The 57,671-nt window shown below is 52.8% G+C and carries 50 protein-coding genes (2 of these 50 cut by a window edge); 41 read left to right on the top strand and 9 right to left on the bottom strand.

Going from position 1 to position 57,671, the window contains the following annotated elements:
* The 19 genes from Q8O77_RS09800 to Q8O77_RS09890 form a co-directional block, all read left to right on the top strand.
* Nucleotides 1–773 carry the 3' portion of a hypothetical protein gene (locus tag Q8O77_RS09800; protein WP_305552685.1) on the top strand. The gene continues 1,837 nt to the left of window position 1, outside the view, so the window shows 773 of its 2,610 coding nt (coding positions 1,838–2,610); the start codon falls outside the window, past its left edge; its stop codon occupies nt 771–773.
* Nucleotides 774–1,496: a hypothetical protein gene (locus Q8O77_RS09805; RefSeq protein WP_305552686.1), complete on the top strand. Its 723-nt coding sequence runs from the start codon at nt 774–776 to the stop codon at nt 1,494–1,496. It abuts the gene before it with no gap.
* Nucleotides 1,466–2,080, top strand: coding sequence for an outer membrane beta-barrel domain-containing protein (locus Q8O77_RS09810; RefSeq protein ID WP_305552687.1), 615 nt, complete (start codon nt 1,466–1,468; stop codon nt 2,078–2,080). Before Q8O77_RS09805 ends, Q8O77_RS09810 begins: the two co-directional genes overlap by 31 nt.
* A 23-nt stretch (nt 2,081–2,103) precedes the next feature.
* Entirely contained in the window at nt 2,104–2,586 is a 483-nt protein-coding gene (locus Q8O77_RS09815; protein ID WP_305552688.1) for a TlpA disulfide reductase family protein, read from the top strand.
* Nucleotides 2,558–2,830, top strand: a complete 273-nt coding sequence (locus tag Q8O77_RS09820; RefSeq protein WP_305552689.1) for a DUF4266 domain-containing protein — start codon at nt 2,558–2,560, stop codon at nt 2,828–2,830. Before Q8O77_RS09815 ends, Q8O77_RS09820 begins: the two co-directional genes overlap by 29 nt.
* Nucleotides 2,817–3,953 carry a DUF3570 domain-containing protein gene (locus Q8O77_RS09825; RefSeq protein ID WP_305552690.1) on the top strand — a complete coding sequence of 379 codons (1,137 nt, stop codon included), beginning with the start codon at nt 2,817–2,819 and terminating at the stop codon, nt 3,951–3,953. The genes Q8O77_RS09820 and Q8O77_RS09825 overlap by 14 nt, the downstream gene beginning before the upstream one ends.
* Nucleotides 3,954–3,965: 12 nt before the next feature.
* Entirely contained in the window at nt 3,966–4,475 is a 510-nt protein-coding gene (locus tag Q8O77_RS09830) for an AraC family transcriptional regulator (protein ID WP_305552691.1), read from the top strand.
* Entirely contained in the window at nt 4,460–6,343 is a 1,884-nt protein-coding gene (locus Q8O77_RS09835) for a hypothetical protein (RefSeq protein ID WP_305552692.1), read from the top strand. The genes Q8O77_RS09830 and Q8O77_RS09835 overlap by 16 nt, the downstream gene beginning before the upstream one ends.
* A complete protein-coding gene (locus Q8O77_RS09840) occupies nt 6,340–9,174 on the top strand; it encodes a tetratricopeptide repeat protein (protein ID WP_305552693.1) in 2,835 nt (944 codons plus the stop codon). Before Q8O77_RS09835 ends, Q8O77_RS09840 begins: the two co-directional genes overlap by 4 nt.
* Nucleotides 9,161–9,808, top strand: a complete 648-nt coding sequence (locus Q8O77_RS09845) for a tetratricopeptide repeat protein (RefSeq protein WP_305552694.1) — start codon at nt 9,161–9,163, stop codon at nt 9,806–9,808. The genes Q8O77_RS09840 and Q8O77_RS09845 overlap by 14 nt, the downstream gene beginning before the upstream one ends.
* On the top strand, nt 9,801–10,103 hold the full coding sequence (locus tag Q8O77_RS09850; protein WP_305552695.1) for a hypothetical protein: 303 nt from the start codon (nt 9,801–9,803) through the stop codon (nt 10,101–10,103). The genes Q8O77_RS09845 and Q8O77_RS09850 overlap by 8 nt, the downstream gene beginning before the upstream one ends.
* 13 nt (nt 10,104–10,116) lie before the next feature.
* Nucleotides 10,117–10,776, top strand: a complete 660-nt coding sequence (locus Q8O77_RS09855; RefSeq protein WP_305552696.1) for a MotA/TolQ/ExbB proton channel family protein — start codon at nt 10,117–10,119, stop codon at nt 10,774–10,776.
* Nucleotides 10,760–11,278 carry a biopolymer transporter ExbD gene (locus Q8O77_RS09860; protein WP_305552697.1) on the top strand — a complete coding sequence of 173 codons (519 nt, stop codon included), beginning with the start codon at nt 10,760–10,762 and terminating at the stop codon, nt 11,276–11,278. The genes Q8O77_RS09855 and Q8O77_RS09860 overlap by 17 nt, the downstream gene beginning before the upstream one ends.
* Entirely contained in the window at nt 11,275–11,802 is a 528-nt protein-coding gene (locus Q8O77_RS09865) for a biopolymer transporter ExbD (protein WP_305552698.1), read from the top strand. The genes Q8O77_RS09860 and Q8O77_RS09865 overlap by 4 nt, the downstream gene beginning before the upstream one ends.
* Nucleotides 11,799–12,737: an AgmX/PglI C-terminal domain-containing protein gene (locus Q8O77_RS09870; RefSeq protein WP_305552699.1), complete on the top strand. Its 939-nt coding sequence runs from the start codon at nt 11,799–11,801 to the stop codon at nt 12,735–12,737. The genes Q8O77_RS09865 and Q8O77_RS09870 overlap by 4 nt, the downstream gene beginning before the upstream one ends.
* A 21-nt stretch (nt 12,738–12,758) precedes the next feature.
* Nucleotides 12,759–13,958, top strand: coding sequence for a hypothetical protein (locus Q8O77_RS09875; protein WP_305552700.1), 1,200 nt, complete (start codon nt 12,759–12,761; stop codon nt 13,956–13,958).
* A gap of 2 nt (nt 13,959–13,960) precedes the next feature.
* Nucleotides 13,961–16,387 carry a LamG domain-containing protein gene (locus Q8O77_RS09880; RefSeq protein WP_305552701.1) on the top strand — a complete coding sequence of 809 codons (2,427 nt, stop codon included), beginning with the start codon at nt 13,961–13,963 and terminating at the stop codon, nt 16,385–16,387.
* 10 nt (nt 16,388–16,397) lie between these two features.
* Nucleotides 16,398–17,975 carry a hypothetical protein gene (locus Q8O77_RS09885; protein WP_305552702.1) on the top strand — a complete coding sequence of 526 codons (1,578 nt, stop codon included), beginning with the start codon at nt 16,398–16,400 and terminating at the stop codon, nt 17,973–17,975.
* A 61-nt stretch (nt 17,976–18,036) separates the two neighbouring features.
* On the top strand, nt 18,037–18,852 hold the full coding sequence (locus Q8O77_RS09890) for an ABC transporter substrate-binding protein (protein ID WP_305552703.1): 816 nt from the start codon (nt 18,037–18,039) through the stop codon (nt 18,850–18,852).
* A 12-nt stretch (nt 18,853–18,864) separates the two neighbouring features.
* Here Q8O77_RS09890 and Q8O77_RS09895 read toward each other — a convergent pair whose 3' ends face one another.
* Both Q8O77_RS09895 and Q8O77_RS09900 read right to left on the bottom strand, forming a co-directional pair.
* Nucleotides 18,865–19,677, bottom strand: coding sequence for an ABC transporter substrate-binding protein (locus Q8O77_RS09895; protein ID WP_305552704.1), 813 nt, complete (start codon nt 19,675–19,677; stop codon nt 18,865–18,867).
* An 87-nt stretch (nt 19,678–19,764) separates the two neighbouring features.
* Entirely contained in the window at nt 19,765–20,748 is a 984-nt protein-coding gene (locus Q8O77_RS09900) for an FAD:protein FMN transferase (RefSeq protein ID WP_305552705.1), read from the bottom strand.
* Nucleotides 20,749–21,111: 363 nt separating this feature from the next.
* Here Q8O77_RS09900 and Q8O77_RS09905 point away from each other — a divergent pair, with 363 nt between their 5' ends.
* The 17 genes from Q8O77_RS09905 (at nt 21,112) to Q8O77_RS09985 (ending at nt 42,867) form a co-directional block, all read left to right on the top strand.
* Nucleotides 21,112–21,693 (top strand): DUF4255 domain-containing protein, encoded by a 582-nt coding sequence (locus Q8O77_RS09905; RefSeq protein WP_305552706.1) that lies wholly within the window; start codon nt 21,112–21,114, stop codon nt 21,691–21,693.
* The gene (locus Q8O77_RS09910) at nt 21,690–22,529 is read left to right on the top strand and encodes a hypothetical protein (protein ID WP_305552707.1); all 840 of its coding nucleotides are present in this window, start codon (nt 21,690–21,692) and stop codon (nt 22,527–22,529) included. Before Q8O77_RS09905 ends, Q8O77_RS09910 begins: the two co-directional genes overlap by 4 nt.
* 17 nt (nt 22,530–22,546) lie before the next feature.
* Nucleotides 22,547–24,106, top strand: coding sequence for a phage tail sheath C-terminal domain-containing protein (locus Q8O77_RS09915; protein ID WP_305552708.1), 1,560 nt, complete (start codon nt 22,547–22,549; stop codon nt 24,104–24,106).
* 65 nt (nt 24,107–24,171) lie between these two features.
* Complete coding sequence (locus tag Q8O77_RS09920) at nt 24,172–24,630, top strand: phage tail protein (RefSeq protein WP_305552709.1); 459 nt, start codon at nt 24,172–24,174, stop codon at nt 24,628–24,630.
* Nucleotides 24,631–24,643: 13 nt separating this feature from the next.
* The gene (locus Q8O77_RS09925; RefSeq protein WP_305552710.1) at nt 24,644–25,108 is read left to right on the top strand and encodes a phage tail protein; all 465 of its coding nucleotides are present in this window, start codon (nt 24,644–24,646) and stop codon (nt 25,106–25,108) included.
* 4 nt (nt 25,109–25,112) lie between these two features.
* Complete coding sequence (locus Q8O77_RS09930; RefSeq protein ID WP_305552711.1) at nt 25,113–25,286, top strand: DUF5908 family protein; 174 nt, start codon at nt 25,113–25,115, stop codon at nt 25,284–25,286.
* The gene (locus tag Q8O77_RS09935) at nt 25,286–25,975 is read left to right on the top strand and encodes a peptidoglycan-binding protein (protein ID WP_305552712.1); all 690 of its coding nucleotides are present in this window, start codon (nt 25,286–25,288) and stop codon (nt 25,973–25,975) included. Before Q8O77_RS09930 ends, Q8O77_RS09935 begins: the two co-directional genes overlap by 1 nt.
* A gap of 2 nt (nt 25,976–25,977) precedes the next feature.
* Nucleotides 25,978–27,765 carry a type VI secretion system tip protein VgrG gene (gene vgrG, locus Q8O77_RS09940; protein WP_305552713.1) on the top strand — a complete coding sequence of 596 codons (1,788 nt, stop codon included), beginning with the start codon at nt 25,978–25,980 and terminating at the stop codon, nt 27,763–27,765.
* Nucleotides 27,766–27,791: 26 nt separating this feature from the next.
* Entirely contained in the window at nt 27,792–28,091 is a 300-nt protein-coding gene (locus Q8O77_RS09945) for a PAAR domain-containing protein (RefSeq protein ID WP_305552714.1), read from the top strand.
* Nucleotides 28,092–28,517, top strand: coding sequence for a GPW/gp25 family protein (locus tag Q8O77_RS09950; RefSeq protein ID WP_305552715.1), 426 nt, complete (start codon nt 28,092–28,094; stop codon nt 28,515–28,517). It abuts the gene before it with no gap.
* A complete protein-coding gene (locus tag Q8O77_RS09955; protein WP_305552716.1) occupies nt 28,517–32,440 on the top strand; it encodes a hypothetical protein in 3,924 nt (1,307 codons plus the stop codon). The genes Q8O77_RS09950 and Q8O77_RS09955 overlap by 1 nt, the downstream gene beginning before the upstream one ends.
* Complete coding sequence (locus Q8O77_RS09960) at nt 32,433–33,233, top strand: hypothetical protein (protein ID WP_305552717.1); 801 nt, start codon at nt 32,433–32,435, stop codon at nt 33,231–33,233. Before Q8O77_RS09955 ends, Q8O77_RS09960 begins: the two co-directional genes overlap by 8 nt.
* Entirely contained in the window at nt 33,226–35,631 is a 2,406-nt protein-coding gene (locus Q8O77_RS09965) for a hypothetical protein (protein ID WP_305552718.1), read from the top strand. The genes Q8O77_RS09960 and Q8O77_RS09965 overlap by 8 nt, the downstream gene beginning before the upstream one ends.
* Complete coding sequence (locus Q8O77_RS09970) at nt 35,609–38,347, top strand: contractile injection system tape measure protein (protein ID WP_305552719.1); 2,739 nt, start codon at nt 35,609–35,611, stop codon at nt 38,345–38,347. The genes Q8O77_RS09965 and Q8O77_RS09970 overlap by 23 nt, the downstream gene beginning before the upstream one ends.
* Nucleotides 38,348–39,047: 700 nt before the next feature.
* Nucleotides 39,048–39,713, top strand: a complete 666-nt coding sequence (locus Q8O77_RS20075) for an ATP-binding protein (protein ID WP_371133473.1) — start codon at nt 39,048–39,050, stop codon at nt 39,711–39,713.
* The gene (locus Q8O77_RS09980) at nt 39,710–41,701 is read left to right on the top strand and encodes a hypothetical protein (RefSeq protein ID WP_305552721.1); all 1,992 of its coding nucleotides are present in this window, start codon (nt 39,710–39,712) and stop codon (nt 41,699–41,701) included. Before Q8O77_RS20075 ends, Q8O77_RS09980 begins: the two co-directional genes overlap by 4 nt.
* An 89-nt stretch (nt 41,702–41,790) precedes the next feature.
* Nucleotides 41,791–42,867, top strand: coding sequence for a DUF4157 domain-containing protein (locus tag Q8O77_RS09985; protein ID WP_305552722.1), 1,077 nt, complete (start codon nt 41,791–41,793; stop codon nt 42,865–42,867).
* A 64-nt stretch (nt 42,868–42,931) separates the two neighbouring features.
* Here the strand turns inward: Q8O77_RS09985 and Q8O77_RS09990 are convergent, their stop codons facing one another.
* Complete coding sequence (locus Q8O77_RS09990; RefSeq protein WP_305552723.1) at nt 42,932–43,675, bottom strand: hypothetical protein; 744 nt, start codon at nt 43,673–43,675, stop codon at nt 42,932–42,934.
* Nucleotides 43,676–44,013: 338 nt separating this feature from the next.
* Between Q8O77_RS09990 and Q8O77_RS09995 the strand changes: the two genes are divergently transcribed.
* Nucleotides 44,014–44,937, top strand: a complete 924-nt coding sequence (locus Q8O77_RS09995; protein WP_305552724.1) for a DUF2167 domain-containing protein — start codon at nt 44,014–44,016, stop codon at nt 44,935–44,937.
* Between the two features lie 99 nt (nt 44,938–45,036).
* On the opposite strand, the gene Q8O77_RS10000 is transcribed toward Q8O77_RS09995, so the two are convergent.
* The 5 genes from Q8O77_RS10000 to Q8O77_RS10020 all read right to left on the bottom strand — a co-directional run bounded on the left by Q8O77_RS10000 (nt 45,037) and on the right by Q8O77_RS10020 (nt 50,012).
* Nucleotides 45,037–45,474, bottom strand: a complete 438-nt coding sequence (locus Q8O77_RS10000; RefSeq protein WP_305552725.1) for a hypothetical protein — start codon at nt 45,472–45,474, stop codon at nt 45,037–45,039.
* 269 nt (nt 45,475–45,743) lie between these two features.
* Nucleotides 45,744–46,214 carry a hypothetical protein gene (locus Q8O77_RS10005; RefSeq protein WP_305552726.1) on the bottom strand — a complete coding sequence of 157 codons (471 nt, stop codon included), beginning with the start codon at nt 46,212–46,214 and terminating at the stop codon, nt 45,744–45,746.
* Between the two features lie 490 nt (nt 46,215–46,704).
* Nucleotides 46,705–47,946 carry a hypothetical protein gene (locus Q8O77_RS10010; protein WP_305552727.1) on the bottom strand — a complete coding sequence of 414 codons (1,242 nt, stop codon included), beginning with the start codon at nt 47,944–47,946 and terminating at the stop codon, nt 46,705–46,707.
* 95 nt (nt 47,947–48,041) lie between these two features.
* Nucleotides 48,042–48,671, bottom strand: coding sequence for a hypothetical protein (locus Q8O77_RS10015; RefSeq protein ID WP_305552728.1), 630 nt, complete (start codon nt 48,669–48,671; stop codon nt 48,042–48,044).
* Between the two features lie 288 nt (nt 48,672–48,959).
* Nucleotides 48,960–50,012 carry a hypothetical protein gene (locus tag Q8O77_RS10020; protein WP_305552729.1) on the bottom strand — a complete coding sequence of 351 codons (1,053 nt, stop codon included), beginning with the start codon at nt 50,010–50,012 and terminating at the stop codon, nt 48,960–48,962.
* Between the two features lie 282 nt (nt 50,013–50,294).
* On the opposite strand from Q8O77_RS10020, the gene metA reads away from it, so the two are divergent.
* The 4 genes from metA (at nt 50,295) to Q8O77_RS10035 (ending at nt 55,828) form a co-directional block, all read left to right on the top strand.
* Nucleotides 50,295–51,221 carry a homoserine O-succinyltransferase gene (metA, locus tag Q8O77_RS10025; protein ID WP_305552730.1) on the top strand — a complete coding sequence of 309 codons (927 nt, stop codon included), beginning with the start codon at nt 50,295–50,297 and terminating at the stop codon, nt 51,219–51,221.
* A 27-nt stretch (nt 51,222–51,248) separates the two neighbouring features.
* Entirely contained in the window at nt 51,249–52,313 is a 1,065-nt protein-coding gene (locus Q8O77_RS20080; protein ID WP_371133462.1) for a homocysteine S-methyltransferase family protein, read from the top strand.
* Nucleotides 52,313–54,934 carry a methionine synthase gene (gene metH, locus Q8O77_RS10030; RefSeq protein ID WP_371133463.1) on the top strand — a complete coding sequence of 874 codons (2,622 nt, stop codon included), beginning with the start codon at nt 52,313–52,315 and terminating at the stop codon, nt 54,932–54,934. The genes Q8O77_RS20080 and metH overlap by 1 nt, the downstream gene beginning before the upstream one ends.
* 141 nt (nt 54,935–55,075) lie before the next feature.
* Nucleotides 55,076–55,828, top strand: coding sequence for an ABC transporter substrate-binding protein (locus tag Q8O77_RS10035; protein WP_305552731.1), 753 nt, complete (start codon nt 55,076–55,078; stop codon nt 55,826–55,828).
* Between the two features lie 24 nt (nt 55,829–55,852).
* On the opposite strand, the gene Q8O77_RS10040 is transcribed toward Q8O77_RS10035, so the two are convergent.
* Nucleotides 55,853–57,671, bottom strand: the 3' portion of a protein-coding gene (locus tag Q8O77_RS10040) for a hybrid sensor histidine kinase/response regulator (RefSeq protein ID WP_305552732.1). 1,760 nt of this gene lie beyond the right edge of the window; 1,819 of the gene's 3,579 nt are visible here — the last part of the coding sequence; its start codon lies off the right edge, out of view; its stop codon occupies nt 55,853–55,855.

Genomic DNA, 57,671 nt, shown 5'->3' on the forward strand with positions numbered 1-57,671 from the left:
CGCAAATTATCGCTCAGGCCGGTGAAACTATGGCACAAGCTGCCGCGCGGTTAAACGGTCTGCCTGAGCTAAACGAAGCCCTGGTTTATCTGGATATCTGGACTGATCCTGCACTGCGCGCTGCAGATGCGCCTTTAACGGTCAGCCTGCAGGATTTAGCCACACCGCTGCCGGCCGGGGTGGCTTGCTTTAGCCAATGGCTGGCCAGTTGCCGCTTACGTATTGATTATCCTGAGCATATTCAACCCTTATGGCAGTTAGACCGGCGCCGTTTTGACCCCGATAGCAATGAATTGCTGGCCGATAACACCTGTGTCAGCTGCCACAGCCGCACCGATGCTAATGGCAACGGCCGCGTGCCGCTGGCGCAATTAGAGCTCGATAATGAGCCGTCTGATTTGGAAGCAGAGCACTATCGCAGTTACCGTGAACTGGTAAGCGTGGATAACGAACAGGAGTTAGTGGGCGGTGTATTGGTAGACCGGCTGGTTCAGGCCACCGATGCCGACGGTAACCTGCTGTTTTTAACCGATGAAAACGGCGATTTAATCCTCGATGATAGCGGTAACCCAATTCCGGTGATGGTTACGGTGAATGTTGCGCCCGCCCTTCGTGTAGGCAATGCGCTGGGCAGTACGGCGTTTTTTAATCTGTTTGGCGCCGGCGGTTCGCACCAAGGCTATTTATCGGCGGCAGAGTTGAAGCTGGTAGCAGAGTGGCTGGATATTGGTGCCCAGTACTACAACTCGCCCTTTGCTATCCCGGAGCAATAGATGATCAGATTTTTACTGCTCTGCATCAGCCTATTCAGCTTAGCTACTGTGGCAGAGCCGGTTGATGTCAGCGTAAGCGGCGATTTTGTTAATTTGCACTCCGGTGCCGGCCGTGGTTATCCGATAGTGCAGGTAGCCATTAAGGGCGAGCGTTTAACGCTGCTGATCCAACGGCATGACTGGGTGCAGGTAGAGTTTAAGCAACAACAATACTGGCTGGCACGCGCCGACCTGACACAGGTTATTACCACGCAACAGCAGCGGTTTGATTTGTCTGACGACAGAATGGCGGCTTTTGAGGCGCGCACCCTGGAAGCCGGCATACAGTTTGGTGATTTTAACGGCAGCAGCATGTATCAAGTGTCGTTGGCGTATCTGTTCAGCCCTTATCTGCAAACCGAGCTCTCTGTCGGCCAGGCCAATGGCGACCAGGCAGATAATTTAGCGGCAGAGCTGAGCCTGTATTTAAGCCCGTGGCCGCATTGGCGCTTGTCACCTTACTTTGGTATTGGTGGCGGCGTATTGCGCACCACGCCGCGTACGGTGTTGGTGCAAACCCCGGATCGCAACAATAGTCTGGCCAGTGCCGAGTTTGGCCTGCGCTATTACCTGAGCCGTAATTTTATCGCCCGCGCGGCATACCGGCGCAGTGTTATCGTCACTGACCGTAACGACAATGAAGAGATTGACACATGGAAACTTGGTTTCAGCGTATTTTTCTAGCTCTGTCTTTAACCTCTGCCGCAGCCATAGCGCAGCAGGTTGAACCGGACATCACGCCTGAGGTGGTGAGCGAAGATCTGCTCGACAGTGAAAACTGGTTGCTTGGCGCCCGCGTTGGTGTGCTGAGTATTGAGGATTTCGGCAGTAGTGCCCTGGCTGCGCTGGCGCTTAGTTATCATATTAACGAGGACTTTTACCTTAGCGCCGAATATGCACAGGCTAAAGCCGGACGCACCTCGTTTGAAGAGTTAAGCGGCGCGGCACCGTTACTGACCGACAGCGAGCGGGAATGGCGTTATTACGGCGCCCATTTGGGCTATATGGTATTGCCGGGTGAAGCTTTTTTAAGCGAAAACTACGCCTTGAACAGCGGACTGTCGCTGTTTATTGGTGGGGGAAATGTCGATTTTGCCGGCGATAAAGTATTTGCGCTGCAACTGGGCAGTCAGTTTCGCTTATATGCCACCGATTGGCTGGCACTGGAGCTGACGTTCAGCGATTACATTTTCGAAACCACCATTCTGGCACGCAGTAAAACCACGCATAACCTCAGCCTGGCTTTGGGTGTGGCGGTATATTTTTAGCGATGCAAACAGCAGAGGCAGTAATGAAAAAAACGATACAACAACTGGCGCTGGTACTGGCCTGTAGCTTAGCAGTAACGGCGCAGGGTGCTACGGCACCGGATTTCACGTTAAAAGCTTTGGACGGTAATAACCTGCGGCTGGCGGAGCAGCGCGGCGACATTATGCTGATTAACTTCTGGGCCAGCTGGTGCGGCCCTTGTATTCAGGAAATGCCGGCGCTGGATAAACTGGCACAAAAGTATCAGATGATGGGCGTGCAGGTATGGGGCGTTAACGTGGAAAACGACAGCTCAGCCGCCAAAGCCTATCTGAGTAAGGTGCAGGTGGCGTTTCCGATTTTGTTTGATATCGACAACAGCGTATCCAAAGACTACCGCGTTGAAGCGATGCCCACTACGGTGATCCTGGATAAGGACGGCAAGGTCCGCACTGTGCATCGCGGCTATAAGCCGGGTTATGAGAAGAAGTATGAAGATGATATTAAAACACTGCTGCGTGAATAGCGTCGTGAATAAGCCGGTATCGGCTTTTATGCGCCTGCTGTTACCGGCGGCATTAGTGTTGCTCAGTGGTTGCAGCAGTATTCAGCCTTGGGTAAAGCCCTATGAGCGCGACAAATTGGCCGATCCAATTATGGCGTTTGGCCGCCATCCGGTAGCGCTGCAACATGTGGCCCATGTGCAGGACTCACGTGAAGCGGCTAAAGGTGCTAACGGCAGCGGGGGCGGTGGTTGTGGCTGTAATTAGAGTCATTGCCGCAGCCTTGTTGCTGCTAAGCGGCGCCCTGGTTCAGGCAGCGGTATTGCCCGAAGACAGGGCTGATCTGATGTACCACGGCTATCAGGGCGGCGGCGTGTCTATTGACGGCCCTGCTGTGATGCTGCGCAAAAAAGCCGGCCAGTCGGTGTCGTTATCAGCCTATTACTACATCGACACTGTCTCCGGTGCCTCCATCGACGTAGAAGCCACCGCCTCGGCCTACACCGAAACCCGGCATGAAAAGCGTTTGGGTGTCGATTATCTGGCCGGCAACAGCATTTTAAGTCTGAACTATGCGCAAAGTGATGAAGACGATTACAACGCTAAGTCGGTGTCATTCGGCATCGCACACGATACTTTTGGTGGTATGACGACGCTGAGCCTTGAAGCCGGGCTGGGCGATGACACTGTGGGTCGCAACGGTGATGAAAGCTTCAGTGCCGATGTAAAGCGGTTTAATTACAAGTTTGGCTGGACTCAGGTGCTGAGCAGCCGCTGGATAGCGGCGCTGAATATGCAGGTCGACTTAGACGAAGGCTTTTTAAATAACCCCTATCGCAGTGTGCGCTATCGTGATGCCACTGAAGCCCTCGGCTATGGTTATCAACGTGAGGTGTATCCGGACACCCGTAACGGCTTTGCCGTGTCGTTGGTGAATAAAGTGTATCTGCCGTACCGCGCTGCACTAAGCCTGAACCTGCGGCATTACCAGGACAGCTGGGACATCCGCGCCTTTGATGCGGAAGTGGAATATGTGCATCCGCTGACAGATCAGTGGACGCTGGAGGCCAAACTGCGCTGGTACAGCCAGGGCCAGGCAGAGTTTTACCGTGATTTATTCGATTTTGCCAATCAGCAAAACTTTATGGCGCGCGATAAAGAGTTAAGCGAATTTGACAACCTGACCTTAGGCCTGGGCGCCGGTTACCGCCTGCCGGTGTGGGATTTCTGGCCCGGGGCGAAGCCCGAGCTGAACCTGCAGTGGGATCATATTCGCTTTAACTATAAAAATTTCCGCAATGTCACCATCACTGACGCCGGCGCCGGGCTTGAACCCCTGTATAGCCTGGACGCCAATGTGTTGCGGGCGTTTTTCAGCATTTACTTTTAACGGGACACACCAATGAGAACGCTGATACTAAGTGGATTGTTATGCTTAAGCGCTTTAGCCAGTGCCGATACGGCACCGGTTAGCTCGCAGTTAGAGCAGTTGAAGCAGCAGGTGATCCAGTTAAACCGTGAACTGTTTTTGCTCGAAGAAGAACTGCTGTTTCCGCCGGAAACCCAGCTGGCGGTATTTTTGTCGCTCGACAGCGGCCAGTTTTTTCAAATTGACAGTGTAGAGCTGATCCTGAATGACAAACCGGTCGGTGCTTTTCTTTACACCACACAACAGCGTGAAGCCCTGCAACGCGGCGCTATTCAGCCGTTATATAAAGGCAATGTCAAAGCCGGTGAACATAATCTTACCGCGGTTTTTGTTGGCAAAGGCCCGGATAACCGCGATTACCGCCGTGCGGTAAATTACCGCTTTGCCAAAGCAGACGATGCCGTGTTGCTGGAGCTGCAGGTGAAGGATCGCAGCAGCGACTATCAACCCGACTTTATTGTGCAGCCATGGTCCAACGACTGATTTGCCCGCTGTTGTATCTGCTGGCGCTGCACGCAACGCCGGCATTTGCGCAGGCGGCCATCAACGATAAGCAGCAGTTGCTCACAGAGAAACACTACCGCCAGGCGGCGTGGGCGTTTTATCAACAGCAACCGGCGCAAGCACTGGAAGCCTTGCAGTTGGCTCCTCAGCAGGATCAGCGCACTCAGTTGCTTGAAGCCGGGTTGTATCTGCAATTGCAGATGCCACAGCACGCCGCTGAGGTGCTGGCACGGCTGTTAGCCGCTGACAGTGAGGGCGACAACGCCCTGCCGGCGGCGCTGCGCAACATTGCCTTGTTGCAATTTGCCCGTTATCAGTTGGAGTCAGGGGATAAAGCCGCGGCGCGGCAATATTTAGCCCAAGTGAAGATTACCGCCGACGGTGCCTGGTTGGGCCAGCAGCAGTTGCTGAGCCAGCTGATCAGCTGGCCGGATATCGAGATACCGGCGCAACCGGATTTTGTCTCGTTGGCACAGCAGCCGGAAATGCCCTATATCATCAGTAATCAGGCGTTAGTGCTGGCCAAACAACAGCCGGAAATAGCATTGCAGTGGCTCAGCCGGTTGCAACAGCAGTTGGCGGTAGATGCGCCGCAAGGGTTCTGGCAACTGTTATTCAGTGGCCAGTGGCCGCTGCAGTCACAGCCGCAGGGTTTTGTTTACCCACAAGAAGAGCAGCAGGCGCTGGACGACTATGTACAATTGACACAAGCACAGTTACTGATCGAACAGCAGGATCTGGCCGGTGCCGATCGCATTTTGGCTAACTTCGGCGCTGACAGTGTGCTCAGCAGCAGCGCCTTACAACTGTACAGCCATATTTTGACTGAGCAGCGGCATATTCCCGCCTTACTGGCCGTGTTACAGCAGCAAATTAAACAACAACCGTTCAGCCTCACCGCCTGGCAAGCTGCCACCCGTATTGGTGAGCAGTTGGAGCGCTCATTGCAGCCACGCGATGCCCTGGCCGCTTACCACTGGGCGCAGCAGTACTACCAGCAACAAACGCAATTGATTAACCAACAAGCTACGCCGCTGCAGGTAAACCAACTGCAACAAGGCTTGTCGCAATGGCAAACACTGCAACTGAGCAATGACAATAACCTGCACCGCTTACAGCAGGATGCACTGGCGTTGCAACAGCAACTGAATGCGGCGCCACAGCGGCAACAGCGGCTGCTGCAGTTACAAGAGATAACCGCCTATAAACTGACGCAACAGCAGCAATTGCTGACGGGGCAGCTGCCGCTGTTAGTGGCCCGCAAGCAGCAACTGAGCCAGCGCTATACCCAACTGCAGCAACAGATAAATGAGGCTGCCACAGCACCGATGGCATTAGCGTTGTGGCAGGGCGAGCCTTATCAGCAACTTAGCCGGTTGGAGCGCTCAGAGCAACGCTTGCAACAGCTGGAGCAAAGCGGCCAACCGACAGCGGCATACCGGCAACGCCTGCAACGGCTGCGCGGTTTGCTGCAATGGCAGTACAGCGACAGTACAGCGCAGCGGCGCTGGCAATTCCAACGGGCGCAGCAACAGTTAGCCACCCAGCTCAGTGCGTTGGAGCAGCAGTTGGCGGCTTTGCAACAACGCGGCGGTAAGGCGGCAAGGCTGCAGCAATTACAACAACGGTTGGCACAGTTAACGCAACAGCAGCAACAGCTTAATCTGGCGCTGTTAAGCCAGCAACAACAGCTGTTGGCGCAGTTAAATCAGCAGTTGCAGCAAATACGCCGGCAACAATTGGCGCAGTTAACGCAGTTACAACGGCACAATAAAGAATCCATGGCACGGGTAATGGAGCGGGTATTACTGATGGCTGATGCCAATGCTGACGGAGGCCAGCCATGAAGCGCCGCGCACTGCAACCGCCACACAGCATGTTGCTACTGTGCTGCAGTGTGCTGCTGTTTGGTTGCAGCAACACCGATAGCGCAGCAAAACGGCAACGGCTGGCGGATTTACCGGCGTTTGACCGCAGCATTTTGCAGCAGGATGTGGCGGTAACCGAACAACAGCTGGATAGTTTATATCAGCAAATTCTGGCGCTGCAGCCTGAGCCGCAAACGCGGCAAAAGATTTTATACCGCTTGTCGCAAATGCACACTAATCAGCTGGAGCGTTCAGAGCTACCACCGGACGCTGAGCAAGCGGCCTTGCAGCAACTGGTAAGCCGCTACCGGCAATTGCTGCATGACTACCCGCAGGACCCGAACAACGAGCTGATCCGTTACCAACTGGCCCGCAGTTACGACTTGCTCGGCCAGCAGCAAGCGTGCCTCGAGCAGCTGAATATATTGCTGCAGCACTATCCCGACTCCGTGTTTGCCGCTGAAGCCTGGTTTCGCAAGGCCGACATTCATTTCAGTCGTGGCGACTATGACGCGGCACTGCCGGCCTTTTTGGCGGTGCTAAACGGCTCTGATGCTGCATTGGCACAGCATGGCCGCTATATGGCCGGTTGGAGCTATTTTAAGCTGCAACAGTTTGAGCAAGCCGATGAGCAGTTTTTGCAGGTGCTGGATCAAAGCTACAGTGAATTGCTGCTAACCGAGCAGCAACAGCCACAGCAGAGCCTGCGCGAAGAAGTGCTGCGTACCTTAAGCATTTCGTTAAGCTATCAGCAGCAGGGCGAAAGCCTGCAGGCGTTATTAAAGCGCGTGCGCTATCAGCGTGGTGAGCGGCCACTGACGCTGCTGGCTGAGCTGTATCAGGGCCTGGCAGAGTTTTTGGCGTCGAAAGACTTAGTTGCCGCCAGCCTTGATACCTACCGGTTGTTTATCGCCGATTATCCGCAGAATCTGACTGCAGCCCGGTTTCAGCTGCATATTATTCAGCATTATTTAGCCCATGCCGATGCAGAGCAGGCATTGACTGCGCAGCAGCGTTATATCGGCTTATTTGGCCCGCAGTCTGAATTTTGGCGCCGCGCCGGACGCGAAGAGTTAGCAGAAGTGCAGCCGCAGTTGCTGCAGTATCTGGATTACTTTGCCCGTAAACAGTACGCCGCTGCCGGTGCCATGCCGGCAGATACCGCAGCGGCAGCCTTTGCGGCAGTGAGCGATTTATGGCTGCAAATGCTGGCCGTGCTGCAGGAGCCGTTGCTGCAGCAGGCCACAGCGCCAGGCTACTCCGTGGCCGATATCCGTTATTTGCTGGCAGAATCTTACGCCGGCGCAGCGATGACAGAGCAAGCGCTGACACTGTATACCGAACTGGGTTATGGCCCGGCGTTAACCGATGCCAGCTTGTTTACTGCACAAGATGCGGCTTATAAAGCCCTGCTGCTTAGCGAAGAGCTGGCCGGTTCCGACGAGGCCGGCGCGCTGCGGCTATGGCGGCAGCAAAGCGATTTTGTCGCAACGCACAGCAGCCATCCGGCGGCGCAGCAAGTGGCACTGCAACAGTTGCAGCAGCGCTACAGCGAGCAGGATTATTATGGCGTGTTAACCCACAGCAACAGCGTTATACAGTGGCCACAGGCCGCGCAAAGCCGCCCGGAGCTGGTACAGGAAGCACAGTTTTTACACAGCCAAAGCGAGCTGGCACTGCAACAATATGCGGCAGCAGAGCACAGCATCAGTATGTTATTAACGCAGCAACTGGTTGAAACGCGACGCAGCTTGCTGACGGAGCAATTAGCTTCGGCGATTTATCAGCAGGCACAACAAGCGGATGCGCCGGTTGAGGCCGTACAGGGCCATTTGCAGCGGCTGCTGACATTGCTACCGGACTCGGCGTATCACGAAGCGGCCGCCTATCAGCAAATCAGCTTGTTGCTTAGCGCTAAAAGCTGGGCCGCAGCCATACCATTGCTAAGCGCCTTTATTCAGCGTTATCCGCAAACAGAGCGCGGCATAGTCGCCAAAGCCCAATTGCTTGACAGTTATGAACAGTCAGAGCAATGGGACAAAGCGGCCGGCGAGCTGACTAAACTTGCTGCCACGACGACGGAGCCTGAGCAGCAGCGCGAAGCCTTGTATCTGGCAGCGCAGTATTACCAGCGCAGCGGTGATACTGTCAAAGCACTGGATAGCTGGCGCAGTTATGCCAACCGTTACCCGCAGCCGCATCTGTTGGCGCAAGAAGCGCGCTATCAACTGGTACAGCTGTATCAAACACAGCAGGACCTGTACCGGCAAAATTTCTGGCGCGACAAAATCGCCGCTTTTGAGCAGCAATTTGCCGACGAAGGCAATGAACGCACGCAGCAACTGGCAGCACAGGCGCTGCTGGAGCTGGGCCGGCATGAAAGCGGCTTGTTTGCTGCGGTGCGGCTGGCGCATCCGCTGGCGCAAAGCCTGAAGAAAAAACGTTTACATATGGCTGATGCCATTAAACGCTATGAGCAAAGTATGCAGTACGGCATTGCCGGTTTACTCAGTGAAGCCCAGTTTCGCGTGGCTGAACTGTATCAGCAGATGGCCAAAGCGCTGCTCGATTCTGACCGCCCCAAGGGTTTAGACGAGCTGGCGTTGGAAGAATACGAGCTGCTGCTGGAAGAGCAGGCCTATCCGTTTGAAGAGCAGGCCATTGCCATTTATCAGCAGAACACCCGCTTAACCCAACAACAGCTATGGGATGACTGGATTAAGCAAAGCTTTACGCGGTTGGCGGTATTGTTGCCGGCCAAGTTTAATAAGACCGAAGCCTATGCCGGGGTAGCCGATGACGCGAATTAAGTTCAGCTTGGCGGTGGTAGTGTTGTGGCTTAGCGGTTGCAGCTTGCCAACTGTGCCGCCAACACCGGTACTGCAGCCGGCAGCTCAGCAGGCAACCGGCGAGGCGCAAATACCGCAGCAGCCGGTATTAAGTGCGGCGCAGCAACAGCAGTTTGAGCAGGCAAAACAGCAGCTCAGTAGCGGTGAATTCGCGGCGGCTACTGCCATATTGCAACCGTTAGCGGTGCAGTTGCCCAAGCTGCCGGGCATTCGCTATAACCTGGCGCTCAGCCAATGGCAGGGCGGTGATATCGCTGCAGCACAGCATAGCTTAACGCAGTTGCTGGCCGGCGCACCGCAGTACAGCGATGGGCATAATTTATCCGGTGTCTTAGCCCGACAGCAGGGCAATTTTCGCCAGGCTGAGCGCCATTTTCAGCGCGCTTTACAAGCGGACGCTAAGTACGCCGTCGCGCATAAAAATCTCGCTTTTTTGTACGAGCTGTACTTAGGTGAGCCATTGCAGGCGCATTATCATTATCAGCAATACTATGCCTTGACGCAGGACGACCAGGCCAAAATGTGGCTGGCATTGCTGGAGCAGGAACTGGATCAGTTGCCGGCGCAGGCAGCGAAGGAGCCGGATGATGAATAAACCGTTATTAGTGTCAGCTTTGTTACTGCTCAGCAGCGGATTGTGCGCGCAGCAGCGGGAACAAACCGTGCAACTGGAGAGCACCATCAGCGGCAATCAGGAGCAGCCGAAAACCATTTATGTGCTGCCATGGCAAAGCCCGGTCAGCCTGATCCGCATTCCGGGCCAGCCGTTACAGCTGCAAACCCCGACAGTGTCGCCACTGGATCGCAGTCAGTTTTTACGTTTTATCGCGGTGCAGCAAAGCACCACGACGTTACCAATAACACAATCAGTTAACTCAAAAGAGCAATAAGAGGATGTTTTTCATGGACTTTTTAAACGGCATAGTTCGGTTTTTACAGGAAGGCGGTGTGTTTATTTACCCCATCGCGTTTATCCTGGTGCTTGGCATAGTGATTGCCGTTGAACGCTGGTGGTTTTTACGCAGCGTGTATGGGGTAAACCAACGCGCCATGGCGCAGGTGCACAGCGCAGTGGGCCAGGCCGACACGGCGCGTATTCTGCAGCTGGCGGCCAATAGTGCCGCGCCGTTACTGACGATGTTGGCCAGCGGCGTAAACCGGCTGCGTTCGTCGTCACGGCGTGAAGATATGGAATATGCCATGGAAGAAGTGGTGCTGGAATACAGCCTGCGGCTGCAAAAACGTACGCCGTTTTTAGCCACTTTAGCTAACGTGGCGACTTTGCTCGGCTTGCTGGGCACTATTATGGGCCTGATTGCGGCGTTCTCGGCAGTAGCCAACGCCGACCCGTCGGAAAAAGCCAGCTTGCTGTCATCAAGTATTTCGGTCGCGATGAACACCACCGCCTTTGGTTTGATCACCGCTATTCCGCTGGTCTTTGTTCATGCCTTACTGCAGGGTAAAACGGCCAGTATTATTGATACCATGGAAATGGTCGGCATTAAGCTGATGAACAGTATTGCCAAACAAACTGATGGTGGCGCGGATGATAAAAAGGCGTAAAGCACCCCTTGCCGATGCCGAGCTTGATATCACGTCCTTTATGAACCTGATGATCGTGCTGGTACCGGTATTGCTGCTCAGCCTGGTGTTCGCGCAAATTCGCGTGCTGAATATTCAGCTGCCGCCGTTAAGCGAACAGCAATTGCAGCAAGAACAACAACAACCGCAGCAACTGGAGTTGGAAATTCATGCCAACCGCTTGCGGCTGAATTATCCGGCCGGCGAGCCGCTGCGGGTATTTGAGCTGACAGAGCAGGGCAAGCTGGATTTTGCCGCACTAAGCCTGTATCTGCAGGACTTGAAGCTGACATTTCAGCAACAGCAGATTGAAAAACAGGACATCAGCATTCTGGCACCGGACGAGCTGGATTACCAAACGTTGGTTACCGCTATGGATACCGTGCGTTCATTTAAAGCCGTAGTGGCGGCGCAGGTGGTGGATGCCGAACTGTTCCCGCAAATTTCGCTTGGTCAGTTGCCATCAGCGGAGGGTACAGAATGAAGATGTCATTTCGTGCCAAACGGCTGGAGCGGCAAAACCAGCGCCTGGCGCAGGGCAGTAAACTGAACCTGGTGGCACTGATGGATATTTTTACCATCCTGGTGTTCTTTTTAATGGTGAACCAGTCTGAAGTTAAAGTGTTGCAAAGCAACAAAGATATCAGCTTACCGCGCTCGGTGTCGGAGCAGCTACCCGGCGAGAAAGTGATGTTAACCATTACCGCCAACGGCATACTAGTGCAAGGCAAACCGGTATGGCAGGGCGACTGGCAGCAAGACAGTAACCTGTGGTTAGCCGATCTTACCGCCGCGCTGACAACAGAACTGAATTATCTGTCCGGCCGCGCCGGGCCCTTGCCTGAAGCACAACAGCAAAATGGCCGTGCCCTTACCATACTGGGCGATGCCGCCACGCCGTATGCGCTGCTGCGGCAATTGATGGCGATCTGCGCGGCCACCGAGTATCGCGATTTATCGCTGGCAGTAGAGACCATGCCGGCGGCGACTGTGGCGGAGGCACCATGACAACGCTGACCATGGCTACCTTTGAAACGCAGCAGTTTGAAGATAAACGTTTTTACCGTCTGTTATGGCTGGGTTTTCTGTTATGGCTGCTGTTTGCTGTACTCATACCGGCCCTGACCGTGCCGGAACGTAGCCGCCAGCTGCAGGAACAATTGCCGCCGCAGTTAGCGCGGGTGATGCTGGAAGAGCGCAAAGCACCGCCACCGCCTGAACCCGAGCCGGTGCCTGAACAGGTAGTTGAGCCGGTGAAGCCGGAACCGGCAACTGAGCCGGTAGAGGCAACACCGGAGCAGGTTAAACCTGATCCGCAACAGGCACGCCAGCAAGCCGAGCAAGCCGGCCTAATGGCAATGCGCGATGATTTGGCGGCGCTGCGGCAAAGCTTTCAGTTAAATAACAGCGCGCCGCAGGTAAAAAGCCGCGGCGAGCAGCAAGCCACACAGGTAGAGCGTAAGTTGCTGCGCAACGAAGCCGCCAAAAGCTTTGCCAGTGCTGAAGCTGCCGCCGTGGCCGGTGATATTGCCCGTTCTGAATTGGCCGATATCGGCAGTACTCGTTTAGCTGAAACAGAGCTCAAGGGCTTATCTGCCAACGCGCCGGCGCAGCAACAAAACCGCAGCGCAGCCGATAGCAGCGGTGGTCCGCAGGGGCGTTCAGAGGCGACTATCCGTCGTGTACTGGAGGCGAATAAAAGCAGTTTATATACGCTGTACAGCCGGGCGCTGCGTGCCAATCCGTTGCTGAAGGGCAAAGTGGTATTTGAGTTAGTGATCCGTCCGGACGGCAGTTTGGCCGAAGTCAACATAGTGCAAAGTGAGCTGAACGACAGCAAGCTGGAGCGGCAATTAACGCTACGCTTACGCTCAGTCAATTTTGGTGCCGAGGCAGTAGCCTTAACCCGTTCGCAGTGGACGGTGGAGTTTTTACCGGGCTGATAACAGCCGGAGGTGATAAAAATGCGTTATTTACCTTATGCCACTTTGCTGGCGCTTGGCAGCCTGCTGCTGTTTGGCGCCACCGCACAGGCCGGCTCGTTAGAGCAGGCCAAGCGGCTGCACGACCGTATCGCCGGCGTACCGGCCGATGCGGCAACCCTAAGTCAGATGCAAACGCTGATTGATAACGGCAATGCCACGGCAGCGGCAGAGCTGGCAATGCAGCACCCGGATTTTTACCGCACTACATTAAAGTTGTTTGCCGCTGCGGCCACTAACCGCGACCAGGATGTGTTTGAGCCGCTGAATGACTACAGCGCAACGGTAATTGGCCTGGTACGGGATGACGTCGATTTTCGCCAGTTATTGCAAACCGATATTTTGTATGTCGGTGCTGACAGCCTCGGCTTACCGCCTTATAACAGTAACGACAATGAACATTATCTGGCACTGGAGCGCCAGGCGGTAGATTTAGCTCAGCATTTAGAGCCCAGGGCGCAAAGCACACTAAACGGTATTCCAGCTGATGCCGCCGCCGGGATTATGACCAGCCGCGCCGCCGCCAAAGCGTTTTTTTATCTGGGTACCAACCGGGCCATGTTCCGTTTTACGCTGATGAATCAGCTGTGTACGGATTTAGAGCCGCTGCAGGATATTACCCGGCCAACCGACCGCATTCGCCAGGATGTCAGCCGCAGCCCGGGCGGCGACAGCCGTATTTTTAATAACCGCTGTGTTGGCTGTCATGCCGGCATGGACCCGCTGGCGCAGGCGTTTGCCTATTACGACTATCAGTTTACTGATGAAGACGGCAGTAACGGCCGGATTTTTTATCAGCAAAGCGGCACGCAAAACGACATAACGCAAAGCCGCGTGCAACCGAAATACCATATTAATGCCGGCAGTTTCCCCTATGGTTTTCGCACCCCGGATGACAGCTGGAGCAACTACTGGCGTGAAGGCCAAAACCAGTCTTTGGGCTGGGATAACAGTTTACCGGGCAGTGGTAACGGCGCCAAAAGCCTCGGCGAAGAGCTGGCTAACAGCACGGCCTTTGCCCAATGTCAGGTTAAAAAAGTGTTCCGCACCGTATGTTTGCGTGAGCCGCAAAGCCTGGCTGATGTGAATACCCTGCACAGTATTACCGACACTTTCCGCACCGGTGGTTATCTGCTGAAGCAGGTATTTGCTGACACTGCTACTTATTGTATGGGAGATTAGTGATGAAGTTATTTTTACTCCCTATGCTGGCGCTGAGCCTGGTATTGGCCGGTTGTGGCGGTGCAGAGGTAGAACAAAATCCGCCGCCACCGGTTCAGGAAGACAACACCAACTACACTGGGCCTGCACCGCAAACTGATGATATTCAGCTGTTTAAACTCACCTTGTGGGACAACATTGCCAGTGCAAACCGCTGTGGTGCCTGCCATGTGCAAAGCAATACCGCGCCTTATTTTGCCCGTAATGACGATATTAATCAGGCTTATGCTGCCGCCGTACCGCTGGTTAACCTGGCCGACCCGGCGCAGTCGTTATTAGTAACCAAGTTGGCCGGCGGACATAACTGTTGGCTGGCCAGCGATACAGCCTGTGCCGATACCATGGCGCAGTGGCTGCGCAACTGGGCCAACAGCAGCGATACCGAAAGCGCCACGGTAGCATTAGTGGCACCGCCGGTGCGTGAACCCGGCAGCAGCAAGGTGCTGCCACAAGACCCGGCACTATTTAGCAACAGCGTGTATCCGCTGTTACGCCAGTATTGTGTCAATTGCCATGCGCCCGATGCGCCGCAAACACAGTCGCCGTTTTTTGCCGACAGCGACCTGGCGGCGGCCTATGAAGCCAGCCGTAAGCTGATTAACCTTGATAATCCGCAATTATCGCGCTTTGTTGCCAGGCTTGGTGGTGAGTTTCATAACTGCTGGTCCAACTGTGATGATGATGCGGCCGACATGCTGGCCGCTATCAGACAAATAGCCGACAACGTTGAGCTGAGCGCGCTTGACCCTGCGCTGGTGCCGTCTAAAGCACTGCGGTTGGAAGATGGTATTGTTGCCTCCAGTGGCGGGCGTTTTGAAGCCAACCAGATTGCCTTTTACCAGTTTAAAACCGGCGAGGGCGTTATTGCTTATGATACTTCCGGCGTAGAGCCGGCAGCGAATTTAAGCCTGCAGGGTGATATCAGCTGGGTAACCGGCTGGGGCCTGCAAATTAACAGTGGCCGGGCGCAGGCCAGTACGCAAAACAGTGCCAAGTTGGCGCAGTTGATCAGTGCCACCGGCGAGATGAGTATCGAAGCCTGGGTAGTGCCGGCCAATGTGGTACAGGAAGGCCCTGCGGCTATTGTCAGCTACGCCGGTAGCAGCAGTGAGCGTAATTTTACGCTGGGACAAAGCCAGTATAACTACGACTTTTTACTGCGCTCAGACAGTGCCGATTTTGCCGGCTTACCGGCCCTGAGTACCGCGGATGCGGATGAAGTGTTGCAAGCTACGTTACAGCATGTAGTGCTGACGCAGGACCCGGTAAACGGCAAGCGTATCTATGTTAATGGTCAGGACACCGGCGTGCGCCAGCCGGCTGATGCTATCCGCAACTGGGACAGCAGCTATGCGCTGATTGTTGGTAACGAGGCCAACGGTAACCGGCAGTGGCAGGGCACAGTGCGGCTGCTGGCGGTGCATAATAAGGCGCTGAGTGCGGCACAAATTCAGCAGAATTATGAGATTGGCGTCGGTCAGAAGTTCTACCTGCTGTTTGGTGTCGGCGAGCTGATTAACCTGGCCGACAGCTATATCGTGTTTGAAGTAGCGCAGTTTGACAGCTATTCCTACCTGTTTAATGCACCTTATCTGGTGAATCTGGAGGGGCGCAGCTTGCCGCAAGACCTGCTGATAAGCGGTATGGCACTGGGTATGAACGGTAAAGAAGTGGTTACCGGTCAGGCCTGGTTAAAACAGCAGTTTAGCCTGGCTGGCGGTACTGCGTTAACAGAGGGGGCGGTGTTGTCGACGCAGGGCACTATTATCGGCACTGAGCTGGGCGCCGGCGCGGACGAGTTTTTCTTATCCTTCGGCCGTATTGGTGAATTTGAAAACGTGCGCAGCGGTATCAGTGTGCCGGTGCAGCAAATTATTGCCACCGGTGATGAAAGCAGTGATATCGGCTTGCGTACCTTTGCTGAAATTCATGCCGGCATGAGTGCATTAACCGGGGTGGCGCAGCAACAAAGTGCGGTGTCTGCGGTATATCAAACCATCCAGCGCCAGTTACCGGCTGCCGATAATATCGACACCTTTGTCTCGGCGCAGCAAATGGGCATTACCCAGTTGGCGATTGCCTATTGCAATGCAGCGATAAGCGATAACAACATCCGCCAGAGCTGGTTCCCTGCGGTGGATTTCAGTACCGGCCCGGCAACTACCTATAGCCTGGCTAACCGGCCGTTGTTTATGCAGCCGTTGCTGGATCAGCTAATGCCGTTGTCGCCGCAAACGTCGGCGCTGCGCGCTGATGTCGAGACGGAGCTTGACGCGCTGATTACGCGGTTAAGTAACTGTGGCGGGGCCTGCAGCGCCGACCGCAGTACAACCATTGCCAAAGCGGCCTGTACTGCGGTACTGGCCAGTGCTGAACTGCTGGTGCAGTAGGAGAAAAGTTATGAAACGTAAAACACCTTTGCACCCGGACAGCCCGCTGTTTCACGCCTGCCACAGCAAGCCGGTAAGCCGGCGTGATTTTATCGCCTGCGGTATGGGCTATGGTGCAGCAGTGCTGACCAGCGGCTCGGTATTTGGCCTGTTTGCTAATCCCAACAAAGCCTATGCCCAGTTGTCGCCGGATCTGGAAGCGTTAAAGCAGCTGTGCGGTATTAATGTGCAGGGCGCCGGTAAAATTCCGTTCATTTGCTTTGATTTAGCCGGTGGCGCCAATATTGCCGGCTCCAATGTGCTGGTGGGCGGTGCCGGTGGTCAACTGGACTTTTTATCGGTGCAGGGTTATAGCAAGCTGGGTTTACCGGCCGATATGGTGCCGACCGCGGTAAATGCCGCCAATCCGGCCGGTGGCTTTGTTAACGATCAGTTGGGGTTGGCGTTTCACAGCGACTCGCAAATGCTGGCCGGTATTTTAGAGCGCACCACTATGGCCACCCAGGCCATGACTAACGGCGCTGTATTGCCGTCGCGGTCAGAAAACGATACCGGCAATAACCCGCATAACCCGATGTATGCCATTGCCAAAGCTGGTGCCAGCGGCTCGTTAATGCCGCTGATTGGTTCCCGTAACTCTGACTCCGGCGCTAATTCCATGATGCCAATGGAGTTTTATAATGCTGAGCTTAGGCCCACCAAAATTGACCGGCCATCTGATGTCACCGGTTTGGTGGATGTGGGCGATTTATTCAGTTTATTAAATCAGAATGATGCGGTGGCGGTAATGGAATCGGTGCAGCGCATCAGCGACAGCAAACTGGGCCGCGTGAATACCAATATCAGCCGTGATGCGGTAATTAAAGAGCTGATCCGCTGCGGCTACGTGAAAAGTGCCGATCTGGCAGATCGCTTCGGCAACCCTGCGACACTGGACCCGGCCGCAGATCCGGATATTGTCGGTGCGGCCGGCATTTTCACTGCGGACGAATTTAATGCCGACGCTGAGTTTCGTAAAACCGCATCGGTAATGAAGCTGGTAGTAAACGGCTTTGCCGGTGCCGGCTCCATCACCATTGGTGGCTATGACTACCATACCGGCGAGCGCGGTACCGGTGAGCTGCGTGATTTACGCGCCGGCCGCTGTATTGGCGCCTGTCTGGAGTATGCTGCGCGGATGAACCAGCCGCTGATGATATACGTATACAGCGACGGCTCGGTGGCCAGTAACGGCCGTATTGATGACTCGGAATTTGGCCGCGGTAAAGGCGAGTGGACCGGCGATAATTCCTCCACTGCAGCCTCTTTTATGTTGGTGTACAGCCCGAACGGCAGGCCGTCTTTACTCGGTGGCACGCCGGCAGAACAAGCACGGCATCAACAAATTGGTTTTATGCGACCGGATGCCTCAGTCGAAACCGGCTCGTCTATCGCGGCCAATAATGTCAACTTACTGGTGCAAACCGTAATGCTGAATTATCTGGCCTTACACGGTGAGCAAGGCCGGCTTAGCGAAGTGGCGCCGTTTCATGGTTTGGGTAATGCCGCCAGCGTTGACAGGTTAACGGCCTTTGCGCCGATAATTTAGCGGCAGAGCCTTAATTGGGCGTATATAGTGTAAACAGTTGTTTCGCTGTAGCGGAGGCCTTATGAAATACAGCGTAGTGTGGTTACTTTGCCTGCTAAGCAGTTTTCCCGGTTACAGTTGTAACTTACGGATGGGCATAGAAACCAGCTTTCCGCCTTATATAGTGCAGCAGGGTGACAGTTGGCGTGGCTTAAATGTCGAGCTGCTGCAACTGCTGGTGCAGGATATAGGTTGTGAGCTGGAGTTTATTCACAGCCCCTGGCTGCGCTCATTAAAGCTGATAGAGCAGGGCGAACTGGATGTACTCAGCCACCTAACCTACAACACCGAACGCAGTGCTCAATTTGCCTTTATCGGCCCGCACCAGTTAGAAAGCATTTATCTGGTAGGTTCCGCTGAGGCCTTTGCCGGGTTGACTGACATCAGCCAATTAAGACGCCAGGGTAGCACAGGCATTATTGCACTGCTAAACGGTGCCTATTACGGCGATGAGCTGGACAGCATTTTAAATGACGCCAACAACCGCTCATTATTTGTGTTTATCCGCGGTAACGAAGATAAGCTGGCGCTGTTACTCAACGGCCGCGTGCATGGCTTGCTGGAGGATATTACCGCGTTTCATTACTGGAAGCAGGCTGCAACCTTGCCGGCAGAGCAATATCAGCCGCTGTTTAAAGTGTATGAAAGCCTGGTGTATTTCGGTTTTAACCGCAAAACCCTGACCGCTGCGCAATTGCAACAGCTGGCCGCTGCCTGGTACAAACGTTATCAGGATGGCAGCCTGCAGCGTATTGTGGCCAGGTATCAGCTGGCCGATTACCGCTTCAGCCTGCCACAGCCAGGTTCTCTTCTACCTCAAGCGGCAGCGCCGGACTGACAACGCAGTGGTTTAATCGACAAGCGCATCAGGGAGCAGCCGCGCCGGGTCCAGCTGATATTTGCGGTAAATCGCAGCCAGTTCACCGTTGTGATACAGCTTATGCCAGGCAGCCGTTAACTGCTGAATTTGCTGCTCTGACAACGCCGTTTTACTCAGGCCGAAGTACACCGGGCTTTCATATACCAATAACAGTGGCTGGTATTTTTCCGCCATCGGATAGCTGTGCTGCTGCCAGTAATGCAGCACCGACAAGTCTTCTAAAATGGCATTAACACGGCCGGCCCGCAGCAACGCCAGCTTATCCTGAATGCTGCTGATACTGACCAACTGGCGCGCCAGCGCCGGGTGTTGGCTTAACTTGCTGAATTCCTCACCGTAGTAAGCACCGTGCAGGCTGGCGATAGAGCCCAAATCTTTATCTTGCGTCAGCTGTTGCAGGTTATTCAGCGCCGGCAGTACAGCGGGATCGCCAATTAGGTAAATGGCTTCAATATGATGCGGGCCGATAAAGGCAAAGTGCTCTTTACGCTGCGGGCTGACGGATAAATGGCTCAGCACGTCCAGCTCACCGCTTTCGCTTTGCTGCAGTGAGCGCAGCCAGGGGCTGTTAATAAAACTGAGCTGGCAATTTACCTCGCTGGCCAACCGTTGTAACAGCTCAACACTTAAGCCGCCCCATTGGCCGTCGCGTTGAATTAAATGCGGCGGAAAATCGGTTTCTGCTGCCATCCGTAATGTACATTGCTCTGCTGCTATGGTTGGAAATAGCAGCTGCAACAGCAGCATTAGCAACAGCCAGCTGCGGCATAATAAAGACATCATAGTATTCAATATCCGGCTGGTTTAAATTTCCTGTTACTGAATGTAGCTGAACGGCGGCATTAATGCATGCGTTAAATGCCGGCGCTGTTATTGTGTCAGACCACTGGAGAAGTGCATATTGCGGTTGGCATCAATAAAGATAGCGTCGTAGCCGTCAATACGTTCAATCAGCTCCATGCCTTGTTGCAGGCCCAACACAAACAACGTAGTGGATAAAGCATCAGTTTTGCTGGTATCAGCGCCGGTTACCGTAACACTGAGTAAGCCGGTGGCACTGACGCCGGTTTTCGGATCGATAATGTGGTGATAGCGCACACCATCTTCAATAAAATAACGCTCATAGTCGCCTGAAGTGCTTATCGCACTGTCCTGCAACGGCAGTTGAGCGGCATATTTATCGTCCTGACGCGGGTGTTTTATTGCCACCAACCAGGGCTTGCCGCGTTTATCGCCCAGCAGGCGGCTATCGCCGCCGGCGGTTAATTGGGCATGCTTAATGCCCTGTTGTGCCAGCAGGGCGATACCACGCTCAACCGCATAGCCTTTGGCTATGCCGCCTAAATCAATTTTCACCCCAGGCTGGCTGTAGCGCACTTTATTATCCGCCAGTAACTCAATACTTTGATAATTCACGTATTGCCGGGCTTGGCGCAACTGAGCGGCATCAGGTTTTTTGCGCGCACGGTAATCATAGTAAAAGCCTACCGAGGCAAAGGTAATATCAAAGGCGCCGTTACTCAAAGCCGAAATCTGTTTAGCCTGTTGCAATAACTGATAAAACTCACTGCACACTGTTACCGGGGCTGTGGCGGCATTGCGGTTTAACAGGCTAAGCTCGCTGCTTTCAATATACGGGCTCATTAACTGATTTATCCGCTCAAACTCGGCCTGCACATCCAGTATCAATTGCCTGGCTTTGGCCTTGTCTTCGCTCCAGAATTCGATATAGGCACGGGTACCCAGGGTGTCAAAGGCTTCACGTTGCCATTGCGCCTGGGCCGGCGCTAACAACATTAAGCCGGCCGGCACAGCATATAACATCAGTTGCAACAGAGAAAAAACAACGCGCATTAAGTATTCCGATAGCGTAAACAACAGTGTGGCTATTGTTGCAGAGCCGGCAGTTTTACTCAATGCTGCCGTTAGCTTTGACGCTTTGGTCGGCTGTTTTATTTCGATGATGGTGGATTTTATTTGATAAATTTCCGATATGTTTGCATTGTTGCGATCAAACACTATCTTTAAATGCGTTGGGCAATACCTCCTCGTATAAATAATCAGTTGTTTGTTTTTGTTATTTGTTTTTACTGCCGTTGGAGACTAAGGGCATAGCCCGGGTTCTTAATAAAGTACCTTACAGTAGTCGTTACCCTGAATTATCGTTCACAGCCATGATGGCTGTGTGGTGTTCGTTTGGCAGGAAGAAAAAGTAATATGATAGCAAAGACGTTGTCGCAACTGGCGCTGCAGCTTAATCGCTTCTTACGACATAATTTTAAACTGGACGAAGATATTGTACTGGTGTCGAACTTAAATGAGGCCGACGGCAGTGCCTGCACCCGGGTAAACAATAAATTAGCCTTGTTTCTGGTTGGCGTGGAAAAAGAAACTGCCTCGCGCAGTAAAATGCCGCTGCTTGACGCCGGTTTTGCCCGCAGCAGCAACAGTGCACCACCATTGCACCTGAATTTATATTTAATGCTGGCGGCCAATTTTAACGGTGCCAATTACAGTGATGCGTTAACACTGTTGTCAGCTTGTATCAGTTTTTTTCAGCGCAACCCGTTATTTACACAGCAAAATTTACCTGAGCTGGACCCTGCGATTGAACGCCTGGCACTGGATGTGGAAAACCTCAGCATTCAGGATGCCGGCAGCCTGTGGGGTATGCTCAGCGGTAAGTATCTCCCCTCAGTGTTGTACAAGGTACGCATGGTCAGTTTTGACGGTGCAGATATCTACAGCCAAAGCAGCTTAGTGCATAAACCTGCCAGTGAAATTGGTAACCAACCATGAGCTACCTGACGCTTTGCAGCATCACCTTGCGGCATCAGTATTTCAGCGACGGCCTGTTACAGCAGGGCCGCCTGGTTATCGCCACAGAATCGGCCGCCGCGCTGCATAACGCTCAGTTCGTGTTTAAACCTACCAAACAAGGTGGCCTGTTGCTGCTGGATACTGCCCGGCGCGACATCGCCGCGGCATGTTGCGACCCGCTGTTAACCCTGCATATGCTCTGGTACAGCACAGATCCGCAGTTTGGCAGTTACAGCGCGCCCGCAGTACCGGCAAACCGGTTGTTGTATTGCAATAATCGTGATTTGCAACCGGAGGCGGCGGGCCGGTTACATGCAGCGGCCACGTTAGGCAGTGCTGAGCTGACAGAGCTTAGTGCGCCTGAGCTTGCCGGTTTATCACAGCTTAAACGCCTGCCGTTACCGGCGCTGGTGCTGACGCTTGATATCAAGCGTGCGGCAATTGAACACCTTACGCCGGATAACGCAGCAGCGTACTCGGTGCAATTTGGTTGCCGCCACAGTATTTGGCGTTATTACCTCTGTGGCAGCAGCTTTGCGTCGCCGCTGACTATCGCCGATATGGCGCAGCAACAGCAGTTTGTGCAGCGGGCAGATATTACGCTGGCAAACGGCCGCCGCGCTAAGGTGTTTGAGTCCGGCCAGCCGTTAATGTTGGCACAGTTCAGCCCTTACCGGTTTGCGCTGGTGAGCCGCACAGATAATACGGAAAAGATTCTGATCAAACGGCTGCCGGTGGCGGCTGCCGGGCAGTTCGACAGAGCGGTAGTAAACGGAGTAGAGAGCAACGTGTCGGAAATTTACCTTAACTATTAACCTGAAAGGATCCAATCATGGGGCAGATGAAAACGCCTGGCGTTTATATCGTAGAAAAAAATGCCTTTCCCAATTCAGTAGTGGAAGTGGCTACGGCAGTGCCGGCGTTTATCGGTTATACCGAAAAAGCGCTGAACGGCAATAAATCGCTGACTAATCAGCCAATGCGTATCAGTTCAATGTCAGAGTTTCACAATTACTTTGGCTTTGCACCCACGCCAATGTTTGGCTTGGCCGAAGCTGCAGCGCCGGATGACAACACCTTCAGTGTTGGCGGCAAATCGTATCAGTTTAGCCATGACAGCGGCAAAAATCTGCTGTATTACGCCATGATGCTGTTCTATCAAAATGGCGGTGGCCCCTGCTATATAGTGTCGGTTGGCAGCTATGGCGATGACGTTGAAGGCGCCAAATTAATGGCCGGTATCGACCAACTGATTAAAGAGCAGGAACCGACCATGTTGGTGATACCCGAAGCGGTATTGCTGACAGAAGACGACTGTATTGCGGTGCAGCAGGCCGCGCTGGCGCACTGTGGCGGCAAGATGCGTAACCGCGTGGCGATTTTAGATGTGTGGCAGGGCTATAAACCACGCCAGCATCCGGACGGCGATTGCATCGACAATTTTCGCGGCAAACTGGGCATTAATTATCTGGATTTTGCCACCGCCTATTATCCATGGCTGAACACCAGCATAGTGCAGGAACGCGATCTGAGTTATCAGAATCTGGCCCCTGCTGAGCTGTTGCAGCAACTGCTGAAACAAGAGCGCAACCTGCCGGATGAGCTGCCGAAACTGCCTGATACGGCCACGGCCGCCGATAAAGCCGCGCAACTGAAACTGCAGCAGCAACTGGACGCAATAGCTGAGGTCAGTGCCGATTGGAGCAAACTTGAAAGCGCTGAGCGCGTGGCCAAGCAAATGCTGTTACACAAAAGCTTAAAAGCCATCAGCCCGCTATATAGCCAGTTGATCAGCCAAATGCGCGCTATGTTGAATTTACTGCCACCGGCAGCGGCGATGGCAGGTATTTATACCATGGTGGATAACACTAAGGGCGTGTGGAAAGCACCGGCCAATGTCAGCTTAAGTGCTGTGGTATCCCCTGCTGTAAATATCAGCCACGATGAGCAGGAAGATTTAAACGTCAGTACTCAGGGTAAATCGGTCAATGCTATCCGCACCTTTATCGGCGAGGGTACCCTGGTGTGGGGCGCCCGTACCCTGGACGGTAACAGCCTGGATTGGCGTTATATCAGTGTGCGCCGCACCATGATTATGCTGGAAGAATCAATCCGGCTTGGTACTAAAGCCTATGTGTTTGAAAACAACACCGCCAGCACCTGGGTCACCGTTAAAAGCATGATCCGTAACTTCCTTACCGGTATTTGGAAACGCGGCGGCCTGGCCGGTGCGTCGCCGGAAGATGCATTCAGTGTCAGTGTTGGCCTGGGTGAAACCATGACATCGGAAGATATTCTCGAAGGTATTTTACGCGTTACGGTCATGGTAGCGCTGATCCGCCCGGCCGAGTTTATTGAAATCACCTTCCAGCAGCAAATGCAGAAGTCCTGATTAACCGGCTGATTAACCGAATAGCGAGTAATTGATAATGAACATGCTTATTAAGGAGCTTAACAATGGCTGATGACGGTTCAACCCAATCCACTTCGGTATGGCCCTTACCGAAGTTTTATTTCCAGGTGAAATGGGACTCTGAAGTAATGTCGTTTCAGGAAGTATCCGGCCTGGATATTGAGGCACAAATTATTGAATATCGCGCCGGTGATAACCCGGTGTTTTCTGCTACCAAGATGCCGGGGCTGAAAAAGTCCGGCAACGTAACGATGAAAAAAGGCGTGTATAAATCGGATAACAAATTCTGGGCCTGGTTTAGCCAGATCAAGATGAACACGATAAAGCGCCTGCCAATTACCATCAGTTTGCTGGATGAAGCCGGTGGCACCACTATGGTGTGGACCTTAACCAACGCCTGGCCCACCAAAATCACCGGCACCGATCTGAAGTCAGACGGCAATGAGGTGGCAATAGAAACCATCGAAATTGTGCATGAAGGTATCACCATTGATAACCCGTAGCAGGTAACAGCGCATGAGTGAGTTGGCAGCTTCAGACTATCCGTTAACGGCGTTTTATTTTCGCGTTAAGTTTGCCGCTACCGGCGGCAATGCCGACACCGCTTTTCAGGAGGTGTCTGGCATTGGCGTGCAGCTGGATACCGAAGATGTGGTGGAAGGGGGGGAAAACCGCTTTGTGCATAAGTTACCCAAAGCGGTGAAACACGGCAACCTGGTGTTAAAGCGTGGTATAGCGTCGAACAATTCAGCGCTGGTGCAATGGTGTATCAAGGTGTTTGAACAAGGAGTGGATATCAGTATTACCCCGATGACCATTATGGTGGAACTGCTGGACAGCAAGGGGCAACCGGCGCGCAGCTGGTCTTTTGTTAATGCGTACCCGGTTAGCTGGCAGGTTGAGGGGTTTAATGCCGGCAAAAATGAAGTGGCGATAGAAAAGCTGGAGTTCAGTTACCAATATGTGAACAAGGAGCGCTGAGATTATGCCCATTGAAGTTACCCGGCTAATTGTAAAAGCTACCCTGCTCGAGCCGCAGGCCGATACCGCCCCACCGCCTGCTGTAGCGGCAGAAGATATCCGGCAACTAAAGGAAGACATTTTGCAGGAATGCCAACGGCTGGTGCAGCAAGCGCAGTATGAGCAGAGGCAACGTTGATGAGCGGCAGCAAAACCCTGTTAAGTATCAGTTGTTGTGATCAAAACGGCCAGCCCAGCGGTGAAGGCCGGTTTCAGGCGATGATTAATCCGGCCAGCCTGAACCATCAGCTGGGTATCAGCTATAACACCGACAACAGCAGCATTTTACCGGTAGGCAAATCGGCGGTTGAAAGTAAGCTAAGCCAGTATCAACAGGAAAAACTCAGCTTTGAGTTGGTGCTGGATGGCACCGGCGCTGTGCCGCAGCTACCGCCGCAAGCCTCAGCAGGTGACGTTAGCCAACAGGTTAAACAGCTGAAAAACGTGGTGTATCACTATGTCGGCGAAAAACATGAACCCAGCATCGTTAAGCTGCAATGGGGCCAAAGTTTCAGCTTTGTTGGCCGTTTAAGCAGTATGACGGTGGATTACACCTTGTTTAAACCCGGTGGTGATCCGCTGCGGGCAAAAATTAAGCTGAACTTCGGCAGCTATATGTCAAATAAACAGGAGGCGTTAAAAGCTGATCGGCAATCACCGGATCTCACCCACCGCGTGCTGGTAAAAGCCGGCGATACCTTGCCAAACCTGTGTTACCGCATCTACCGTGACAGCAGTTACTACCTGGCGGTAGCCGAATTTAACCAACTGGACAGTGTCAGCGTTGTTGTGCCGGGCACGCAGCTGTACTTTCCGCCGTTGAGGTAAGCATGGCTAACTCTCCGTTACAGGGTGCCGACGGGCCGGTTCGTCTGACTATATTAAGTGATGGCACGGCACTGGCAGACAGTGTCAGCGTGATCAGTGTGGAGATAAGCACAGCATTAAACCGCATTCCGCAGGCGCTGTTAACTTTCAGCGACGGCGATATGCCGAATAAGGATTTTCCGCTGAGTAATCAGCCGGAACTGGCACCGGGTGCTGTGCTGGTGATCAATGCCGGCTATGGCGATACCGAGCAGCAGCTGTTTAGCGGCGTAGTGGTAAAACACAGCCTGACGGTAAAAGGAAATAATCAGGCGCAACTGCTTATTGAGTGCCGCGACAAAATTTTTGCTGCCAGCCTGGGCCGTAACAACGCGAACTTTGTCAATATGACCGACAGTGATATCTGGCAGCAACTGGCCGGTAAATACGGTGTCAGCTGCGAGGCAAAGGCCAGCGGTGAGAGCCATGCTGAGCTGGTGCAGTATTATTGTTCCGACTGGGATTTTATGCTGCTGCGCGCTGAGGTTAACGGGATGGTTGTCGCTGCCGGCGATGGCAAACTTAGCATAGCGCCGCCGGATGTGGGCAGTGCAGCAGTACTGAAAGTAACTTATGGTGATGACTTACTCAGCTTTAACGCCAGCCTTGATGCCAGCCAGCAGTTCAGTACGGTAAAAACCGTTAGTTGGGATCCGGCCAGTCAGCAGTTACAAAACAGCGAAGCGTCCACTACCCCCCTAACCGCGCAGGGCAACCTGGCAGCCGATACCCTGGCCGGGGTGGCGGCGTTAAGCGAATTCCGTTTGCAAAGCAGTGCGCCACTCAGCAGTGACAGTTTAAGCAGTTGGGCCAAAGCACAGCAGCTGAAATCGGCGCTGGCACGGATTCGCGGCGAGCTGCAATGTCAGGGCTCGGCCTTGCTAAAACCCGGCGTGTTGCTTGAGGTCGAAGGGGTAGGCGAGCGCTTTAACGGCAAGGTGTATGTCAGCGCGGTGCGGCACAGCATTGGCAAAGGCGACTGGGTGTCGCAGGTTAGTTTTGGTATGTCAGCGCAGTGGTTTGCACAAAATGCCGATATCAGCGCGCCGCCGGCCGCCGGTGTACTGCCGGGTGTCAGCGGCTTGCAAATTGGCGTAGTGATAAAACTGGATACCGACCCGGACAGCGCTTATCGCATTCAGGTAAAAGTGCCGTTGCTCGAAGCGCAGAGCGAGGGCGTGTGGGCGCGGTTGCTGAGCTTTTATGCCAGTGACGGCTTTGGTCAGTTTTGTCTGCCGGAAGTGGGCGATGAGGTGATCCTCGGCTATCTGAATAACGACCCCTGCTATCCGGTGATTTTGGGCAGTGTTTACAGCAGCAAACGCAAACCGGCCTATGAGCCGGCAGCAGAAAACAATATTAAAGCCTTTGTCAGCCGCACCGGGCTGACACTGGAATACGACGAAGAGAAAAAACAAATCAGCCTGTTTACACCGGCCGGGAATAAAGCGGTGCTGGATGACGACAGCAAAACCATCCTGCTGCAGGACCAGCACGGCAATAAGGTCGAGCTGTCTGAAAGCGGCATTTTACTCGACAGCCCGAAAGACATCAGCTTAAACGCCAAAGGTAAAATCAGCCTGCAGGCGGTCGGCAATATTGAGCTGGCGGCCAAAGCCGACTTCAGTGCCGAAGCGCTGAATATTAAGCAAGAGGCCAAAGTGGCGCTAACCGCCAAAGGCAATGCCAGCGCTGAATTATCAGCCAGCGGCCAGACTACGGTAAAAGGCGCCATGGTGTTGATTAATTAAGGAGCATCTATGTCACAGGAGAGTCTATGCCACCGGCTGCACGTTTAACCGATATGCACCAGTGCCCGATGCAAACCCCCGGTTTACCGCCGATCCCTCATGTTGGCGGGCCGGTACTGGGGCCTGGTGTACCTACGGTGTTAATTGAAAAATTACCGGCTGCGGTGTTGGGCGACAGCTGTATTTGTGTCGGCCCGCCGGACAGCATTATTAAAGGCTCGGCTACTGTAATGATTGGCGGTAAACCGGCGGCGCGGCTTGGCGACAGTTGTGCCCATGGTGGCACTGTGGTGCTGGGCGCAGCAACTGTAATCATAGGAGGCTGAATGAGTGCAGAGCAGGCTGATAATGCGTTTTTAGGCATTGGCTGGGCTTTTCCGCCGGCATTTGACAGCGGCACTTGCAGTGCGACGCTGGTAACCGATCAGCAGGACATTGAGCAAAGCCTGCGCATCTTGTTTTCAACCCATCCGGGCGAGCGGGTGATGCAGCCGGAGTACGGCTGTGCTTTACAGCGCTATGTGTTCAGCGCGCTGGATGAACATGCGCTGGCCAATATTATTGATGCCATCAGCCACGCGGTGTTGTTTTTTGAGCCACGCATCCGGCTGCTGCAGGTTACGCCAGATCTACAGCAACTGTATGACGGCGTGCTGTTGCTGCAGCTGAGTTATCAAATCCGCGGTACCAACAGCCGGCATAATATGGTGTATCCGTTTTACTTACTCGAAGGCACTGAGGTGGCACCGTAATGGCGGATTTCACACCTCGCCGGCACTGGCCGGCGCTGTTTCACAGCGACGGGACCACACAAAGCGAACAGCGCTATGCCGCGCTGCAAAGCGATTATTTTCAGCCGGATACGCTGAACTTCAACCAATTACTTAGCCTGGCGGCAGGGCTGGCGGAGAATATCCGTTTTGTCGATGCAGCCGGCGACAATCATGGCAATTGGCAGCATTTATTTGGCCACAGCGAGCCGGCAATTCTGGCGCAAATTGCTGCGCTGGAGCCCACGCGACTGCAGCAGCAATGGTTGGCATTAACGCAGCAACCGCTGGCGCGCCGGCGCCAATTTGTGTTGCAACTGCTGCAGCAATACAGTGATTGGTACCGGCAACTGTTAGCAATAGGCTCAGACAGCGCCGTGTTACTGGCCGATAAACTCTACACCAGCTGGCAAACTCAACTGGCACCGGCGATGGCGGCACTGCAGCCGCTGGCAGATACCGCCGCGGCTGACAGCGCGGCGCATAGCAACAGCTTACTGCACTGTTTACTGCACTTAGCGCCTGCGCCCGGCAGCCGGCAGATCAATCCGGCAGATGCTTTAACACACGCCTGCAGTGCTGCCTTGCAGTTGTGTCGTTATTTACAGCAGGAAACGGCCGGCCGGTTAACTGCGCTGTTAGCATCCGGTCACAACGAGCCGGCACTGGCGCTGTTGCTGGCGTTTCTGGATCTGTATCGCAATAATCAGCAGCAGTTAAATCAGCTGACAGCCAGACATCAGGCTTTTTACTACGATGATTGCTTAAAAATGCCGTGGCAGCAGGCGGCAAAGCAGCGGGTTTGGCTGAGTCTGCAATTAAGCCCGCAGACCGGCACCAGGCTATTACCGGCCAATACCCTGTTCAGTGCCGGCAAAGACAGTCAGGGCCGGGCGCTGTTGTTCAGTAACCCTAAGCCGCAGTGGCTCAGCAACGTGCAGGTACAACAGCTTTATAGCCTGAGCTTGCTGCGCAGCCAACGTATTTCGCCCGAGCATGAGCTGGGCTTTGTCAGCCGGTTATACAGTAGTACTGCATATAGCAGCCCGGCAGACCCCAGGCCGTTGTTTATCGCCGATGATGCCGCTGCCCGTATGCCGGGCTTTGCGGTCGAATCGCCGATATTACAACTCAGTGAAGGCGAGCGCAGCATTGAATTAGCGCTGACGCTAAGTGCACCTGATGATCTCGCGGCTAAACTTACCGCCTTGTTACAGCGCGCCGACTACAGCTGGCCGCAGCGACTGGAGCAGGCGTTGGCGCTGGTGTTAGCCCAGCTGTTGCCGGCTAACGCCTGCAGTGCACAGCAGCTTGGCACTGCAGCTGCAGAATTGGCACTGCAGCTGCCGGATCTGCCGGTGCTGGCGCCGGATAAGCGCTGGCTGGTGTTTTATCAACAGGTGCTGCTGCAACAGTTAGCGCGCTGCGAGCAATTAACAGAGTTTTTCCGGCTGTTTGGCATCTTGTTCAGTTATTACCTGCTGGGGCCGGAGCAATGGCTCAGTAATACACAGCGGCAACAGCTGTTGCAGCAGGCCGCACAGCTGACCTTGCAGCAGGGTAACCGGCAAAGTGTTGATTGCCTGCAGCAATTGCTCAGTGACGATCGGATGACAGTGTTTTACCGCTACTGCAGCGATATGTTTGTGCTGAGTTTGTCCACGGCGGACGGCGACACCGCGGTGGCGGAATACAGCCTGCAACCTTTAGGCGCTGAGCAATTAGGCTTGCGGCTGCATTGTCAGCTCAGCAGCAGTTTTGCCGCGGTTTGCGGTAATGAGCACGGCAGCGCCATGCTGCAATTGCGGTTAAATCCAATGGCGAAACTGTGCGGTTATTCGCTGTGCAGCCAGTTTGATGTAGTGCATTGCAAGCTGGAGGTGAGTGTACGCGGTGCGCGTAGCCTGAATCTGAGTAACCAGCAGGGGCTGCTCGACAGCAGCAAGCCGTTTTGGCCGTTTGGCCCGGTGCCGGGCGCCGGCAGTTACCTGCTGTTTAATCATGCAGACTGGCAACACAAACAATTACAGCAGCTGGAACTGGAGCTGCAGTGGGCAGAGCTGCCGCGTGCTGCCGATGGTTTCAGTGGCCATTATGCCGCTTACGGTGACAATATCAGCAACAGCAGTTTTACCGCCAGCCTGGCACTGCTGGATGCCGGCCGCTGGCAACCCGTGGCTGAAACGCGCCAGCGTAAAACAGAGTTCTGTTTGTTTTCGGCAGTACCCGGTACAGAACAACTGCAGACAGAGCAGCGGTTAAGCTTCAGTGCTGTCAGTAACTTCCGGCTTAACGCGGCCAGGGCCGGGCAGCCATTTCACAATGCCGCCAGTGAGGGCTTTTTCCGCCTCAGTTTACAACAGCCGCAAATGGCGTTTGGCCACAGCCGCTACGCCACAGCGCTTAGCAACACTTTATTGTACAACGCCCGACACAAGCGGCCGCTACCGTTACCGCAGCCGCCTTATTCGCCGCAGTTGCAACTGCTGAGTGTGAATTATCGCGCCAGAGCTGATATTTACCCTGGCCAGGATCCGCAACCCGGCAGTAAAGAGCGCTTGTTGCAGTTGTATCCGTTTGGCCGGCGCCAGGCTTATCCGGCGGCCGGGCGCGAAGCGGTGCGTATGCTGCCGTATTTTCCACATCAGGCGTATATCTGTTTTGGTTTGGCCGGCGCCGATATCAGCGGCCAGCTCAGTTTATTGTTTGATATTGAACCGGCCGCCGGCAGCAGTAATACCGTGCCGGAAAATGCGTTGCGCTGGCAGTATCTGCACAATGATCAATGGTTAGACTTTTCTGCCCCGGCGGTGCTGGCCGACAGCAGCTATGGCCTGACCTCCAGCGGTGGCGTGTTGTTGCAGTTGCCGCATAGTTTACAGCAGCAGCACCAGTTGATGCCGTCCGGCGTCGCCTGGCTGCGGCTGTGTTGCAGCGCACACAGCCGGCGCTATGGCCGGCTGAGACGGGTGCTGACCAACGTAGTGCCGGTAGAGGCTGTCAACAGCGGTGAGCAGCTCAATACTGCACAGTTGCTCAATGTCAGCCCGTTGCAGTGGCAGGCACAGGGCAAGCTGGCCGACGTGGCCGGGGTTGACTATTTGTTGCCGCTGCAACCGCAGCATAAAGCCGAAACAGCGGCGGCGCGGCAGCAGCGCATCGCAGAGCGGCTGAGCCATAAACAACGGGCCAGCACGGCGCGTGATTTTGAGCGACTGGTGTTGCAGGCATTTCCGCAGCTGGCAAAAGTAAAATGTTTCCCCAATGCGGCGCTGGAACATAATAGTTTAGCGCCCGGCCGGCTGTTATTGATTGTGGTTGCCGCGCAGCAGGGCTGTTTGCATCAGGAATGTCAACGCAGCCTGGTAAGCGGCGACTTGCTGCGGCAAATTAAGCACTATGTGGCGGCGTTGTCGTCGCCCTTTGCTGCCATCGAGGTTGCTAACCCGGGCTTTGAGCAGTTACAGGTGCGCTGTGCGGTGAAATTAGCGGCCGGGCTGCACTCCGGTGACGGCTTACAGCGTTTGCAACTGGCGCTGTCCGATTATCTGTGCCCCTGGCATCAGCAAGGGCTGGCTGCACGCTTTGGCTGGGAATTACGGCCGCAGTTACTGCAATCTTTTATTCAACAACAGCCTTATATCGACTATGTAACCGATTTTTCCTTGTTGCATATCAGCCGCTACGGCAGCCGGCAGTACCGTTTGTTCGACAGTGCGCGGCAACAGCAGGCTGAGCAGTTGGTATTGCGGCCGCTGCGGCCATGGAATTTGCTGACACCGGCGCCGCACCATGCACTGCAAACAGTAGAGCTGCGCCAGCCGGTAGCGGCCCAGCTTACCGGTGTCAGCGAGCTGGAAATCGGCCAGACCTTTATTATTCAGCAGGAAGATGGCGATGGCTAAACGCAACCGTAATACGCTGAAAAACTTCTTTCGTGACGGTGCTATGCCATCGTCACAAGAATTTTCTGATCTGATCGATTCGTCGCTAAACACGCTGGAAGACGGTTTTGATAAGTCGGATCAGTACGGCTTTGAAATCACCGTGCGTGGCAAAAATACCGAATTGCTGAGTTTTTTTCGCGACAACCTTAATCAACAACCGTTGTGGAGTGTGCGCTTTGACGAGCGCAGCAATAGCCTGCAGTTTAAACCTACCGGCGCTGCGCCGTTACTAAACCTTACCGCGCAGCAGCGGCTGGGTATTGCAACCGACACCCCGGCCAGCACCTTGCATGTGGCTGGTGTTATTACGCAGCAGGGTTGTCAGGGGTGGCAGCCTACAGGTAAGGCGCAGGTGGCGGCTGACGGCCAGTGGCACGATATCAGCGGGCCGTTGCAAGGCTGCCAGGCATTTGAGGTGATGGCCGGAACCGGCAATAAAGGCAGCGGTAAGTATGCTCTGCTCAAAGCCACAGCACTGAATACCTATAACCCCGGCGGCTGGTGGTTTAACTTTCTTAACCGTAAGAAACGCATCTGTGTGCAACAGGCCTATTATTTGTCGCGCAGCTGTAAGCTGGAACTGCGCTGGCAGGCGCTGGAGCAGGGCTATTGTCTGCAAATACGTTCGCGTACAGATCTGGGCCCCGACGTGCGGCTGAGCTATTACCTGACCCAGCTATGGTTTGACGAACAAATGAGCCGCTGCTGGCAGGCGCCGGAGCAAACGGGCAGCGGAGGCGACAATGGCTGAGCAAAGTATTAAGCGGCACCAGAGCAACGAGCCCGACCGCTTTACGCAGCTAAAACAGCAGGGATTGGCGGATATTATCCGCCTGGCCGGTAAACGCTGGACCGACTATAACCTGCATGATCCCGGTATTACCTTGCTCGAGCAGCTGTGTTTCAGCCTGACGGAACTGCAATACCGCTGCGACTTCGCCATAGCTGACTTACTAACCGGTGCCGATGGCCGCATTGATTTTGCGGCACTGGGGCTGGTATCGCCGGAACAAATTCTCAGTTGCCGGCCAACCACCACGGCAGATTACCGCCGTTATATGCTGGATTGCCTGCCGCAGCTGGCTGAGTTTTACTTGCTGCCGCAGGCCACAACCGGCTTGTACCATGCGGTAGCCGTGGCGCGCGGGGCCGATAACGATGCTGCAGCGCTGATCGCGAAGATCCGCCGTTGTTACAGTGCGCAGCGTAACCTGGGTGAGCAGCTGACCGACATCCGCCTGTTAGCGCCGTTGCCCTGCCAGCCGGTGGCAGAATTAGACATTGCTGCTGCGGCCGATCCGGTTGAACTGCTGGCTGAGTTTTACTACCGCTGCCAGCAGTTGTTGCAGCGCAGCACGGAGCGCTGCAGCTATGCTGATTTGCTGGCGCAGGGCCAGAGTTACGAGCAGTTATTCGACGGCCCGTTAACGCCGGACGGTGTATTGCTGCACAGTGCGCCGGACTATGGCCAATTACAAATCAATGACTTCTTTCAGCCGTTGCAGCAAATCGACGGCGTGGTGCAACTGAACCGGTTTTATCTGCAGTGCGAAGGCCGCGCCTGTTACGACAGCCTGCCGCTGCAGCACAACTTACCGCTGTATTGTTTGCAACCGCTGTCAGCCGGTCAGGCTCCCTCAGTGCAGCTGTTGCTGGGCAACAAGGCGATTGCTGTTGATATGGCCGCGGTGATGCAGCGCTATCAGCAAAAACTGTTTCGCCAACACAGCCGTTGGCAAACTGACCTGGCGGCACTGTGTCCTGCGCCTGAGGGGCGCTATCGCCCGGTTGGCCATTATCAGTCATTACAGGCGTTGTTGCCGCGCAACTATGGGTTACAGCGGCCACCGGCACAGAGCAGCGCCGTGCAGTTGCAATTAAAAGGCTATTTGTTGCTGTTTGAGCAGCTGCTGGCTAATTTTTTGGCTCAGTTACAACAGTTACCGGCGCTGTTTTCGCCGTTTGAAACCGGGCAAAGCTACTATTATCAGGCGCTGGACAACAGCCATATCGCCGGTATTGAAAGCCTGCAGCACGGCGCTATGGCGACAAAACTGCAACAGCTGTACAGCCGGCTGGATGATGTATTGGCACGCAAACATCGTCTGCTGGACTATTTATTGGCGCTGTATGGCGAAAGCTTGTATCAGCACAGTTTGCAGCACTTTGACTATTATCACAGCGCACACAGCGGCAGCGCCAGGCGCTTGCAGCAAAAAATCAGTTACCTGCAACAGATTGTCTGCATGACACGTGATCGCGTGGCTGCGCCGGATCATTATGCGCCGTTGTGGCGCGATGCTGTCGGTGGCTTCGTACGTAAACAGGCGCTGCTGCTGGATCTGGGCCAGATAGCACAGTCGCTGACCACGGCGGTGCTGCAACATAAGTTACGCTTAAGCCGCAGCAGCGCACAGCTGCAACTGCTGTATTTGGATGAAACCCTGGCCGATGATTTACTGCAGCCGGTGCCGGCCCTGCGTTTACCCTTTACTGCTGACAGCCCGGCGCTGCGCCGTCGTCTGAGCGGCGCCTGTTGTTTCGATGGCGATACGTTGCCGGAGCAGGTTGTGCAAAGCGGTGTGATGCTGGCCAACTACCGTATTACCCGGCACAACGGTCGTTATCAATTGCTGCTGCCGGTACCCGACAGCCGGCGTGATGAGTGGTGGCTGCTTGGCAGTTACCGGCATTATCGCGGCGCCTTGATTCTGGCCAATTGCCTGTGCCAATTTTTGTGTCATATCAGCCGAAGTTCCGAAGGTTTGCATGTTATTGAGCATCTGTTGCTGCAGCCGGAGCCGACAGATACCACAGACAGCCTGCCGCTTGAGTTTTATAACGGCCGTATTACGGTACTGTGCCCCGGCTGGACGGCCCGTTTTGCCGATCGCGGTTTTCAGCAATTGGTCAGCGAAACGCTGCAACTGAACTGTCCGGCCCATTTGAGTTGCCAGGTCATATTTATCAACTTTAAGCAGATGAACTATTTTGAGCGGCTGTTTAAATACTGGCGCACCGCTTTTAAACAACAAGGCCAAAGCAGCAATGCTGAAAGCCGCGCGCTGGCACACTATATTTACCGGTTAAGTAATGCGCAGCCGGCAGCAGCGCCGGAGGTAGCAGATGCATCAACTAACGCAGGTTGAGCTGGATTTTTGCTGCCGCTCAGAGCCGCTGGCAACCTGGTTCAGTGCCGCCGGCGAGCGGCTGTTTGTTGATGAGCTGCTGCCGGTGGCGCAGCAGGTGCTGGATGAGTTCGATACCGATGTATTACTGCAACTGGATGAAATTCAGCTGCAGCTACCGCCGCTGCAACTGCCGGCCGAGCGTTATAGGTTGCAACATTGCTTTCGTGAGGAATTGCGCCGCCAGCTGTGGTTGTTATTACCCGACGCACAGCGCCGGCAAGGCCGGACATTAACAGCAACAGAGCAACAGCAGTTAGTTGCGGCGTTACGCCGCGCCGACAGTGCAAGGTTGCAGCAAGATTGGGCATTTTACCTGCAACATGCCGCTGAGCTGGTAGCTTTACTGCGACGTTTGGCTGCCAACAGTGATCTGTGCCGCGTGCTGGCATTTGGCTTAAACGATACCATGTTGGCCGAACTGGTGTTGTTACTGGCACCGGCCGAACAGCGCTTTATTTTGCAACTGATGGCGCAGCCGCAATTATTCAGCCCGGGGCGCGTTAATATACAGCTGCAGCAGCAACCGGTGCCGCCACCGGCACTGCAACAGCGGCAACGGCATTTGTGGCAACTGAGTTTAAGCTACCTGCTGGTTGACCGTGGCAGCCGTTTTAACCGGCGTAGTTATTTACATAATTTACTGCAGCGCATGGCGGCGCACGACAATGTGTCGCTGCAAAGTCTGGTGCAGCATATGCAGCTGACTTTAGTGCAAAGCCGGCAACTGTTTGCGCGGCACAGCCCGTTGCTGTTGCAGTTAAGCGAATTACTGGCCGGTATTACTCAGGCGCCGCAACCATCCGGCCAGATTGACAGCTTCGCGGTGGTACCGGGCTACTTCAGCCGGCGTACGGCACAACCGCTTGCTGTGTTGCCGACAATAGCGATGTTGCGGCCGCTGCAGGGCTCTTTGTTACAAGCGTCGTCGCTACAAGCTGCGCCAATACAAACAACTGCACTGCAGCATCAGGCCCGGCGCTGGCGGCAATGGCAAAGCTTGTTATTGCAGGGGCAGCTAACTCTGGCGCAGCAGCGCAGCTTTAATTGGTTGCTGCAGCAACTGTTGGCGCAGCGCAGCGCACTCTGGCTGGATGCGGTGCGTCAGCAGCTGCTGGCTGCACCGTTATTGCAACGGCTGATCCAATACGCTTCAGATAATCATTTGCAGCAGCTGTTTCAACAGTTACAGCCGGCCAGTGTTGCCGGTATGCAACCCTATACGGCGTTATTGCAATGGAGCCTGGATGGCATCAGTTTACCGCTGCCGTTATACCGCCAGGCCAGATGGCAACCCCTGCTGCAATGCAGCCTGCAGCGCCAACCCCTGACATTGCCGTTGCTGTTGTGCCAACTGCAATTATGGTTAGAGGCAGAAACCGGCAGCGTTGCCAGCCGGGCGTTGTTGCAGCAGTTGGCGCAGCAATTACTGCATTACACCGGCAATACGGCTTATGCCAGACGCGAGCAATTGCTGCAGCAACTAAACCTGCAACTGGCCGCCACTGCACCGCTAGCTGTCACGCCAACCGGCGCTGGCAGCGGCAAGGCCGCAGCGCGACAAAGTACAAAGGCTGCAACATCAACCGCGGTTGCCGCTGATGTCCGCGGCCGGTTAAGCCGGGTATTGCAACTGCTGCTACAGCTGCTGACACCCGGGCAGCAGCAACGTGTGCAGGCTATTGCTGCACCGTTATTGCAGCATTTCAGCAGCGGCCGCGCTGCAGTGTCGCCCGACAGCGCTTCGAGCCCGGTTACCGTGCAGCTGTTTAGTTACAACTTGTTGCAGCAGTTAGCCCCGGCATTGGCGCCGCAGGCGATGCCGCATTTTTACCGGCAACTGGCGGGGCGCTTACGCCAACTCAGTAACACAGAACCGGCGCCGGCAGAAATCGGCATCCTGTTACAGCAGCTGACACTGCTAAGCAGCCGGGCGTTGGCTGGACAAATAACCGCGCAGACAGAGCCCGGTGCAGCAGCGTTGGCGCAATCGGCCGGTGGCTCACTGTTATCACAGGCATCTTCACCACACGGCGGGCTATCGTCATATGCCCCTTTATCACAAGATGCAGTGGCATCAGATGCTGAGGCGGCAATGCCCGGCAGCCGGTTGCAGTATCAGGCGCAGGCCGCAGCTGAAGCTATACAGCCTGCCGCCGCGCAGCAATGGTTAGCTAATGCCGGTATTGTATTGCTGGCGCCGTATCTGCCGCTGTTGTTGCAACGTCTGGGTCTGGTGTCGGCACGGCGTCTGGTCAGCACAGAGGCCGGCTGGCAAAGTTGTGCATTATTGCATTATATGGCCACAGGCCAGTGCGAACTGCCGGCAGATTACCGGCAACAATGGCCACTGCTGATGTTGCTCAGTGCCGTACAAGCGCCTTGTCCGGCCGGTTATCAGCTGCAGTTTACCCCGGAGGAGCTGGCGCTGGCCGACAGCCTGCTGGCCGGAGTGCTGACGCAGTGGCCACAACTGGCCAACAGTTCAGTAGCCACCTTGCGCGAATGTTTTTTACAACGCGGCGGCACCCTGCAGCGCAGTGGCAACGGCAGCGGTTGGCAACTGCAGGTCGATAATGGCCCCTACGACATGCTACTCGACGGCTTGCCCTGGTCGTACTCGTTAATTTGTTATCCGTGGATGCAAGGAGAGGTGTATGTCCATTGGCGCGGTTAAACCGGCTGAGCAGGTAATAACACTGCAGCTGACGGCAGGTAACGCCGGCTGCCTGCAGCAGGAACTGGACTGGTTGGCACGCTGTATTGAACTACGTTTGCACAGTTATTTTCAGCAACAGCCGTTGCTGTTGTTGCAGCAGGCGCCGCCACCGCCGTTAGCTGCCGGCAGCGGTAGTTATGCCGATTTTGTGTTGACACAACAGCTGAGTGCACCACAGCGGCTGATCCTGTTGCTGGCGCTGGCACCGCATTTACAGCCACAATTACTGGATACTTTTTTTGTCCGCAATGACAACCTGGCGCGCAGTTTTACTGAGTTTGGTGGCTGCAGCAGCAAACAGCATCAGGGCTTTTTGCCCAGTGCGCAAACCGCCGCTTTTTTGCTGGCCGGCAACGACCTGGCGGGGCGGTTGCAGGTGATACAGCTGCTGCAGAGCGAGCAGCAGTTATGCCGGAACAATATTATCTGCCTGCGCCTTGATGCGCCGGACGAGCCGTTTTTAAGCGCTCAGCTTAGCGTCAGCGCCGAGTATCTGCAGTTGTTTTACAGCGGCAGCCGGCAAAAGCCGGATTACAACAGCCATTTTCCGGCCAAACTGCTGACGACGGCGCTGAGCTGGCAGGAGCTGGTACTGCCATCAGAGGTACTGGCTGATGTAGAGCATATTATCGGTTGGTTACAGCATCAGCACACTGTAATGCAGGACTGGCAGTTAGGGCGCAGCATTAAACCCGGTTATCGTGCGCTGTTTTATGGCCCGCCCGGCACCGGCAAAACCCTTACGGCCAGCTTAATCGGCCGGCAAACCGGCGCCGATGTGTATCGTATCGATTTATCGGCGGTGGTGTCGAAGTACATTGGCGAGACGGAAAAAAATCTCGCCACGGTGTTTGATCAAGCACAAGCACGGCAGTGGATTTTATTCTTCGATGAAGCCGATGCGCTGTTTGGCAAACGCAGCCAAACCAGCAACAGCAACGACAGGTATGCCAATCAGCAAGTGTCTTACCTGTTGCAGCGGATTGAAGATTTTCCGGGTGTGGTACTGCTGGCCAGTAACCTCAAAGCCAATATTGACGAAGCCTTTGCGCGGCGTTTTCAGGCGATGGTGTATTTTCCGCTGCCCGAGGTGTCTGAACGGTTAAGGTTATGGCGGCACTTGCTGGGTAGCAAGGTGCAACTGGCAGCAGATGTTGATTTAAGCTATCTGGCGCACGAGTTTGAATTATCCGGCGGCGCTATGACCAATGTGGTGCGCTACGCCGCAGTTGCCGCCTTGCTGCGCGGTGATAAAGCCATAGCGCAGGCTGATTTGCTGCAGGGCATTAATCGCGAACGGCGCAAAGAAGGGATGATGGTATGAGGCGACAAGCGCTGATATTAACGCTGTGGCTTAGCTGTTTACCGGCCTTTGCCGGCGCTGCATTGCCAGCGACACAAGCACCCGGCTGGCAAGCACGCGAGCTGCGTGAACCGGGTTATTACCAACTGACTGCCGCCGATATCGCCGGTTTGGGCGAGCGCCAGGCGCAGTTGGCCAAACTGCTGGCATTGCAGGATATTGTTTATCCGCAGCAGTACCTGCTGGACAATGAAGTGCGCCAGCTATTGCGCCCGCTGGTGCATGACTATGAGCATTATGTCAGCCGGCTTGTCAGCCCGGCTGTTGGCGCTACTGCTGACCCCGCGGTTGGCGAACCGGCGCCGCCGCAAGGCAGCGACAGTACAACAGGCTTTGTAGTAACTGCTGCGGCGCTTACGCAGTTGCAGCAGCAACCGGCTTTTGCACTGCTAACCGAGCCGCAGCTTAAGCAGCTGCAGACACTGCAGGATGCGGTATTTCGCCAACAGACATTACTTGATACTGCACTGGATTTAGCCGGTTTTAACACTGAAGCGCCGGCGTCAGCAATGCCTTCAGCACAGCGCCGGCTGGTATATCGGTACAGTTTTAAACAAGGCAACGCCATTATGATGCCGCCGCTTAACTGGCAAGCCGCAGCCGGTTGCGGCTGTGCCCCTACCATACCGTCACAGGCGGCTTTTGTTAATTTTAGCTATGCGTTGCAGCCTTACTGGCTGAATACGCCGCAGCAACTCAATTTTGGCAGTGTGCATCGTATCGGCCTGTATGCATTCAGCATTGATGGCGCGTTAAAACTGCAGCCGCCGCCAAACTGGCGTAACCAGCGGCCCTACAATGATTTTGTTAATCAGGCGCAGGCGCACAATACTTACCTGGATATTGTCGTACGTAGCGATAACGATGCCTTGTGGCAAAACGCTGCTGCCAGCCTGGCATTGATTGACCAGATGCAGGACTTGATCACCGAGCCGCTGCGTGGCTTTTGGCTGAATAATCTGCAGCCATTAGTTACTTTTGGCCTGAGTGAGCGGCGCACTGTGGCTGATGGCATTACGTTAGATTTAGATTTGCGCAACCTGCCAGCGGAGCAGCACGGCAGTGTGATCAGCTTTATCAAAACCTTAAAGCAGCAGCTGAATAACCGGCAGCCGACCAGCAATACCGACAGCTACTTTGTTAATCTGACCGTGCCGGTATCTGCGCTGCTGCGGCAAAGCCTGGCGGCTGACGGTAAAGCGCCGGCAGCCGGGGCCGAACTGGGCTTTTATACGTTGGATAATTTGTTGGCAATAGCGCCCTATGTCAATTTAATGCTGATCCGCTTTGATGACAAAGCCCAGTTAAGTGGCAGCGCTAATACTCTGGATCTGCCACCCTTCAGCAGCCGGCTATCCGGCTTTCGTCAGGGCATGAAACAGCTGAAAACCGCCATTGATACGATGGAAAAAACGGCCGACGCCAACCGCTTACTGGAAAAAATGCTGCCGGTGTTTCATATGGCGCATTTCGCCGATGCTGACAGTTTTGCCAATGAGCTGACTTACGCGAACTGGAACTTCAGCGGTGCCGGGCTGTGGAGCTTACCGCTGAATGAAGCACAGTACGGCAAACTGAACGCGGCATTTAACCCGCAGCCCAATACTGATAATCAGTTTTATCGCGGCTATTTAACCGCCTCGGCTGCGCTGTGCGATGTCATTTGCCCGCATCGCTGGCAAGCGCGCTTGTTGTTGTTCAGTGTGGTAGGGCTGTTGGCGCTGTACGCTGCAATATCGTTAGTGATGTTTGAATTAAGAGTGCTGTATCAGCAGCGCCTTTTTATTAACTTTCTGTTGTTACAACCATTTTTATTACTGCTGATACTGTGGTGTGACCCGTTCTGGCATCCGTATCAGGAACTGGTGCTGGTGCTGGCGCTGATCATTACGCTGGCGCTGCAGTGGTATTTCCGCCAGCAGCAACGCCGGCGCGAACATTATCCGTAGCCTGTAGCAATAAGGTCTACACTTTAGTTTCAACGCTCAGCACCACTAAACTTCTGTCGCGGTTTTGACAGCAAAAGAGGACCGTTAAGATGAAATTTGCTCAGGGTCGTACCAGAGAGTCACAACGCCATACGCAGCAGGTACAGGCTGGCGTGGCAAGTAGCGCACTGCAACAAAGCCTGTTACAACAGCAGCAGGCGCAGCAGCTTAGCGCTATTAAGCACAGCCCGCAGCAGTTGCTGCAGCGCAAACTGCTGCAAGGCGCAGTAAGCCAGCAAATGAGCGTGGAAGAAGAGCCGCTGCAGGGCAAGTTTGCAGTAGTGCAACAAGCAGCGCTGGAGGAGGAGGAACCACTGCAAGGCAAGTTTGCTGTAGTGCAACAGGCGGCGTTAGAGGAGGAAGAGCCGCTGCAAGGTAAGTTTGCAGTAGTGCAACAAGCAGCGTTGGACGAAGAAGAGCCCATGCAGGGAAAGTTTGAGCCTGCCGCCGTTACTCAGCGCCAGGCAGAAGCCAGCAGCAACAACACCGGCATGCCGGATCAGCTGAAAAGCGGCATCGAGAGTTTATCCGGCTATGCGATGGATGATGTCAAAGTGCATTACAACTCCGCCAAACCGGCCCAAATGCAGGCGCATGCTTATGCACAGGGCTCCGATATCCATATAGCCCCGGGCCAGGAACAACATCTACCACATGAAGCCTGGCACGTAGTGCAGCAAAAGCAGGGCAGGGTAAAAGCCACTACCCAGCTAAAAGGCGAAGCGATTAATGACGATCCGGGTTTAGAACATGAAGCCGATGTGATGGGGGCTAAGGCGTTGAGTTCTGCTGCAAAATCAGCAACGATGCCACAACTTAAGGCTATCCTGATACAACGCGCGCCTATAGCGCAAATGGCATGGATCCCAATTATTAATAATGCAGCCAGACGGCATTATAACGATGGTTGGGGTGACTTATACAACATTACCAGCGATGGTGATTTGGAAGACGAAGTGGAGCAAAATGGTCCGGAAGAAGATGGTCAACAGAGCATTGATCTGGGGAGTTATGCGCATGCCGATGAGCATTTGGTAAGACCTTGTTATGTTTTATTTAGAAATTGGCAAGGTGATCAAGGTGATGATATGAGCACTATTTATCATTGTGGTCCGGGTAATGGCTAAGTGCTAAGTGCCAGGCTTACGTTTCGCAACATCGCTGACAGCGTACTTTTCGAATGGTAGCGCTTTAATTGTATTGGTTTGCATGAGCATTTACGGCATTGTTATAAAGGTCTATCGCATTCTTCATTTGCCCCCTTCTGGTATTTAAATTTCCGGGAGTCTGTCCATGCGCATTTGTTTCTTCTGCGATACTGATTGCGTTTTCTGCGGTTGTATAGGTATAAGTTTGCGATGCATGTCCGCCTGTGCTTACAGGACCCGTTCGCACCCCATACATTGTGGCCATGTTGGCCAGCTTCGGAGCAAATCCTCCCCAGCCTAAAGAATCTGCGTCGTCCCGATTTATTATTCTGGTAAGAATTCCTGCACGGATCTGAGCGCGCACACCTGCCAGTGAGCCTGCAACAGTAACACCCGAGTTGATGTCCCAAACCTGTTCCTCGACGTTTGAAATTAAAGTTTGAGCAACGTTAAGGCCATTCGCAATTTGGACTAGTTGATTCCATGTTTTCGCATCTGCGGCACTGAATGGCGCGCTTTCATAATGAAATAACTCGCGCTGTATAACTCCGGAAAATATTTGATGGGTATAATTAGTTTGCGGGCTACTATTCGCTATTCGCTGTAGTTTTCTCTGTGTGTTGGCTTCAGGCCGGTTACTTACAAGCTGGTATGCCGGTTTATTTTTATGTTGTTGGTGATATGTTGCATTTGCTACAACCGAATTTTTGCTGTCCGATAATTTATTCGTATAACTATTCATTGTTGCAGCTCCAATTTTATTAGGCTGTTCCTGTCGTTGCGTCATTGCTGTCTGCTTAGGCTGAACAGGCCTTAACAGGGATAATACTCAAAAATTTTTCTTAGCGTTTTAGTCACTAAAAGTAGTTGGCTATAAATGAGAAAGCAATGCGCAATGAAGATTAAGCATTACATATTAAAACAGGCTGGCGGCTATGCTTGGAAAAGATATTTAGTGTCTTTTAACTTCGCTTGTAGATGCGGTAGTACATACTCTGTCAAATAAACCTTTATATAAAGTATTTGAATTTTGTAACGAAAACAGCGACATTGTAGCTGATAACACTCGTTTGCTAATTCTTATGTTTAATTGCAATGGAATAACCCTGGTCAGAAGGAACCATGATGAAATTTAGCCTCGCTTTAACTGCTTGTTTTATGTTGTTAGCCCCGTTGAGCTATGCCAGCGCAGATGAAACTGTTGTGCCACAGGATGAGGCGGCGCAGCAGCAAGCCGAATATGAGCAATGGGCCGGGCAAATTCTGGCATCATTGCAGAAACAGCAGGGCAAAATTGCGCTGCCCGGAACCGGTGCCACCCTGACCATTCCTGATGAATTTTATTTTTTGTCCGCCAAAGATGCTGAAACAGTGTTGGTTGATGTGTGGGGCAATCCGCCTGGACAAAATGTGCTGGGAATGATTTTCCCGGCTAATGTGACACCGTTTGAAGCGGAGTCGTGGGCGGTTACGGTGGAATATGAACAAGACGGCTATGTATCTGATGAGGATGCGGCAGAGATTGATTATCAGGAAATGCTGCAGCAAATGAAACAGGATACGGCGGACGCAAGTAAAGAGCGGGTGAAACAAGGTTATGAACCTATCTCGCTGGTTGGTTGGGCCGCCACACCGTTTTATGATCAGGCGGCGCATAAGCTGCACTGGGCTAAAGAGATCCGGTTTGGCGACAATGAAGTTAATACCCTGAATTACAATATTCGCGTGCTGGGGCGCAAAGGCGTATTGGTACTGAACTTTATCGCCGGTATGGAACAATTGCCGGAAATTAACCAGAATCTGGATACAGTGCTGGCGCTGGCAGCGTTTGATGCCGGGGCAACTTATACGGATTTCAATCCGGAGCTGGACCAGGTTGCGGCTTATGGTATAGGTGCTTTAGTGGCCGGTAAGGTGCTGGCAAAAACCGGTTTTCTGGCGCTGGCGTTGGTGTTTTTAAAGAAGTTTGGTGTCTTTATTTTGCTTGGTCTTGGGGTATTGCTGCGTAAATTGTTTGCTAAGAAGCCATCGCCAACCACACCAGATTGAGGCTTAGCTGTGACTTTGTAAATGATAAAGCCCGGCTGCTGCGCCGGGCTTTTAATTACAAGCATTTATCGCTCAGTGTTTTTTGCCGCTTCGCACTGACTATTTCCAATATTCAATAATTTGCGTCACTTTATCATGACGAAATTCAAATACCGCCAGATGGTGTTTCACTACGCCTTTATGCACTTCCTGTCGTTCTACGGCGATAGCGTTATAGCCCGGCATTTGCGCAACAATGCGATAGCGTGGTTCGGTTTTATCGTATTTGCCCATGTCTAACAATCGTACCGTATTGGCATACAGCTTTTCTTTACTGTAGTTGCCGCCATAGACATCGTGGCGGTAAACAAAGTCATCAGTATAGTGCGCAAACAGTTTATCAACATCAGCGCGGCTGGAGCCTTGCAGCATCACCTGATTTTGTAACGTGGTAATCTCTGTCACTTTTGCCTTTAATTCATCAGCAGATAACACCGGTAGCTCCGAGGCATTGGCGCTGGCCAGCAGCAGGCATAAAGCGCTAACTAATGCTTTCATAAAATCCTCCTTGTTGTTTAAACCAGTAGAACGTATTGCTGCGACTGGCATTGTCGGGCTGGTATCAGCGGCCGGGTATTTGGGATAAAGGTGCTTTGTGGCGTCGTTAAAATAACGCCCAATAACAGAAAAAGAGGTAGGAGCTAATAATCACTATCTATTACACAGGTCACTGAAATATAATAGATTAGCTAAAGTTAACTTAAATTGTCTCCGACTCCTTTTTCCGACCCCTTTTTCACTTTGCCGGGATAGGGGCCGGCTTATTGTCAGATGCCGCAAGCTGTGCCGAAGGTTTTATATAGTCTTTCTTTGCCGCCCGCTTGCAGGCTCAGGTCAACATGCCGATCATCCGACTCGCTGTACTCTGTGAAATTGAACTGGCTTATTATCGTCAGCGTGGCGCTGATATTGTCTGCTGCATAGCGGGTGCCGGAATTATCAATATCGCTTTGCTGCAATGTATGCAAACTGCCGGCAATCTTGATATAGAGCACTTGATCTATTTCCACGGCGATGGGAGAGGTTTTAGTCATGGCTTGATAATGTTCATCCGCCGGCAGTAAAACACAGCGATAGTTTTCATTACCGCCGCTACTGCGGTATTCCGCCACTGCTTCACGGTAGCTGATGGGTTCAAGCTCAATGGCAGTGCAACCCGCCCAATAACCACAGCACAAGATAGATATCAGTACCTGGCTGACAACAGGGTTACCGGCAGGCGCTGGTTTACCGCTCATAACGCTGCGTACCGGATGTGTGCAAAAAAACGCATAACGAACACTCTGTAAATAAAGTGCTGCTATTGTTACAGAGCGGACCGCTTTGCTCAATAACTGATTTTAAGGCAACAAGCTGATGCGGCTTAACCGCTAAAACAGCACCTCTCGTTCAACAAATCATCCACCAGCGTAGAGGCGCCAGCGGCAACATCAATAATGGCAGCAGTTTTTGCCACACCGCTGTCGCGGATGAGCTTTAGTGACTGCTTTGCATGCGGCTGAAACCAGCTGATTTCAGTTGCGTCTTTTGTGTTATAGACTTTTTCTCAATGATCTTTAGCGTGCATGGCGCTTGCTCCCTGATATGTGTTTGTTGCAGGCTATCTCCTGGCAATCATGATGACAGATGAAGCAGGCTGTCTTGCTGATGGACAAACAGACTGGCCGCTAACGCGGCCAGAAGAGCGGTTTTACCTATTGACTCCGGGAAGGCTCATATGTGTTAGTTTTATTCCGGCTTAACATACAAGAAATAGAACACAAATAAGCACTTAATCAAATGATTCAGTTTGTGCATCTCTCTATAAGCCAACAATATTTTCCGGCTAAAATCTAGAAAATACATTTCTTCGGATTTCTCCTGCTTGATACCTTCTTTCCTAGGAAAGTAGGTTAGCTTTTGACTTACATCATCGTATTCCGCTTTGAAATGAGCAATTGAATTTCGCAACTGGTTGTCAGCCACTTCTTTCGATATTGAATGCCAGGGATTATCCAAAAGATCAAGTTTTTGACCGAATGCCACATCGGCATATTGATTCAATGATTTAGGCACCTTCATATTCCCTATGGGTGCAAAAGAATTATGATCACCTCTTTTCTCCAAGTTATTAACAGCTGCGATCAAAACAAGCTGTCGAGATAATACCTCGGATATGTCTTTATATAGGTCTTTTATTTCTTCAAAATCATGCGAAGACACTCGATAAGCCATTCTTGAATTTTCATATGTATTGTCAAAGTCAAGAAAAAGAGCGGGCCTTAATATAAGCTCAAAGTCTAATATCTTAGGGTATAACTGCAAGCAATCATCTTGTAGGTTTTTCAAGAAACCAGAATCGACTAGCTCCACAAGTAGTTTTTCGAATTCTGTTCTTTTATTTTCAGCGAACCATATGATCTTTTGCGTATAGCCTTCAACAGTTTCAAGATTCTTTGTTGGCTCATTGAATGGAGAAAAACATCTTTCAAGAAGGTGGTATAACGCGTAGTTTTGATCAATTTTCTTTTTGCAGTTGATGTCAGCTTCTAAGAAAGACAAAATCCTTTTACGATATAGCTTGTCCTTATCATTTCGATATAGCTTAATTATCTTTTTTATTTCTGGTGCTCTTTCAGAAATCTCATTCATCGTATTCACGCGAAAAGCATGAATTTGCATATTTTCATGACCACACCTTCGCGATGCCATCATGAAGGGGGTCATACCCATTACATACTTACCAAAAGAAACAGGAAAGTCCAAGTGCAAGTCAACAAATGCAGTTTCGGAGTCGAAAGGTCCTTTTGCTTCTATTTGGCTTGCCCCCTTAATGGTTATTCCTTGGCCTATGTTTACGTTAATATCTATTGGCGATAGGCACTCTTCGCAGACAAATCGCAAGGGCTGAACCCTTCGGTTAGACATCCCGACCCTACAATTTGTGACCGTATTACAATCATTACAAACTAGTGACATATTGATATTCATCGACGTGTATCCTTACTACCGAAAACTAATGCCCGCATTTTCGGCTGGTTTGGAGCGCAGCGGACGACCAGTCCGACAAAATGCGCTGGTTAGCTTTACCTACGACCAGAGCCCGGCATCCTACTTGACCTAGAAGGGGAAGGAGTTGGTGGATCTGGAGTTACCTCAGGTGTCAGGTCTAATCCTAATTCCTGCCCTAACTCTGCAAGGCTAATACACTTTACGATCTGGTTTTTACTATTAATTCCTGCAACTAAACCATATGATTCAAAACCTAAGCCTCCACCTGACCCATCACTAGCTTTTTTGAATGAAGTAAAGTCTTTCACATATGCAAAAAACTCTTCTCCTCCCAACCCAGAAGCTAGCATTGCCTCGACACTATTTGTAGGTTTTCTAGAAAAGTAAGTGGTAGCTGACACTCCAAAATTTGGTTTCTCACTATTTTCATCTTCAAAAATTGCGCCATATACTAAAAAATGGTGTGAGTCATTATCTTGAAAGCGTTCCTTGGCTTTTGCAAAGTCACTGAACTTACCCTCTTCACTTTTTAGGCTATCGACATTATTTTTAAACTCAATCAGTACCCACTTGTTGTCTTTGGCAAAAATTGAGTCTCCAGCCTTTTCTTCATTGCCGTCCAATGGAGCTATAACCATCGAATCCCCAATACAGTTACGAATAAAAAAGTATTCAACCGTTTTTTCCCACCACTTCAAACTCATCTGTATTCCTTTTTCAAATTGGCAAACGCAAAACTTGATGTAAAGCTAACGCTAATTCGGCGGGTCGACCTGTAGTTAAACACGGGTCAACCCGTCTTTGTAAATTTAATGTATAGAACACTACACCGCTTATTCATTATTTACAACAACTTATAGGTACAGCTAATAGCTGTGCTGGCGACAAATACGGGTTAACCCGTCTAATAAAGCACAGGTAGCTATTAGCAGCGTATTGGTTATAAACACAGCGATTAAATTTGCGGTTATATGGGTACAAAGCTGCAGCCATTAAAACAACGCCCAGTAGCTGATAACCACCATCGCCAGCAGCAGGCTGGGCCAGTAGATTAGCTTTGGCAGCATAAAATCGTGCATCACCAATTTGCGCTGCACATTCACCGGGGCGTTAAAGATAAAGCTGCACAGCACCACTAAAATCATCGCGATATACAGCAGCAGATAAAAATACTCGATATAAACAATACTCTGCGCCGGAAACTTAGTGCGGGTATTAACGTGCGATAAAATCACCACAAAAAACAACGCCGAAATAGTGCCGATAACCGACATGATGGAAAAACCATTAAACGCCAGGGTGCTGCGCTTACGGCTTATCGTCATTAACACGGCAAACAAAAGAGCGGCGACGGTTAGCATTGGAATAAGGTTCACCACAAAGGCATTAACAAACTTGCGCTTGAGTACCACGTTAAAATGCAGTTCCGGGTTGAGTTCGGTGGTGGCGGTTTGGTAACCAAAGTTGGTGTGGTAGGTGGCAGTTTTAAAATCGAAAAAGGTTTCGTCTATTAGCCAGTCGCCCAGCACGATATCACTATCCAAGCCAAAATAGCTTTTTATACCGGTATCGGGATAGGCGGCAAGATCCGGAATTAATGTGCTGTAACCATCAAAGTCATTAGACAAAATGCGCAGCCACACCGTTTGATGATCCAGTGGGTATTTACTGTAATCAAACGGCTGGCGCACTGTGGTTTCAAAAATCCAACCGTGCAGGGTTTCATTGCCCTGCACATGCTCGTATTTTTTCCGCAGTTCGTTGGCGCCCTCTACCGCTTCAGGAAAGTAAAAGCCGGCTTTGGCCTGCAGCGGGCAATCTGGTGCTATCGGTACTTTTTGCCAGATATAACCGCTGATATGCACATCATTAGCCGAATGAAAATTCAGTGATTGCAGATATACGCCGGTAGCCACCTGAGCACATTCCGGCACGCTGTCTTTACCGGCCAGCGCTAATTTGGCTTTCAGATTGTCCCGCGCCATGCTGATGGTTAACAGCTGGTGTTCGGTCGGCGTGAAGGCTTTATCAGCCAGATACCACATAGTGGCCACCGCTATAATGCCCAGTATGGAACTGACAGCACTTAACAACAGGTAAAAACGGAAATTCCGTATCAGGCGGGAGCTGGTTTTCTCTGGCATATCAATATGGTGTCGTTGTTTAAGTGCCTGCTAAGCCTAGCCGTTGCGGATAAAATTGCCAGCAAGCTTGTATGATTAAGCTGACAACAGCGATTTATTATTTAGCCATCTAAACGTATGGATGTTGACTTTGCGGTGCATTTTACGCAAAGTAGCGACTATGTCAGTTAACCGGGTGTGGCTATGCCTATTAAAGTGATCGATCAGTTGCCGGCGGTAGAAGCGCTGTCGGCAGAAAATGTGTTTGTAATGACCGAAAGCCGGGCGCAGTCGCAGGATATCCGGCCGCTGAAAATTGCTATCTTAAACCTGATGCCAAATAAAATTGCCACTGAAATTCAGCTGCTGCGCTTGCTGGCCAACAGCCCGCTGCAGGTGGATGTTGATTTGCTGCGCATTGACGATCATGTCAGTAAAAACACACCGCCAAGCCATTTAAACTGCTTTTACCGTTATTTCTCTGAAGTACAACAGCAAAAGTACGATGGTTTAATTATTACCGGCGCGCCGCTGGGGTTAGTGGACTATGAAGACGTGACTTACTGGGCGCAGTTTAGCGATATTCTGCGCTGGGCCGATAACAATGTTACCTCTACCTTATTTTTATGCTGGGCAGCCCATGCGGCCTTGTATCAGTATTATGGTTTACAGCGCGAAATCCGCGGTGAAAAACTCTCCGGTGTGTACTGGCAGCAGGTAAGCCAGCCACTGTGCCCGTTGGTGCGCGGTTTTGACGATGAGTTTCTCGTGCCGCACTCGCGCTATGCCCAAGTGCCGAAGCAAAAATACCAGCAGCACGATGACTTACATATCCTGGCCGAAGCCGATGTGACCGGCGCTTATTTGCTGCAAAACAGCAGTGGCAGCCGGGTGTTTGTTACCGGCCACCCGGAGTATGATTTAACCACGTTGGATGAAGAATATCAGCGCGATGTCGCTGCCGGCGTGGCGGCCAAATTGCCGGAAAATTATTACCGCCGGAATGACCCCTTGCAGGGGCCGCAAAAGCTGTGGCAAAGTCACGCCTTTTTACTGTTTAGCAACTGGCTGAACTATTATGTCTACCAGGCCACGCCGTTTGAGCTAAGCCAGATTGGTCGTAACACCTGAGTCACTGATTATTAAAACGAGCATTTTATGACTGCAAGACTGACGCCTGATCATTTTCGCGAACTGCTTTCCAAGCGTATTTTTATTCTCGATGGCGCCATGGGCACCATGATCCAGCAGCACCGCCTGGAAGAGGCCGATTACCGCGGTAGCGAGTTTGCCAACTGGCCCTGCGATGTTAAAGGCAATAACGATTTACTGGTGCTAAGCCAGCCGGATCTGATTGCCGATATTCACCGCCAGTACCTGCTGGCCGGCGCCGATATTGTCGAAACCAACAGCTTTAATGCCACGACTATTGCGATGGCCGATTATCAGATGGAAGGCTTATCGGCGCGGATTAACCGTGAGGCCGCCGCACTGGCGCGTAAAGTTTGCGATGAAGTCACTGCGCTTGAACCGCATAAACCGCGCTTTGTAGCCGGAGTGCTGGGGCCAACTAACCGCACGGCGTCGATATCACCGGATGTGAATGACCCGGGCTTTCGCAATGTTAGCTTTGATGAGTTGGTAGAAGCTTATATCGAGTCGACCCATGCGCTAATCGAAGGCGGCGCCGACATTATTATGCTGGAAACTATCTTTGATACCTTAAATGCTAAAGCAGCGGCTTTTGCCGTGATGAAAGTATTTGATGAAGTGGGCTTTAAATTACCGGTGATGATCTCCGGCACCATTACCGATGCCTCGGGCCGTACTTTGTCCGGCCAGACCACTGAAGCCTTTTACCATAGCCTGGCCCATGTTGAGCCGGTATGTTTTGGCCTTAATTGCGCTTTGGGGCCGGATTTATTGCGGCCTTATGTCGAGACGCTGTCCGGTGTGTCAGAAGCTTATGTGTCGGTGCACCCCAATGCCGGTTTACCGAATGAATTTGGCGAATATGATTTAGGCGCCACTGAAATGGCCGCTGAAATTAGTGATTGGGCCAAACAGGGCTTTCTCAATATTGTTGGTGGCTGCTGCGGCACTACGCCGGAGCATATTAAAGCCATCGCCGATGCGGTTAAAGATGCACCGGCCCGCCAACCGAAAGCAGCCAGCCATAGTTTTCATTTAGCCGGCCTTGAAGCCTTTTCTCTGGAGTGGTAATGCGACAACAGGCCCGATTTATCAACGTTGGCGAGCGGACTAACGTTACCGGCTCAGCCAGATTTAAAAAGCTGATTTTAAACGGCGACTATGAGGCGGCGCTTGATGTAGCGCGCCAGCAGGTAGAGAGCGGCGCGCAAATTATTGATATCAATATGGATGAGGCCATGCTCGACAGCAAGGCCGCCATGGTGCGTTACCTGCAGCTGCTGGCCTCAGAGCCGGATATATCGCGGGTGCCGATTATGGTCGACTCGTCGAAATGGGAAGTCATCGAAGCGGCGTTAAAATGCATTCAGGGCAAGGCTGTTGTTAACTCCATTTCACTAAAAGAAGGCGAGGTGCCATTTTTACACCAGGCACGTTTATTACGCCGCTATGGTGCTGCAGTAGTGGTAATGGCGTTTGACGAGCAAGGTCAGGCCGATACCAAAGCACGCAAGGTCGAAATTTGCCAGCGCGCTTATAAAATCCTCACTGAGCAAATTGGCTTTCCGCCAGAAGACATTATTTTTGACCCGAATATCTTTGCTGTCGCCACCGGCATTGAAGAGCATAACAACTACGCGGTCGATTTTATTGAAGCCACCCGCGAAATAAAACGCTTGTGCCCGTATGCGAAAATCTCCGGTGGTGTCTCCAATGTGTCGTTCTCGTTTCGCGGCAACGATGCCGTGCGTGAAGCTATCCACTCAGTATTTTTATACCACGCCATTGGCGCCGGTATGGATATGGGTATTGTTAACGCCGGTCAGCTTACCGTGTATGACGATATCCCTGAGCTGCTAAAAGAGCGGGTAGAGGACGTGATCCTCAACCGCCGCGATGATGCCACCGAGCGCCTGCTGGAAATTGCAGCGCAGTTTAAAGGCGATGGCAGCGTAGCGGAGAAAATAGATGATGCCTGGCGCAGCTTGCCGGTGAATAAACGGCTGGAGCATGCCTTAGTTAAAGGCATTACCGATTTTATCGAGATCGACACTGAAGAAGCACGCCAACAAGCGGAGAAACCGCTGCATGTGATTGAAGGGCCCTTGATGGACGGCATGAACGTGGTAGGCGACTTGTTCGGTGAGGGCAAGATGTTTCTGCCGCAGGTGGTGAAATCGGCCCGGGTAATGAAAAAGGCTGTGGCCTATTTGCAGCCCTACATTGAGCTGGAAAAAGAAGGCGGCCGGGCTCAGGGCAAGGTGCTGCTGGCCACGGTAAAAGGTGACGTGCATGATATCGGCAAAAACATCGTCGGCGTGGTGCTGCAGTGCAATAACTTTGAAGTAATAGATTTGGGCGTCATGGTGCCGTGCGCTGAGCTGCTACGCGTAGCCAAAGAGCGCGATGTCGATGTGATAGGTTTATCCGGCTTGATTACGCCATCGTTGGATGAAATGGTGCATGTCGCCAAAGAGATGACGCGTTTGGGCTTTACTCAGCCGCTGTTAATTGGTGGTGCTACCACCTCTAAAGCTCATACTGCGGTAAAAATAGAGCCGAATTATGCCAACGGCGTGGTGTATGTGCCCAATGCGTCGCGCAGTGTGTCGGTGGTGCAGTCGTTAATTACGCCGGATAGCAAAGCTGATTATTTAGCGCGGATTAAACAGGAATATGTGGTGGCGCGTGAGCAACATGCCCGTTCGCGCCCCGGCGAAAAGCTGCTTAGTTTAGCTGAGGCTAAAGCGAATAAATTCCAGCTTGATTTAAGCAAAGTGGCGCCGGCACCCAGGCAGCCCGGGGTGCAGTTATGGCCGGATGTTGATTTAAATATTTTACGCGACTATATCGACTGGACACCGTTCTTTTTAACCTGGCAGTTATCCGGCAAATACCCGGCGATTTTAAACCATGCCGAAGTGGGCATAGAAGCGCGTAAGCTGTTTAAAGATGCCAATGCGATGCTCGATAGCATGATTAACGGCGGCCATGTTAAAGGCAAAGCGGTGTTTGGTTTATTCCCTGCCAACAGTGATGGCGAAGATATCGTGGTGTATACCGACGAGACGCGCAGCGTGGAAAAAGCCCGTTTATACAACCTGCGTCAGCAACTGCAACTGCGTAACAATGCACCCAATTGCAGCCTGGCTGATTTTATTGCGCCGGTTGATAGCGGCATCAAAGATTATATCGGTGGTTTTGCCGTTAGCACCGGTTTTGGCGCTGATGAGTTCGCCGCTAAGTTTGCTGCTGAACACGATGATTACAACAGTATTATGGTTAAAGCCTTAGCTGATCGCTTAGCCGAAGCCTTAGCCGAATACCTGCACTTAAAAGTGCGGCGTGAGTATTGGGGCTATGCCGCCGATGAAACGCTTGATAACGAGCAGCTGATACGTGAGTTGTATCAGGGCATCCGCCCGGCGCCGGGGTATCCTGCCTGCCCCGAGCACACCGAAAAAGGCACACTATGGCAACTGCTGGATGTCGAAGCGCAAACCGGCATCGTGCTAACCGAAAGCTACGCCATGTGGCCGGGCGCGGCGGTAAGTGGCTGGTATTTCGGTCACCCGGACAGCAAATATTTTGCCGTCAGCAAAATTGACGTTGATCAGCTTAACGAATACGCGACGAAAAAAGGCTGGAGCCCTGAGCAGGCGCAAAGCTGGTTAGCACCTAACCTGCGTTAGTGGCAGCTTGGTCGCGGCCTGTGTTAAGTGTTTGTTATCACTCAGGCTATTGCTGTTCCTGCATTAGCAAATAGCTTGCATTAGTCCGCTGCTGTCGGGTAAAACCGTCTACACTAAATAAAAGTGTGGCGGGAGTATCTGATGGCCAGATGGCTTGTATTTTGTATCAGCTTATTATGCTGCGCCCAAGCGTTGTCAGCACCGCTTAATGTATTGGTGGGGCAAAATAAGCCGCCCTATATCCGGCTGGAAGCGGTAAGCGGTTACGAAATAGAATTACTGCGTGAAGTAATACGCCGCATGGGACACGAAGCAGTATTTATTTTTGTGCCTAACGCCCGCATCCGGCCGTTGCTGGAAAGTGGTAATGGCGATATTGCCAGCTTGCAGCCTGATTTAGCCGATGAAACCGGCCTGTTTTTCTCGCAACCTTATATACGTTACCAAAACGTGGTGGTTACCCGCAGCAGCGATGAACTCACGGTGCAGCATCCGGCCGACCTGGCAGCTAAAACGGTGATCGCCTTTCAGGGGGCCGCTAAGGTGTTAGGCGCGGATTACACTGATGCAATCAGATTAAACAGCCAATATAGCGAAACGGTGGATCAGCGGGCCCAGGTCGATATGTTATTCAGTGAGCGGGTGCAGGCAATAGTGCTGGATCGCAATATTTTTACCTTCCATCAGCAAAACAACACGGCACCGGCTGCGGTGACCATGCATGAATTATTTGGCTCCACCTTATACCGTGCGGCATTTCGCGACCCGGTGTTGCAACGCGCCTTTGACCGTGCCCTGCTCAGCGTGGTGCTGGATAACTGGTATCAGCAGTTGCAGCTAAAATACTTTATGCAGTTAAATCAGCAGTTACCGAATAAGTTCTATTGTGAATAACTGCGGCCTGAAGGCCGGGTGCGGTTAACTCTGTAACCACTGGCTGATACAACGGGCCAGCACCGCACTGTCTATCGGCTTGCTGACTAAATCATTCATTCCGGCGGCAATACAGCGCTGGCGTACCTCGTCAGAGTGATGCGCTGTCATGGCGATAACCGGGATCCGTTCACAACCGGGTAATTGGCGTAAACGGCTTGTGGTGTCGTAGCCATTTAGCCCCGGCATTTCAATATCCATCAGAATAAGCGCTACCGGCTGCTGTGCCAGCAATTGCAGCGCCTGGTTGCCATCTGCTGCGCTAAGCACTTCATAGCCCAGCTTTTGCAAAATAATTTGCGCCAGCGCCTGATTAAAATAGTTATCTTCAACCAGTAATACGCTGCTTTGTTCTGCTGTGCCGCTTTCAGGTTGTACTTGAGCGGCTGCCGGCTGTTGCACTGGCGCTGCAGCGATATCCGCGGCTTCACAGTGCGCAAAACGGGCGCTGAAACTAAAGGTGCTGCCGATGCCACGCTGGCTGCTAACCTGCATTTCGCCGCCCATTAAGGTCACCAGCCGGCGGCAGATGGTAAGGCCAAGCCCGGTGCCGCCAAACTTGCGGCTGATGGAGCTGTCGGCCTGGTTAAAGGCGGTAAACAGCTGCTGTTGTTGTTGCTCAGTGATACCAATGCCGGTATCGCTGATAGCAAAGCTTAACTGATGCACCCCCGCAGCCGGTGCCGGCAGGGCAGTAACGCGCAGGGTTATTTCGCCGCTGTCGGTAAATTTCACCGCGTTGCTCAGCAGGTTAATTAATACCTGGCTCAGGCGCAGCTCATCGCCCAGCAGATATTGCGGCAACCCGGCGTCTTGTTGCAGCCTGAACTGCAGTTGCTTTTCGGCCAGCTGTGCACTAAACATATCGACCACACGGTCGATGCTGGTAGTCAGCGCGAAGGGCGCTTGTTCCAGCGTAAGTTTGCCGGCTTCAATTTTGGAAAAATCCAGCACGTCATTAATAATGCTCAATAAAATACGACCTGACGCGCGGATCTTGTCCAAATAACTTTGCTGTGTAGCAAAGTCATCATTGTGTTGCGCCAGTTCGGCAAAGCCCAGCACGGCATTGAGCGGAGTGCGCAGCTCATGGCTCATATTGGCCAGAAACTCACTTTTAGCGACAGTGGCAGCTTCAGCGGCTTGTTTGGCCTGTTGTAACTGGGCCATGGTGTGCTGTAAGTGCGCGGTGCGCTGTTCAATCATAATGGTAAGTTGTTGTTTTTCTTTTAACAGATGCCTGGTTCGCCATTTCAACAATAAATACAGCAGCAACAGGGTCAGCAGAATATAACTGAGCCAGGCGGCAGTACCGGCATACCACGGATGGGCAATATGGATATTCAGTGCGGCAGATAGCTGTGAGTCGCCCTGATGATCGCGGCTGCGCACCATAAACTGATAGTCACCGCCGGGCAGGTTGGTGTAATCACGATACAGCTCGTTACTCCAGCCAGACCAGGTTTTATCATGTCCCTGCAGCTTTACCTGAAATTGTGGCAAAAATAAGTGGCTGAAATTGGGGCTGGCATAATCAAACCGCAGAGCTGTGCTGCCGGCATCAAGTTGCAGCCGTTGCGGCACAGTGCCACCGTTATAAAATATCTCGCCATCTAAGGTTCGCAGTTGCCGCACCAGCGGCAGCTTCGGTGGTAAATTGCTGTGCTCGTCAATGGCAAAGCGGAAGATCCCTTCGGCGCCGCCAAACCAAACCACATTTTGTTTATCGATTAACAGCGTATCCAGCGGAATGTCCTGCAGTGGCTGCAGCGCCGATGCCTGCCAGCGGTAATGGCCGTTAGCA

It is taken from the genome of Rheinheimera sp., from assembly GCF_030690345.1.
Classification (GTDB): domain Bacteria; phylum Pseudomonadota; class Gammaproteobacteria; order Enterobacterales; family Alteromonadaceae; genus Alishewanella.

What these genes read in the sequence shown, in the direction of transcription:
- Q8O77_RS09995 (WP_305552724.1), top strand. Translation starts at nt 44,014, where the DNA reads ATGAAATTTAGCCTCGCTTTAACTGCTTGTTTTATGTTGTTAGCCCCG.
- Q8O77_RS09920 (WP_305552709.1), top strand. Translation starts at nt 24,172, where the DNA reads ATGGCTGATGACGGTTCAACCCAATCCACTTCGGTATGGCCCTTACCG.
- Q8O77_RS09880 (WP_305552701.1), top strand. Translation starts at nt 13,961, where the DNA reads ATGAAGTTATTTTTACTCCCTATGCTGGCGCTGAGCCTGGTATTGGCC.
- Q8O77_RS09860 (WP_305552697.1), top strand. Translation starts at nt 10,760, where the DNA reads ATGATAAAAAGGCGTAAAGCACCCCTTGCCGATGCCGAGCTTGATATC.
- Q8O77_RS09830 (WP_305552691.1), top strand. Translation starts at nt 3,966, where the DNA reads ATGAGAACGCTGATACTAAGTGGATTGTTATGCTTAAGCGCTTTAGCC.
- Q8O77_RS09850 (WP_305552695.1), top strand. Translation starts at nt 9,801, where the DNA reads ATGAATAAACCGTTATTAGTGTCAGCTTTGTTACTGCTCAGCAGCGGA.
- vgrG (WP_305552713.1), top strand. Translation starts at nt 25,978, where the DNA reads ATGGCTAACTCTCCGTTACAGGGTGCCGACGGGCCGGTTCGTCTGACT.
- Q8O77_RS09845 (WP_305552694.1), top strand. Translation starts at nt 9,161, where the DNA reads ATGACGCGAATTAAGTTCAGCTTGGCGGTGGTAGTGTTGTGGCTTAGC.
- Q8O77_RS09985 (WP_305552722.1), top strand. Translation starts at nt 41,791, where the DNA reads ATGAAATTTGCTCAGGGTCGTACCAGAGAGTCACAACGCCATACGCAG.
- Q8O77_RS09970 (WP_305552719.1), top strand. Translation starts at nt 35,609, where the DNA reads ATGCATCAACTAACGCAGGTTGAGCTGGATTTTTGCTGCCGCTCAGAG.
- Q8O77_RS10015 (WP_305552728.1), bottom strand. Translation starts at nt 48,671, where the DNA reads ATGAGTTTGAAGTGGTGGGAAAAAACGGTTGAATACTTTTTTATTCGT.
- Q8O77_RS09865 (WP_305552698.1), top strand. Translation starts at nt 11,275, where the DNA reads ATGAAGATGTCATTTCGTGCCAAACGGCTGGAGCGGCAAAACCAGCGC.
- Q8O77_RS09875 (WP_305552700.1), top strand. Translation starts at nt 12,759, where the DNA reads ATGCGTTATTTACCTTATGCCACTTTGCTGGCGCTTGGCAGCCTGCTG.
- Q8O77_RS09870 (WP_305552699.1), top strand. Translation starts at nt 11,799, where the DNA reads ATGACAACGCTGACCATGGCTACCTTTGAAACGCAGCAGTTTGAAGAT.
- Q8O77_RS09935 (WP_305552712.1), top strand. Translation starts at nt 25,286, where the DNA reads ATGAGCGGCAGCAAAACCCTGTTAAGTATCAGTTGTTGTGATCAAAAC.
- Q8O77_RS09890 (WP_305552703.1), top strand. Translation starts at nt 18,037, where the DNA reads ATGAAATACAGCGTAGTGTGGTTACTTTGCCTGCTAAGCAGTTTTCCC.
- Q8O77_RS09960 (WP_305552717.1), top strand. Translation starts at nt 32,433, where the DNA reads ATGGCTAAACGCAACCGTAATACGCTGAAAAACTTCTTTCGTGACGGT.
- Q8O77_RS09965 (WP_305552718.1), top strand. Translation starts at nt 33,226, where the DNA reads ATGGCTGAGCAAAGTATTAAGCGGCACCAGAGCAACGAGCCCGACCGC.
- Q8O77_RS10000 (WP_305552725.1), bottom strand. Translation starts at nt 45,474, where the DNA reads ATGAAAGCATTAGTTAGCGCTTTATGCCTGCTGCTGGCCAGCGCCAAT.
- Q8O77_RS09925 (WP_305552710.1), top strand. Translation starts at nt 24,644, where the DNA reads ATGAGTGAGTTGGCAGCTTCAGACTATCCGTTAACGGCGTTTTATTTT.
- Q8O77_RS20080 (WP_371133462.1), top strand. Translation starts at nt 51,249, where the DNA reads ATGACTGCAAGACTGACGCCTGATCATTTTCGCGAACTGCTTTCCAAG.
- Q8O77_RS10035 (WP_305552731.1), top strand. Translation starts at nt 55,076, where the DNA reads ATGGCCAGATGGCTTGTATTTTGTATCAGCTTATTATGCTGCGCCCAA.
- Q8O77_RS09855 (WP_305552696.1), top strand. Translation starts at nt 10,117, where the DNA reads ATGGACTTTTTAAACGGCATAGTTCGGTTTTTACAGGAAGGCGGTGTG.
- Q8O77_RS09915 (WP_305552708.1), top strand. Translation starts at nt 22,547, where the DNA reads ATGGGGCAGATGAAAACGCCTGGCGTTTATATCGTAGAAAAAAATGCC.
- metA (WP_305552730.1), top strand. Translation starts at nt 50,295, where the DNA reads ATGCCTATTAAAGTGATCGATCAGTTGCCGGCGGTAGAAGCGCTGTCG.
- Q8O77_RS09990 (WP_305552723.1), bottom strand. Translation starts at nt 43,675, where the DNA reads ATGACGCAACGACAGGAACAGCCTAATAAAATTGGAGCTGCAACAATG.
- Q8O77_RS09980 (WP_305552721.1), top strand. Translation starts at nt 39,710, where the DNA reads ATGAGGCGACAAGCGCTGATATTAACGCTGTGGCTTAGCTGTTTACCG.
- Q8O77_RS10005 (WP_305552726.1), bottom strand. Translation starts at nt 46,214, where the DNA reads ATGAGCGGTAAACCAGCGCCTGCCGGTAACCCTGTTGTCAGCCAGGTA.
- Q8O77_RS09945 (WP_305552714.1), top strand. Translation starts at nt 27,792, where the DNA reads ATGCCACCGGCTGCACGTTTAACCGATATGCACCAGTGCCCGATGCAA.
- Q8O77_RS09905 (WP_305552706.1), top strand. Translation starts at nt 21,112, where the DNA reads ATGATAGCAAAGACGTTGTCGCAACTGGCGCTGCAGCTTAATCGCTTC.
- Q8O77_RS10020 (WP_305552729.1), bottom strand. Translation starts at nt 50,012, where the DNA reads ATGTGGTATCTGGCTGATAAAGCCTTCACGCCGACCGAACACCAGCTG.
- Q8O77_RS09840 (WP_305552693.1), top strand. Translation starts at nt 6,340, where the DNA reads ATGAAGCGCCGCGCACTGCAACCGCCACACAGCATGTTGCTACTGTGC.
- Q8O77_RS09955 (WP_305552716.1), top strand. Translation starts at nt 28,517, where the DNA reads ATGGCGGATTTCACACCTCGCCGGCACTGGCCGGCGCTGTTTCACAGC.
- Q8O77_RS09805 (WP_305552686.1), top strand. Translation starts at nt 774, where the DNA reads ATGATCAGATTTTTACTGCTCTGCATCAGCCTATTCAGCTTAGCTACT.
- Q8O77_RS09885 (WP_305552702.1), top strand. Translation starts at nt 16,398, where the DNA reads ATGAAACGTAAAACACCTTTGCACCCGGACAGCCCGCTGTTTCACGCC.
- Q8O77_RS09895 (WP_305552704.1), bottom strand. Translation starts at nt 19,677, where the DNA reads ATGATGTCTTTATTATGCCGCAGCTGGCTGTTGCTAATGCTGCTGTTG.
- Q8O77_RS10010 (WP_305552727.1), bottom strand. Translation starts at nt 47,946, where the DNA reads ATGAATATCAATATGTCACTAGTTTGTAATGATTGTAATACGGTCACA.
- Q8O77_RS09950 (WP_305552715.1), top strand. Translation starts at nt 28,092, where the DNA reads ATGAGTGCAGAGCAGGCTGATAATGCGTTTTTAGGCATTGGCTGGGCT.
- Q8O77_RS09820 (WP_305552689.1), top strand. Translation starts at nt 2,558, where the DNA reads ATGATATTAAAACACTGCTGCGTGAATAGCGTCGTGAATAAGCCGGTA.
- Q8O77_RS09815 (WP_305552688.1), top strand. Translation starts at nt 2,104, where the DNA reads ATGAAAAAAACGATACAACAACTGGCGCTGGTACTGGCCTGTAGCTTA.
- Q8O77_RS09910 (WP_305552707.1), top strand. Translation starts at nt 21,690, where the DNA reads ATGAGCTACCTGACGCTTTGCAGCATCACCTTGCGGCATCAGTATTTC.
- Q8O77_RS09930 (WP_305552711.1), top strand. Translation starts at nt 25,113, where the DNA reads ATGCCCATTGAAGTTACCCGGCTAATTGTAAAAGCTACCCTGCTCGAG.
- metH (WP_371133463.1), top strand. Translation starts at nt 52,313, where the DNA reads ATGCGACAACAGGCCCGATTTATCAACGTTGGCGAGCGGACTAACGTT.
- Q8O77_RS09835 (WP_305552692.1), top strand. Translation starts at nt 4,460, where the DNA reads ATGGTCCAACGACTGATTTGCCCGCTGTTGTATCTGCTGGCGCTGCAC.
- Q8O77_RS09900 (WP_305552705.1), bottom strand. Translation starts at nt 20,748, where the DNA reads ATGCGCGTTGTTTTTTCTCTGTTGCAACTGATGTTATATGCTGTGCCG.
- Q8O77_RS09810 (WP_305552687.1), top strand. Translation starts at nt 1,466, where the DNA reads ATGGAAACTTGGTTTCAGCGTATTTTTCTAGCTCTGTCTTTAACCTCT.
- Q8O77_RS20075 (WP_371133473.1), top strand. Translation starts at nt 39,048, where the DNA reads ATGCAGGACTGGCAGTTAGGGCGCAGCATTAAACCCGGTTATCGTGCG.